Consider the following 57,671-nt stretch of genomic DNA (forward strand, 5'->3'; position numbering starts at 1 on the left):
AGCGTTCAATCTGAGCCATGATCAAACTCTTCAATTTAAGATTTTGTTCGGCTCAATGAATACTGAACATTACATAAGTAATGTTTGAATTGACTGTGCTGAATCTTTCGATTCAATGGTCACTTCGTATCATTGAAACCTAATTTGAAGCCTAAGCTTCTAATTGGATTATCATCAACGAGTGCCCACACAGATTGATAGGTCTATATTTTTAAAGAGCACACTTCGAAGTTCTCTTCAAAGTGGACGGCTATTTTAGCTAGATAACTTATCGTGTCAAACACTTTTTTAAGTTATTTATCTGCGAGTTAATTTTAACTCACTAACCGTAGTTGTTTAGGTTCCGCTTCACTTGCTTTCCCGTGACAACGGAGGCGCATTATAGGGAGTTCATTAAAGAACACAAGTGCATTTTTTAAAAAAACTCACCTTTTTAGTTTATTCGTATAGAAAACAGACAAAAGACTCTAAAAAACTATAGAAAAGGGGCCAAACGGCCCCTTTAGTGTGATTTTTATCTCAATTTTACTGTATCCATACAATTATTGATGAGCACAAATTTGGTCATTAGTAACAATTAGCTGCACTGTCTTGTCTGGAACGATTTCACCAGAAAGAATTGATTTGGCTAACGGGTTCTCGACATTCTGCTGAATTGCACGTTTTAAAGGACGCGCACCATACACAGGATCGAAACCAACTTGAGCGATCAAGTCGAGTGCTTTGTTGGAAACTTCTAGTTGATAGCCTTTCTCCTCTAGTCGTTTCGCCAAACGTTCCAATTGAATAGAAGCAATGGACTTAATGTGCTCTTGACCAAGTGGATGGAACACCACGATTTCGTCAACACGGTTCAAGAACTCTGGGCGGAAGTGTTTGCTAACCACATCCATCACTTCACTCTTGATACCTTGATAGTCTAATGTTGCGAAATTCTCTTGGATACGAGATGAACCCAAGTTAGATGTCATGATCACAACCGTATTACGGAAGTCAACAGTACGACCTTGACCATCCGTTAAACGCCCATCATCGAGAACTTGCAGCAGAATGTTAAATACATCCGGATGCGCTTTCTCTACTTCGTCTAACAAAATTACCGAATACGGCTTGCGACGAACCGCTTCAGTTAAGTAACCACCCTCTTCATATCCGACATAGCCTGGAGGAGCACCAACCAACCTTGCCACTGAGTGTTTCTCCATGAACTCAGACATATCGATACGGACCATCGCATCTTCACTGTCGAACATAAAGCTCGCAAGTGTCTTACAAAGCTCTGTTTTACCCACACCAGTTGGACCTAAGAATAAGAAGGAGCCAATTGGTCGGTTTGGATCAGAAAGCCCAGCTCGACTACGACGAATGGCATTCGATACAACAGAGACCGATTCGCTTTGCCCTACCACACGATTATGCAGCACGTCTTCCATACGAAGTAGTTTCTCTTTTTCCGCTTCTAGCATCTTGGATACCGGAATGCCGGTTTGCTTAGAAAGTACTTCTGCAATCTCGTTGTCGGTTACTTTATTACGCAATAGCGTCATTTCCTGCATTTCAGCTTGGGTTGCAAGATCTAACTGCTTCTCAAGTTCAGGAATACGACCATATTGAAGCTCCGACATACGGTTTAGATCGCCAGCACGGCGAGCAAACTCCATGTCCATACGAGCTTGTTCAAGCTCAGACTTAATATGTTGAGTGCCAGAAAGAGCTGCTTTTTCTGTATTCCAAACCTCTTCTAGTTCAGCGTACTCACGTTCTTTTTCATTGAGTTCTTCATTAAGCGCTTTCAAACGCTTTTCACTCGCTTCATCGTGCTCGTTACTTAGTGCTTGTTGTTCAATTTTGAGTTGGATGATTTTACGCTCAAGCTTATCCAAGGACTCCGGCTTAGAGTCAATTTGTAAACGAATGCTTGAAGCCGCTTCGTCGATTAAGTCGATCGCTTTATCCGGCAACTGACGGTCGGAGACATAGCGATGTGACAAACTCGCCGCAGCAACAATCGCTGGGTCGGTAATTTCGACGTGATGATGAAGCTCATAACGCTCCTTCAAGCCACGTAAAATCGCCACGGTATCCTCAACGGTCGGCTCATCCACCAGCACTTTTTGGAAACGACGTTCTAATGCTGCATCTTTTTCGATGTACTGACGATATTCATCCAATGTTGTTGCGCCAACACAGTGCAGCTCACCACGAGCTAATGCCGGTTTTAGCATGTTGCCCGCATCCATTGAGCCTTCACCTTTACCAGCACCGACCATAGTGTGTAGTTCATCAATGAAGAGGATGACGTTGCCTTCTTCTTTAGCAAGTTCATTCAATACTGATTTTAAACGCTCTTCAAATTCCCCACGGTATTTCGCGCCAGCAACCAGTGCGCCCATATCCAGTGATAGCACACGGCGACCACGCAGACCTTCAGGTACTTCATTGTTAACTATGCGCTGCGCTAAGCCTTCAACAATTGCTGTCTTACCTACGCCTGGTTCACCGATAATCACAGGGTTGTTTTTAGTACGACGCTGCAATACCTGGATAGTACGACGGATTTCATCATCACGGCCGATAACCGGATCCAATTTACCTTGCTCTGCACGTTCGGTAAGGTCTATGGTGAACTTTTCCAATGCTTGACGAAGCTCTTCTGCATTCGGATCATTGACCTTTTGACCACCTCTGATCTTTTCGATTGCCTGGCTGACTTTTTGCTCTGTTAAGCCGATCTCTTTGAGCAATTGCCCCAATGGTCCGCGATCTTCTAAAGCGGCAAGCAGGAAGACTTCAGACGAGATATAGGAGTCTTGACGCTTTTGCGCCACTTTGTCACACAGGTTAAACAATGTGCCCATCGAGCTAGAGAGCTGAACATCCCCACCGATGCCACTGACTTTTGGTAATCGATCTAACATTTCACTCAATTTAGAGCGTAAATGCGTTACGTCCACATCCAGCATAGTAAGCAATGGACGAATTGGACTGCCATTTTGATCAAGCAAAGCCACCATGAGGTGAACTGGCTCGATATATTGATGATCGCGCCCTAACGCTAGTGATTGAGCATCAGAGATAGCGATTTGAAACTTACTTGTGAATCGATCAAGACGCATATCTACCTTCCTAACCTCAACTAAAGGAAATTCTTTTGACAGTTAGAAAGATGGATACTCGGGTGGGGAATTTCAAGGGAGTGAATGAATAAAGATAGCTTTGCAAAAATAGTAGTATGCATCTTAGCACTTTGGTGCTTATAGCTAGTCTTCGATCCAAATAAAGGTTGCTTGTCGACCAGTCTTACCATCACGGCGATAAGAGTAAAAAGAGGCTTTATCTTGGTAAGTACAAAGTCCAGAATCAAACACTTGTGTCACACTAGCCCGGTTTAGACGTTGCGTTGCCAACACCGACATGTCAGCAAACCATTTACCGTCGATATCGCGTGGAGCAAATGCTTGATTCGCCTGTGAATCAAAATCAACAAAAGCTTGCAGAACATCTTCACCCACTTCGAAGGCTTGAGGGCCAATGGCAGGGCCAAGCCACGCTATCACTTCACCAGAAAACAACGCTAACGCATTTTCGACAATGCCATTTGCTAAGCCGCGCCAACCTGCGTGAACAGCGGCTACTTGCGTACCTTGTGTATTAGTCAATAATACAGGTAAACAATCGGCGGTCATCGCTGAACAAACAACATGGCTTGAAGAAGTAAATACACCATCCGCATCAAGCGCCTGTGTTGTTGGTTCATTTGCTTGAGCCACAACGGTTGAATGCGTTTGGTTTAACCAGATTGGCGCATTTGGCATGCTTGCCTGTTGCGCCAACCAAGCTCGGTTCTTCTCTACTAAAGACAAATCATCCCCAACGTGAGTACCTAAATTTAGCCCTTGGTAAGGGCCTGTCGAAAATCCGCCTATGCGTGTTGAGGCGAAAGCTTTGACATTTTTAGGCGCTGGCCAATTCGGAATGATCGTCTTCATATTAGAATTCTTCCGGTAAGCCGTGCTCTTCTGTATCTTGACGAAGCGCTTCAGTCATCACAACCATGTCATCAGGCACAGGGGCATGAAACTCAAGAACTTCGCCCGTAATTGGGTGCTCAAAGCGCAGCATTACTGCATGCAATGCTTGGCGATCGAAGCCACGGATCATTGCCGTTAGCTCTTCAGACGCACCTGTCGGGATGCGAGCACGTCCACCATATGCAATATCACCGAGCAGCGGATGCTGAAGATAAGACATGTGCACACGAATCTGGTGCGTACGACCCGTTTCTAGACGCAAGCGAATACGCGTGTGTTCGCGGAAGCGTTCAGCAACACGGTAGTGCGTTACTGCTGGTTTGCCCATTGGTGCTACCGCCATAAGCGTGCGCTTAGTAGAGTGACGACCAATAGGTTGATCCACTTTACCGCCCGCTGTCATACGACCAATAGCTATCGCTTCGTACTCACGAGTAATATTACGTTTTTGCAGTGCGCGAACCAGACGAGTTTGTGCAGGAACGGTTTTCGCCACCACCATCAAACCCGTTGTGTCTTTATCCAAACGGTGCACGATACCTGCACGAGGTACTTCTGCAATATCAGGGTAATGATGCAACAACGCATTAAGTACAGTGCCATCAGGCGTACCAGCGCCCGGATGAACCACAAAGTCACGAGGTTTGTTGATAACGATAATATCTTCATCTTCATAGACGATATCTAGCGGGATATCTTGCGCTTCCCAGCGTTCTTCATCTTCTAACTCGGCTTGCAATGTAATTTCCTCGCCACCCATTACTTTGGTACGAGGTTTAGTGACAACTTCACCATCAACTTGAACTTTCCCATCAAGCAGCCACTCTTTTAGGCGCGAGCGAGAGAAGTCCGCGAATAATTCGGCGATAGCTTGGTCTAAACGTTGACCTAACTGGCTATCTTTTACGGTATTTGTTAATACAATCTGCTGAGCCATATCGAACTTTTTTAAAAACTGTGAGACTAATGCTCACGACTGTGAAAAAATAGACTATTACGTCATTGTATCTGTTACTGGAAAGAAAGTAACGGCAGCTTAAGAAATATTTAGATTCAAGGAACAGACTCCTGATATGAAACGTCAGACTTTAACAGGCCTTTTAGCGGTATCCCTTCTGTTTGGATGTGCAAGCAAAGAAGAAATCGTTCCTGATGTGCCGCCTTCGGAACTGTATGCAGACGCACAGATTTCTCTTCAAAGTGGTAATTGGCTTTCTGCAATTGAGAAACTGGAAGCATTAGACTCACGTTACCCATTCGGTGCCTACTCAGAACAGGTGCAGCTTGACCTAATCTATGCGTACTACAAAAACGACGACCTTGCTTTGGGCTTGGCAACCATTTCTCGCTTTATGCGTTTAAATCCAACCCATGAAAAGATGGATTGGGTGCTGTACATGCGAGGTCTAAGCCACATGGCGCAAGATCGTAACTTTATGCATGATTTATTCAGCGTAGATCGAAGCGATCGCGATCCTGAACCGGTAAAAAAAGCGTTTGATGACTTCAAAAAACTGCTTCAACGCTACCCGAATAGCCCATATGCAGAAGATTCACAAAAACGTATGGTCGCGCTGAAAAACCGTCTAGCGAACTATGATTTAGCGACTGCTGACTTCTACCTTCGCCGTGAAGCTTGGGTCGCTGCTATTAATCGTAGCCAAGAGCTACAAAAAGCGTATCCAGACACAGAAGCTGCACGTAAGTCACTGACTATCCAGTTAGAGGCCTACAAGCAACTTGGTTTGGAAGACGCCGTAGCAAGAACTGAAAAGCTTATCGAGCTCAACCCTGTGAAGTAATTGAACTTGCTTTAAACTGAACCGCCACCGTTTTTACCGTGGCGGTTTTTTATTACTCTCAATAGTGTATTCAGCCCTTTCTTGATGATCTTCCTAGCTCCACATATGCTTAAAGTTCTCCTCCCCCCTTTATAAAAAGGATGTGAACGTGACGATATCTAAGCTTTGCGCAGTTATGCTGCTCCTATTGTCTGCTTCCGTTTGCGCACTGCAAATCTCGCCGCTCAAACAGCCTCCTTATACCGGGGACCTCGATGTCATCAAGGAGAAGAATGTACTGCGCGTCTTAGTTTCTGCTGATTTAGGCTTTTACTACATTGAGGGCGGCACACCAAAAGGCATAGGCGCGGAATTGCTAGCGCATTTCGAAAAAGACCTTCGTAAACTCAAACCAAAGCTTGACGTACAAATTATTCCTGTTGCCCGCGACCTGCTACTGCCAGCCTTAGAAAACGGTTCAGGAGACTTAGTTGTCGCCAACCTGACTATTACCGACACGCGCAAACAGAAAGTGGAGTTCAGTTCACCCATTCTCACTGACATTCAAGAGTGGGTAGTGACAAACAAAAGCACACCAACGATGACGAAAATCGAACAACTGAGCGGCAAAGAGATTTGGGTGCGCGCCAGCTCTAGCTACTTTGAAAGCATTCAGACACTAAATAAGAAACTAAACAAAAAAGGCTTACCGCCTGTTATCGTGCACTTTATTGAAGAAACACTTCAAGATTATGAGCTGGTCGGAATGCTCAACAATGGTTACGTCAGAGCCATTGTTCTCGATAGCCATAAAGCCAAGCTTTGGCTGAAAGTGATGGATGATATTCGGGTGCATAAAAAAATCCCTATCCGCAAAAATGGCAAAATTGCTTGGGCAATGCGAGAAAATAGTCCCAAATTAAAAGCCGTCGTGAATAAGTTCATCCAGAAGTCTCGCTCTGGGACACTACTCGGTAACGTTATTTACGGTAAATACATCGATAACACGGGATGGTTGAACAGAGCTCTTAACCCTAAGAAAATTGCTCAACTAGAAAAACTCGCGGCGCTATTTTCACGCTATGGTGAGAAATACGATATCGACTATTTACTGATCGCTGCAATCGCTTACAAGGAATCAGGATTTAATAACGACCTAGTTGGAAGCCGAGGTGCCGTTGGCATAATGCAAGTCCTACCCAGCACCGCTCAAGATCCGAATATCAATATCAAAAATGTTCGACAATTAGAAAACAACATTCATGCTGGAGTGAAATACTTAGCTTTTTTGCGTAAGCAGTACTTCAGTGATCCTGATATCACTGCACAAAATAAACTCTACTTTACATTGGCGGCTTACAATGCGGGCCCCGGTAATGTAGAGCGTATTCGTAAGCGTGCAGCCCAACAAGGTTACGATCCTAATGTTTGGTTTAATAACGTGGAAGTCGTTATGCGGAAAAGTTTAAGCTCAACGGTTGGGTACGTCACAAGCATTAATCGCTACTACATAATATACAAACAACTAGAAAGTTTGGATCAAGTCAAAAGTCTAGAAAGGGTTTCACTAGCCCCAAAAGACCCCATTTTCATGATACCGCTACGAAAAGTCAGCCAAATGCCAGACAGTAAAAAGCCGCTTGTACAGTAAGCGGCTTTTTAAATGGATTCATTGGAAAGACTCAGTGATCGTCATCACACCTTACGTGTAGTTAAATTTTAACCACCTCAAATATTAGGCCGTAAAACTTCCCTAAAAACGAGGCCGTTTTCAGCTGAGTACTCTATCCAATCTACGGATTTACTAACCGATAACAAGCAATTTCACGATAAATCTCAGAAGTTCTTGAGTGAGATCACATTCATTTTTCATCATAAAAAACCCAAGCAAAATAATGATCTGAATCACATTTTTTTATGCTTAAAGCGGTAATCTGAACTCAACCCATGAGGGATGCAACAGAGGAAAAACACTTATGACAATGAATATCACTGGCAAAAACATCGAAATCACCTCTGCAATCCGAGCTCATATTGAGAGCAAATTTAAAAAACTGGAGAAATGGCAAGTAGACCTAATTGGTTGCCAAGCAACTTTCAGTGAGGAACCAAACAAACAGAAGAAATTCGAAGCGGTTATCAAAGTTCCTAAAGGCCAGCTCATTGCCTCAGCAACTCACGAAGATCTTTACGCAGCTATCAACGAAGTGGAGCAAAAACTAGAACGACAATTGAACAAGCTGACCCACAAACCTGAAGCTCGACGTGCAAGTAAGCCTGAGCTAGTGGAAGAAGAAGAGTAAACTGAACATATTGAGGAAATAGCGCCGAAAGGCGCTATTTTTTTGCTTGACGCTCTCCCCAGCCTTGCTTATTGTGTTTAAACACTCATAAATTAAGCACTATTTATGCATTTAACCTCACTGTTTATTTTTGACTTCTTTTTCCTCCCATAGTTGGAGGGGCGAACTCGTTTGTGAAAGAAAAGTCAAAAACAAACAGAAAGCCTCCCAAATCGGGAGGCTTTTTTATAAGGAAAGAATTGATGACTGACCAACCTATTTCCCTCGAAGAAATTCGTTTACGCTTGAATGAGTTGGATGACCAACTTCTCAGCTTGTTGTCTGAGCGCCGTAAACTCAGCATTGAAGTAGCCAAAAGCAAAGTACAAACCTCAAAGCCTGTTCGCGACGCCGTCCGTGAACAGCAATTATTGGTCAAGCTGATTTCTAATGGCCAAGATAAATACGAACTTGACGCGCAGTACATCACCAAACTTTTCCATACCATCATTGAAGACTCAGTTCTGCTTCAACAAAGTTATCTGCAAAATCTCGTTAACCCACAGCAAAGCCGTAAGCCACTTGCTCGCGTCGCATTTTTAGGAGCCAAAGGCTCTTATTCGCACTTGGCAAGTCGCGAATACTTCAGTCGTAAAAATACGGAGCTTATCGAGCTCAACTGCGAGCACTTTAAAGAAGTGACTCAAACGGTTGAATCTGGCCATGCTGATTATGGCGTTCTGCCAATCGAAAACACCAGCTCAGGCTCTATTAATGAAGTGTATGACTTACTACAACACACGACGCTTTACATCGTTGGAGAGCTAACTCAACCAATCGAACACTGCTTGGTTGCGAAAAAAGACATTCGTCTGGAAGATATTAAAACGCTGTATTCTCACCCTCAGCCACACCAACAGTGCAGTGAGTTTTTAAGCCGTATGAAAGGAGTAAAGCTGGAGTCCTGCGCGAGCACAGCAGATGCAATGCAGAAAGTCCAAGAGATGGATCGTGATGATGTAGCTGCAATTGGTAATGCATCAAGCGGTAAGCTATATGGCTTGCAAGCAATTCAAGGCAACATCGCAAACCAAACCGAAAACCATACTCGCTTTATCGTGGTTGCTCGTAAACCGGTTGAAGTTTCTACTCAAATTCCAGCAAAAACCACATTGATCATGTCGACCTCCCAAGAGGCAGGCTCATTGGTTGAAACACTATTAGTGCTGCAACGTTACGGCATCAATATGACCAAGCTAGAATCACGCCCAATTATGGGGAACCCGTGGGAAGAGATGTTCTACGTAGACTTGACATCACATCTTGCTTCGACAGAAATGCAACAGGCACTTGAAGAGCTGACAAAAATCACTAAGCACTTGAAAGTATTAGGCTGTTACCCGAGTGAGAACGTAAAGCCTACGCAAGTAAAATTGAGTTAATAGACACCAGTGAGTAAAAAGATCATGGCAACCCAAAAAGTCGTAATCGCATCGCTAAACCCAGCCAAAATTAATGCAGTTCAAAGTGCATTTCGTAATGCATTTCCGCATCAAGAGTTCAACTTCGTTGGCATCAGTGTACCGAGTGAGGTCGCAGATCAGCCCATGACGAATGAAGAAACTCATCGTGGTGCGCTAAACCGCGTTAAAAACGCAAAAGTAGAGATGCCAAACGCGGATTACTATGTCGGTCTCGAAGCGGGAATTGAAGCAAACGTGACGTTTGCTTGGATGGTGGTTGAGTCAGAGACTCACCGCGGTGAATCTCGTTCTGCAAGCTTAATGTTGCCGCCAAAAGTCTTGGAAAAACTCAAGGATGCGAATGAGTTGGGAGATGTAATGGACAAAGTGTTTGGTACTGATAACATCAAACAGAAAGGTGGCGCTATTAGCCTACTAACCCAAAACCAGCTAACTCGAAGCTCGGTCTATCACCAAGCCTTGATTCTGGCTTTGATTCCATTCACAAACCCTGAGCACTTTCCTTCAAATTTATAACACTCAGCCTATTCTCTAGATACGCAAAAGGGCGGATATTTCCGCCCTTTGTAATACGTTATCTTAGTCAATTGTAACACCAAGGCCTAAAAGCAAATTGGATATACTGTCTACTTAGATACCGCAACTTGTTCTAACAAGACTTTCAACTTGTCTTTTTCTTCATCAGATTTCGACTTTAGTTCGTTAGAGCCACGAGTAATGGTGGCAATGCCCACACCAAGCATCTGACTGATCTGACGTTGAGATAATTCTCCTTTAAGAAGTTCGTTAATTATATTAACGCGTGATATTAATGACTCTCTCTCATCACGTGACATCAGCATTGTTAACAGCATGTCATCTTGCTGGGTGCCCATACTTGTTCGAATTAGCTCAATAATCTGTTGCCAGTCTTTGTACTCGGGTTCGTGCGACATCAAGTTACCTCACTCAATACTTGGTATTGATCTCATGTTGATTCAAGAACGCGCCATCGATACCCAAAAGATCACGATAGTATGTTTCAAACATCAAGATGTTTTGTACATAACCGCGCGTCTCTTTAAATGGAATTGCCTCAATAAAGGCATAAGCATCCACTTTTCCTTGGGTACGCTCTCGCCACGTTTTTACTCTGTTAGGACCTGCATTATAAGCAGCAAGAGCAAAAATACGATTATTATCGTAATCCTCTAATAAACCTTGCAAATAATGGCTACCAATTTCGATATTTTTTCCTACATTGTAGAGATCCTGCGTACCTTGATAACTCAACTTATATTTACGTGCCGTGTACTTCGCCGTCGCAGGCATGATCTGCATAAGACCACGAGCGCCAACTGGAGAGCGGGCTTCAACATCTAACGCACTTTCCTGTCGAGCGAGAGACATCATCGTGACGGGATCAATGTTGTGCTTTTTCGCATAAAAGTTAAACCACCAGCGGTGTGCTATTGGGAACCTAAGTTCGATATTATCCCACATCTGCGCTTGAATACTCGCGGTCACCGTTAGGTGATGCCAACGTTTAAATGATGCATAAGCCGCCAACATCGCCTTTTCATCTTTCCCTACGCGGCGCAGTAAGTGTGCCCATTCACTCTTCGCTGCTGCGATTTTATCCGTCGCGATCAACTCTTCGATACGAGCTAACGAGTCTTGATAGGGTTGAACAACTTTCTTATCCAACTTAACCGTATGCGTTGGGTATTTGATTGATTGCCCGATTGCATTGGCGGCAGCCACACTGTAGAAGTTTCGTTGCCCAAGCAGAGTTGCTAAACGCTGTTTCCCCGCGATGTCATCACCTAACGCTATTTCACTTCTTCCAAGCCAATATTGCCAGCGTAGCGTGGCTTGTTCTTCTTTATTTAGAACAGCAATCCACTCTTGTACGCCTTTCCAATCTGCATTTTGAATCGCTAAGCGGATGCGCGTTTCAATCAACGGTAAGTACTGACTGGTTTTCGTTTTATCATCGCGCCATTTAGCTAATGACTCAGACTCCGTACGAGTCAATCGAAATGCAATATAGTCGGCAAGTTCTTGCGCTTTTTCTGGAGAAAACTTCTGTCCTTTAATGACAGCATCGTACGCACCTTGTGCTTGGCTAGTGTTCATGCGAGCCAACTTTTCTAACGCATATTCACTTTGCGCTCGATTAAAATCATTCGCAGGTTTTTTCTTCGCGAATTCCGCAACACTTGAAGGATTATCAAACAACGCTTTCATTTCTTTGGCTTGTTGCTTTGCCTGCGCTGATTTAGGCAGTTTGAGCAAGTAACTCATCAAACCGCCATTACGAGCATCAAACGCCAGTAACATACGCTGTAGAATCAGTTCATCGGTACGCTCACCCGCCTTGTCCCATGCTTCAAATAATGGGTCACACTCATCAGCAATGCTGATGCCACGTAACCACATATGTTCAGCCCCTTTAAACGCCGCGACTTTCTTGCCTTGCTTTAATTGAGCGACGTAGAAAATACATTGGTAACGCTCACCACTAGGAATGACTTTTTGAAACTCAGTAATGGTTTTCCAATCTTTTTGCTTATAAAGATGATTGAGGTATGGAGCGCGAACTCGACGAGAAAATGGAAAAGACTCGTGCTCAGAAATAAACTCGTTCACCTGTTGTGGTGACTTTTCCGGTAACTGTCTAATAAAAGTGCGGTAATCCACATAAGGCGTTAGTGGATAGTCAGAAATTTTAGGACGAATCGAAAGGTATCCGTCGATGTCATTTTTATCTAATAAATCTTGAGCTTGCTCATATACTTCGCGCTGCTTTTCCAAACTCAGCGCGGCATTAGCACTCAAACTCATAGCACACAACGCGGCGGCGCAGCATACGTTTTTAGCCAATTCAGATACGTTGAATCTCATTTGTGTCATTTTCCCCAGACATATACTGCCCTAAAGCCTAGTTTTGTTAGAGTTCATGTGATGTTAAGGCAATTTTCACACATGCATCTATTTACACAGAATGCAGATGTCCATGTAAAGCAACTTAGTGTATTAAAAATTGTACTCGTCAAACTTTTAAGACGATGGAGACAAAGCGTTTCTAACTCGCATAGAAAACACTTCGTCATTCTTAACGAATAACAAAAGTGTATACCCTAACCGTGTAAGTTTCCGGTCAGCTCAAAATAAGAAATCCATTCGTTAGGGAAATTCTTGCAATGCGGTAACAAAAACAAAGCACTTGGTATAAAATGATGGGTTTGAATGACAGTTAATTTAGGAACGATCGGCAATGGCTGAATACGTATATACCATGTCGCGGGTGAGCAAAATTGTGCCACCTAAGCGTCAAATTCTTAAAGACATCTCTCTGAGCTTCTTCCCTGGTGCGAAAATCGGTGTTTTAGGTCTGAACGGTGCAGGTAAATCCACACTGCTACGTATCATGGCAGGTATCGACACGGATATCGACGGTGAAGCGCGTCCACAACCTGGTCTAAACGTAGGTTACCTACCTCAGGAACCAGTATTAGACGAATCAAAAACCGTTCGTGAAGTTGTTGAAGAAGCGGTTGCTGACGTTGCTGACGCTCTGAAACGTTTGGACGCAGTCTACGCAGCATACGCTGAACCAGATGCAGACTTCGACGCACTTGCAAAAGAGCAAGGCGAGCTAGAAGCCCTTATCCAAGCGAAAGATGGTCACAACCTAGAAAATGCGCTTGAGCGTGCAGCAAACGCACTACGTTTACCTGAATGGGACCAAAAAATTGCGCACCTATCAGGTGGTGAACGCCGCCGTGTGGCTATTTGTCGCTTGCTACTTTCTAAGCCAGACATGCTATTGCTTGATGAACCTACCAACCACCTAGATGCAGAATCAGTGGCTTGGCTAGAGCGCTTCTTAGTGGATTACACAGGTACCGTAGTAGCCATCACCCACGACCGTTACTTCCTAGATAACGCTGCGGGCTGGATCTTAGAACTGGACCGTGGTGAAGGTATCCCATGGGAAGGCAACTACACCTCATGGCTGGAGCAAAAAGACGCTCGTCTACAACAAGAAGCCTCCCAAGAGAGTGCTCGCCAAAAGACTATCGAGAAAGAGCTTGAGTGGGTACGTAAAAACCCTAAAGGTCGTCAAGCGAAGTCAAAAGCACGTATGGCTCGCTTTGAAGAACTGCAAAGCTCTGATCACCAAAAACGTAATGAAACCAACGAACTGTTTATCCCACCTGGTGAGCGTCTAGGTGATAAGGTTATTGAAGTGAAGAACCTGACCAAGTCATTTGACGGTCGTGTTCTGATTGATGACCTGTCATTCAGCATCCCTAAAGGTGCGATTGTTGGTATCATCGGTGCGAACGGCGCAGGTAAATCGACGCTATTCAAGATGTTAAGTGGTACTGAACAACCAGACTCGGGCACAATTGAGATGGGCGATACAGTAAAACTGGCATCGGTCGATCAGTTCCGTGACAGCATGGACGATTCTAAAACCGTATTCCAAGAGATCTCTGAAGGTGCTGATATCATTAAGATCAACAACTTCGAAATCCCAGCTCGCGCATACTGTTCACGCTTTAACTTTAAAGGCAGTGACCAACAAAAGATTATTGGTGAACTATCGGGTGGTGAGCGTAACCGTGTCCACCTTGCGAAGCTTCTTAAAGCGGGCGGCAACGTGTTGCTACTCGACGAACCAACCAACGACCTTGACGTTGAAACACTGCGTGCTCTAGAAGAAGCATTACTAGAGTTCCCTGGTTGTGCAATGGTTATCTCGCACGACCGTTGGTTCCTTGACCGTATCGCGACCCACATCATTGACTACCGTGACGAAGGCCAAGTTAACTTCTACGAAGGTAACTACACAGAGTACATGGATTGGTTGAAGAAAACATTGGGTCCTGAAGCCGCAGAACCACACCGTATCAAATACAAGCGTATTGCGAAATAATCGCAACCCACAAAGTTTGATTGTAATTTGTACAAAGGCCGCTATCATAGCGGCCTTTGTTTTCTTTGTTATAAAAAGAGCTCATTAGCCCGTCTCGTTCGTTAAGAACATGACATTGCACTTACGTCACTCTGTAGCGACCTCGACACTTTTCAAACAACAATCGAACACTTTTTGTTCGTATTGATATACTATTCAATTCTGTTTGACGACCTGACGAGAATATTCATATGACAGAGAGACGACGCTTTTCACGTATTCTCCATCAAGCTCCAGCTAAGATAGAACAACGTGACTTGGCAATTGAAGCTAGGATTCAAGATCTTTCCTTGCATGGTTTACTCATGAAAGTGGAAGAGACTGAGGCTTTGGATCCAACCCTTCCAGTCCATGTAACTTTTTCATTTGATCAATCCGAACAAGTGATTACGTTAAAAGCGCAAATTGTGAATGTTTCTAAGTGTGAGATTAGGTTGAAGATCGCTAAGGTAGACATCGAAAGCATTAGCCAACTAAAACGATTTATAGAATTGAATGTAGGCAATAACGACCTTCTGAATCGAGAGTTAGAGCACCTCTCTGGTTTTTAGGAGAAAAATAAATGAACGCCTATTTAAGTAACAATAACTATGTCTAAAAAAATCATCATGCAGATCCCGACGAAAGACGGCGATCAGCAGTTCTATTTGGGCCGCAGTTCGGTCCTAGCAGTATTTGCTTCAGTATTGGCATTACCCGCCGTCGTTGGTGGCGCGTGGTACCTTAATCAGCAGCAGATGCACAATAAAGACGAACTAACACAAATCATCGCCAAACTGGAAAGTGAAAAGGCCGAAGTGACGGCTCTTTACGAAGAACAGCTTGATACCAATCATTCGCTTTCCCAGTCTTTGACGGACAAAAACAATCAAATTCAGCTATTGGGCAAACGGGTATTCGACGTTGAATCGGTTTTAGGTCTCGCAGACGAAGAGTTGATGATCGATGAGAACAGCATGGGGTTAGAGGAGCGAATTGACGCAGCCGCTATCGATTCTGCTGTTCGAGCGACGATGTTCCGTTTGATACCAAATGACAGTCCAGTCACATACCAACGTATTTCTTCTTCTTACGGCAGTCGTATTAATCCGATTTCAGGTAAGAGGCATGTTCATACTGGTATCGATCTGACTTGTAAAAGAGGAGAAGAGATCCTGGCACCGGCTGACGGTGTGGTGGAAACCGTTCGCCCGAGCAATCGTGGTTATGGTAACTATGTCACCATTCGTCACTCATTTGGCTTTATGAGCTCCTTTGCTCATCTACAACGCTTCAAAGTGAAAAGCGGTCAGTTTGTTAGTAAAGGCGACATCATTGCTCAATGCGGTAACTCTGGCAACTCCACAGGGCCACACTTGCACTATGAAGTACGCTTCCTCGGACGAGCACTCAACCCTCAATACTTAATGGAGTGGACGCCAGAAAACTTCAATGACGTCTTTGAAAAAGAGAAAAAAGTGAAATGGGGACCTTTGGTTCAATTGATTGATAACGTTGTACGTCTACAAGTCAATTTAACCAATTCACCCTATCGCGATACCAGTATCAACACAGTATCAAGTGAAGATACGAGTAATACTGCGACGAACTGATTTGTCCATCAACACGAAAAAGAGCAGCTTACGCTGCTCTTTTTGTTTCGGACTCTGCACGGCTAAATGACCCGTGATTAGCCGCGATGAATATTATCATTCGCCTGTTTGAGTAAGTTTTGGCTCTCATTCATAAATTGTTGAGAATAAGTACCAAACCAATCACTCACCTGCTTAAAGCTTTCGATGAATCGCGCTTTGTCTCTGCTATCCAGAATCGCTACCGCATCACCTAAACGCTGATGGAATCGCTTGATCATATCGATATTCTCTTGAGAAGAGAAAATGATATCACCGTACAAGTTCGGATCCTGACCAAACAGTCGTCCCACCATCGCCAATTCAAGGCGGTAGATTGGCGAGCTTAACTTCAACAACTGATCGATGTTCGGGTTCTCTTTGCTTAGGTGCATACCGTAAGCAAACGACGTGAAGTGGCGCAACGCCTGAATCAACGTCATGCCATGATCGTGCTCTTGTGCATCGATTTGGCACAAGCTTGCGCCCCAAATTCCAAACTGTTGCAATAGCCATTGGTAATGCTCGTGACCACGACCATCACAGTACACAATAACCTGCTTGGCAAGGCTCGGAACATCTGGGCCAAACATTGGGTGTAAACCAACTACAGGACCTTGGTGCACATTCAACATTGCTTGCAGAGGCTTCGACTTGATAGAAGTCAGGTCACACAGAATGCAGTCTTGCGGCAAGTTCCCCAGTTTTTCGATCACCCCTTCCGTTAGATGAATCGGCACCGTGACCACGACTAAACCCGCGTTGTCTAGAATCTCATCCGCATGATCCCAGTCTTTACTGCCGAGAACTTTGACCTGGTAGCCCGACAATTTGAACATACGCCCAAACAGGCCACCCAATTGACCATTACCACCAATAATAACAACTGAGCGTAAATCAGGGTTCAAACACTTAAAACCGGAATCTTTCTCGCTGGCATAAGACTCACGCATTGTTCGACGCAGAATATCTTCAATAAGCTGTGGAGGAATTCCCATTTTTTCAGCTTCAGCGCGACGAGAAGCTAACATCGCCGCTTCGCGGTCTGGAGCATAAATTGGCAAACCATGTTCGCTTTTTACTTCCCCAACTTTCTCTACGAGCGCTAAACGCTGAGCCAATAGCTCCAACATTTGCTTGTCGACTGCATCAATCTGATCGCGTAATGCGTTAAGTTCAACTGCCATTGATGTTCCTTAAATCCTGTATTAATTAGCCTTTAGACGATTTTCTAAGAAAGGCACTAGCTCTTCATGTGCATGACGTAATAGTGCCTCAGTTGAATCCCAATTGATACATGCGTCAGTGATAGATACACCGTATTTCATCTCTTCAAGAGCTAAGTCAGAAGATTGATTTCCTTCATTGATATGGCTTTCAATCATAAGACCGATAATAGATTTATTGCCTTCACGGATTTGATGAATCACATCCTCCGCGACTAATGGCTGGCGACGGTAATCTTTACGTGAGTTGGCGTGACTGCAATCCACCATTAATGAAGCATCAAGACCAGATTTCGCCATCTCTTGCTCACACTCAGTGACTGATACCGAATCGTAGTTAGTTTGCTTGCCGCCACGTAAGATCACATGTCCATTAGCATTGCCCTGGGTGGTCAACAGTGCGACTTGTCCCTCACGGTTAATTCCCATAAAACGGTGGCTAGAGGACGCAGCTTGCATCGCGTTAATTGCGGTTGCCAAACTGCCATCGGTGCCATTCTTAAAACCGATTGGCATAGACAGGCCGCTTGCCATTTCACGGTGAGTTTGTGACTCCGTCGTACGAGCACCGATGGCTGCCCAGCTAAAAGTATCCGCCAAGTATTGTGGGCTAATTGGGTCTAGAGCCTCAGTCGCGAGCGGGATTTCCATCTCTGCCAACTCCACCAGAAGTTCGCGTCCAACATGCAGACCGTGTTCAATATCGAAACTGCCGTCTAGGTGTGGATCATTGATCAAGCCTTTCCAGCCGACCGTGGTGCGCGGCTTCTCAAAGTAAACACGCATAACAATATACAGTTGGTCACTTAGTTGTTCAGAGAGTGCTTTAAGTCGCTTTGCGTAATCCTTCGCCGCTTCTACGTCGTGGATAGAACATGGACCGCATACAACAAGCAGGCGGTGATCCTTCTTGTGAATAATATTAGCGATAGTTTGACGAGACTCTTGAATAAAGCGACGTGCTTTTTCACTCAAAGGAAGCTTGGTTTTTAGTTCCTCCGGAGTAATAAGAACCTGTTCTTCGATAATATTAATATTGCTCAACTCACTTTTCTGCATAACTCTAACCTGTATATTTATTTTTACACCCAACCAAACCCTTGGTGAGACAACTAAGCTTTAACGACAAGATAACAGGCTAAAAAAGAAAAACAAGCGTACATAATAAAAAACATTTAGTGTAAATTAAAGTTTACAATTAAATAAAAAGCCAAAGCATAATTAACTTTGGCTTCTCATCGCTGTTTTGAATCTTTTACAAGAGGTTTAGCTAGTCAAGCGTTTCATCGCTTCACTCGCCGCTTTCCACTCTTGAGATAGCTTAAGTTCGCTTGGAGAAAATGACTGTTTTTTCAGTAATGCATCCGCGAGTGGCACGGTTGAAACCGGTAAGTTGTCTAATACCTCAACGTGCGCTTCTCGTTTATTACACATTAACAACATATCGCAACCAGCTCTCAATGCTTGAGCACCTCGCTCGGCTGGGCTGCCCATAATCGCAGCGCCTTCCATGGTCAAGTCATCCGAAAAAACCAAACCTTTAAAACCCAATTGCTGACGCAGGACCTGTTTTAACCAGTATTCAGAACCGCTGGCTGGTTGAGCATCATAATGTGGGAAAATCACGTGAGCAGGCATCATGGCATCTAAAATACCGGCATCAATTTGCGCTTTGAAGATCGCCATATCTTGTTCAAAAATATCACTGCGCTCGTCGTATGGTGTTTCTAGATGTGAGTCTGCAATCACGCCACCATGTCCAGGGAAGTGTTTGCCTGTCGTTGCCATGCCAACACTCTTCATTCCTTGCATATAAGCAGTGCTATAGCGAAGAATGGTATCGGCATCTTCACCGAATGCGCGGTTACCGATCGCTTTACATTGATGGCCTTGGTCAAGTACCGGGGCAAAGCTTAAATCAATATCATGGGCAATCAGCTCTGCTGCCATTAACCAACCGCCCATACGAGCAAGCTCTTCACCATTTTGATGTTTAGCGTACTCATCAGCAGCAGGAATTAATGAGAAACCTTCACGAAAGCGCTGCACTCGTCCGCCTTCTTGATCCACACCGATCAAAAACGGGCGCTTAGCCGCCTTTCGGATGGATTGAGTAAGTGCTTGAAGCTGTTCGCTATCATGATAGTTGCGAGCAAATAGAATTAAGCCACCAACCGTAGGATGCTCCAAGATTTCTTTGTCTTCAGCGGTCAGTTCATACCCCGCAACGTCAACCCATAACGGTCCCATGTTTTCTCCTCAAAATCGGCTGAATATCTCGTATTCGATGAGGTTATTCGCTTCAGATTTGCTTTACAATAAGTGAATGAAGAATTGACGAGATCGGCTATGAAATTTAACGAACTGTACATTGGTGTGATGTCTGGAACGAGTATGGATGGTGTTGATACCGCTCTAGTTGAAATAAGCGATGAGCACGTTCGCCTGATTGCGCACGACGACTACCCAATGCCCGCAGCACTAAAAGACATGCTGTTATCTGTTTGTACCGGTCAAGCAACAAATTTAAAAACCATAGGTGAACTTGACCACCAGCTCGGCCACCTATTTGCAGATGCTGTGTTACAGCTACTCAATAAGTCTGGTTACGTCGCAGAGCAAATTCATGCGATTGGTAATCACGGTCAAACAGTGTTCCATCAGCCTACCGGAAACTTGCCGTTTACCACTCAATTGGGCGATGCAAACATTATCGCAGTCAAGACAGGCATTGATACGGTAGCGGATTTTCGTCGTAAAGACATGGCGCTAGGTGGACAAGGTGCCCCACTCGTCCCTGCTTTCCATAAAAGCATTTTTGCGATGCAGGATTCCACAACTGTAGTACTTAACATTGGAGGCATTGCCAATATCTCGGTACTGCATCCAGAACAACCAGTCATTGGCTATGACACAGGCCCGGGCAATATGTTGATGGACGCATGGTGTGCGCTGCATACTGGGCAAAGCTTCGACGAAGATGCACAATTTGCACTTAAAGGAACGGTAAACGCTACTTTGTTGACTCAATTACTCAAAGAAGCTTACCTCGCCATGCCAGCCCCTAAAAGTACCGGACGAGAACTGTTCAATATTGACTGGCTGCATCAACAACTGGCCCATCACAATTTACCAACCGAAGACGTACAGCGTACACTCTGCGAATACTCTGCGATTACCATTGCCAACGAAGTCGACAAGTTTTCTCATGGCATCACACCTCAACTATTGGTCTGTGGCGGTGGAGCAAGAAACCCACTTTTGATGCAGCGACTAGCTAAGTTATTGCCACAATGGAGCGTTGCGACAACGGCAGAAAAAGGTGTTGATGGCGACTACATGGAAGCAATGGCGTTTGCTTGGCTTGCGCAGCGCCATATTCACGGCCTCCCTAGCAACTTACCGGAAGTTACGGGGGCAAGTCGTCTCGCTTCACTGGGTGTACTCTATTCAAAAAATTAAGGGCAATAGATCCTAAACAAAAAGGCTTAATTCATTATGACGAACGATGCACTTATCGCAGCTTTATCCCATCTGGTATCTGAAGGGCGAAATCCAGACACCATGGACATCGACTTGCTGCCTTCTCTCGATATTGTTCAACGCATCAACCAACAGGACAAACTCGTTCCTCTTGCCGTTGAAAAAGTATTGCCTGAGATCGCTGAAGCCGTTGATAAGATCACGGAAGCATTTAAGGTCGGAGGTCGGTTGTTTTACATCGGTGCGGGTACCAGTGGTCGACTTGGCGTTTTGGACGCTTCAGAATGCCCACCAACTTTTGGCACAGATCCAGAGATGGTCGTTGGTATTATTGCCGGTGGAAAAGAGGCAATGTTCCGTGCAAAAGAAGGGGCGGAGGACGATCCAGCATTGGGTGAGCAAGATCTTAAAGAGAATACGCTAACACAACGCGATGTCGTCGTTGGTATTGCGGCAAGTGGACGAACACCTTACGTGATTGGTGGCTTAGAGTATGCGAACGAGCTTGGTGCCACCACTGTAGCACTATCTTGTAACCCTGACTCTCCGATTGCAGATATTGCTGATATTGCGATTAGCCCCGTTGTTGGACCTGAAGCGTTAACGGGATCCACTCGCTTAAAATCAGGGACGGCACAAAAACTCGTACTAAACATGCTCACTACCGCAAGCATGATTCGCCTGGGCAAAAGTTATCAGAACTTAATGGTAGATGTGAAAGCGACGAATGCAAAGCTAGTTGCAAGAGCGGCTCGTATTGTTATGCAAGCAACAGATTGTACTAACCAAGAGGCTAAAACGGCGCTCAAAGAAACGGACTACGACGCCAAGTTAGCGATTTTGATGATTTTAACCGGGCTGGATAGAGAAAGCGCGACTGAGCAACTGAACGCCAAGCAAGGATATTTAAGAAAAGTCGTGATCGCGCAAACTAATCAATCTTAATCAATAAAGCGCCTCACTTATTTAAAAGTCAGGCGCCTTTTATGGCTTAATTTAGTAGTTCAATCGTTCAATGTGAGTAATACCGACTTTACCTTCAAGGTCACTGAACATATGAACCATTGCTGGGTATGGTAGTGCTCCAGGGTAGACAACTTCTGCATTACAGAAAAACGCATAGTTTTGTCCGGCTACGACTTGAGTAGCCACAACCAAAGGGGAGTATTTGACACCGACAAACCCCTCGATACCTTTAGCAAATACTTCTTTATTCTCTGCTGTGAGTTCATGAAATGGACTCCAGCCACCAGCCATTTGCGTTGACATAATGTGATTCCTTTTTTCTGTGCTCACTATCAAGCAGTATGAACATAGTTTAATAAGGAAGACTTTGCCACATTTATGTGATGCAGACAGTGTAACAACGGCTTTATTGACTATTAATTTGAGTATTCATTCCAACCACGTTGCCATTCCATGCGGAATTTTTGCGCTTGCTCAGTACCTTCACAAACCCCTTCGTAATACTGACCAGATAACCCCATTTGATACGCAAAAGCAGGATTACAGTACTCACGTAAACCTTCTAAATAACCTTGGTCGTAGTCACTTTGCTTAACACTACCCAATTCACGAAGCTCGCTCATCGTGCGCGATGTGTGTCCGGTTATGCCATCTTGATATCCGATCTGATGCCAATCTCCCGACTTGGCAAGATCTGCTGTCGTTGCTGTGCATCCTGCAAGTAAAGCCAGTGCCAGACCTACCGTTACCTTTTTCATGGTTCTTCCTTAAGTAATTGTTTTCAAAAATAAGCTTACCACTAATTATTGGCGCTTGCCGCTGAGCTTGCAGATTTAACCACTGATGACTCAAATCAGCCGCTCAAGACTGTCATCAACCTTTCGCCATTTTTAAAAACCGCTCAAGCAGCATATCGACCACTCAGTGCTCTATTCGACCACTCATCTACTAACCGAATGCATTTAACACAAGTGACGCATAACATGCATCCTGAGATTAAAAAATTACCCTACCCAACTAAGACCAAGGACAATTGCTATGATGTGGTTTCTAACTTGTGTCGCAGCCCTAATCGGCGGATACTTCATCTACGGCGCTTTCGTCGAGAAGATTTTCGGCATCAATGAAAAACGCCAAACGCCAGCTCACACCAAATCGGACGGTGTTGACTTCGTTCCAATGTCAACAAAGAAAGTTTACCTAGTTCAACTACTTAACATCGCAGGTGTTGGTCCAATTTTTGGCCCGATCATGGGGGCACTATACGGTCCTGCGGCGATGCTTTGGATTGTAGTCGGTTGTATTTTTGCTGGTGCAGTACACGATTACTTCTCAGGCATGCTTTCAGTGCGTAACGGCGGTGCATCTGTACCTACCATTACAGGTCGCTACCTAGGTAATGGCGCAAAACACTTTATGAATATTTTTGCCATTGTCCTATTGCTTCTAGTTGGCGTAGTGTTCGTTTCAGCCCCTGCTGGCATGATTACTAACCTCATCAATGATCAAACAAGCTTGAGCGTAAGCATGACGACGATGGTTATTGCTATCTTTGCTTACTACATCATTGCTACGATTGTTCCTGTCGATAAAATCATTGGTCGTTTCTACCCACTGTTTGGCGCCCTACTTATCTTTATGTCTGTTGGCCTAATGACAGCCGTTGCTTTCTCTAGCGAACACACAGTAATGGGTGACTTCCAAGTTTCGGACATGTTCTCTAACCTCAACCCAAATGACATGCCGTTATGGCCTGCATTGTTCATCACTATCGCATGTGGCGCTATCTCTGGCTTCCACGCAACTCAGTCTCCACTGATGGCGCGTTGTATGGAAAATGAGAAAAACGGTCGCTTCGTATTCTACGGTGCAATGATTGGTGAAGGTGTTATCGCGCTAATTTGGTGTGCTATCGCTCTGTCTTTCTTCGGCTCTCTAGACGCTCTATCAGAAGCTGTGAAAAACGGTGGCCCTGGTAACGTGGTATACAGCGCATCATTTGGTCTGCTAGGTGTGTTCGGTGGTATCCTTGCGTTCCTGGGTGTGGTTATCCTACCAATTACGTCTGGCGATACAGCGTTCCGTTCAAGCCGCTTGATCCTTGCTGAATACTTCAACATGGAACAAAAAACGCTACGTAACCGTCTACTGATGGCACTTCCACTGTTCGTTATCGGCGGTATCTTAACTCAAGTAGACTTCGGCATTATCTGGCGCTACTTCGGTTTTGCAAACCAAACAACAGCGGTAATGATGCTTTGGACTGCGTCCGCTTACCTACTGCGTCACAACAAGCTGCACTGGATTACCACTATCCCAGCTATCTTCATGACCACGGTATGTGTCACGTTCATCTTAAACAACAGCTCGCTAGGTTTTGGTCTGCCAATGCAACTATCAACTATCGTAGGTATTGTGTTTGCCCTAGCTGTGACAGGTTACGTTATCAAAACCTCTAAGGGTAAAGGTGAAACTGAACTGGCTGACGAAGAGAAACCACAAGCCGTATCAGAAACAGCGTAATACTCGTCACATCTGAGTGACTAAGATAGGAGCCTGCCAATTGCAGGCTCTTTTTGTTTTATACCCAAGTCACTTTAAGACTCAGAAAGCACAGCGCAGCATCATTTACTTAGCTGTTCTTATCTATCTGAGCCAAGCATCTTGAGGTTACTTAGGTATACAATAACAACATTGATTCTAGGTTAGGTTCACTATGGAACTGGTCATCTCCCTTTTACAACAGATGTGTGTGTACTTAGTTTTGGCTTACATGCTAAGTAAAACGCCAATCATCTTACCTTTGCTGAGTATTTCTTCGCGCTTAAGCCACCGCCTAATTTGTTACGTACTCTTCTCTGGCTTTTGTATTCTCGGCACCTATTTCGGTCTGCACATCAACGATGCTATTGCCAATACTCGTGCGATCGGCGCAGTTATGGGCGGGCTGTTTGGTGGACCTGTTGTAGGTTTCGCCGTCGGATTTACTGGTGGCATCCATCGATACTCTCTTGGTGGCTTTACTGACCTAGCCTGCGCAATTTCAACCACCGCCGAGGGCGTAATTGGTGGCTTGCTCCACGTTTACCTTATCAAGCGAAATAAAGGCGCATTGCTGTTTAATCCAAGCGTCGTATTCAGCGTTACGTTTGTTGCAGAAGTGGTGCAAATGATTTTGCTGCTCGCCGTCGCGAAACCTTTTGATCAAGCCTATGAACTGGTGTCCGCTATTGCAGCGCCTATGATCATCGCGAATTCATTTGGTGCGGCGTTGTTCATGAGTATCCTGCAAGACAGAAAAGCAATCTTTGAAAAGTTTTCTGCGACGTTTTCGCGTCGAGCGCTCACCATTGCTGATCGCTCAGTGGGAATTCTAAGCAACGGCTTCAACACCGAAAACGCAGAGAAAATCGCGCGTATTATTTACGAAGAAACCAAAGTGGGCGCTGTCGCGATTACTGACCAAGAAAAAATCTTAGCGTTTGTGGGCATTGGCGATGATCACCATAAACCAAACACGCCGATTTCATCGCAAAGCACATTAGACTCCATGGAGAAAAACGACATCATTTATCTTGATGGTGCGGAGCGTCCATACCAATGCTCCATTGCAAAAGATTGCAAGCTCGGATCTGCGCTGATCATCCCACTGCGTGCAGGGAAAGAGGTCATTGGTACCATAAAGCTGTATGAACCGAAGCGTAAATTGTTCTCGACGGCCAACATGTCGATGGCGGAAGGAATAGCCCAGCTTCTATCTAGCCAAATCCTTTATGGCGATTACCAACAACAACAAGCCTTACTCGCCCAAGCAGAAATAAAATTGCTTCACGCTCAGGTGAATCCACACTTTTTGTTTAATGCACTCAATACTATTAGTGCGATTACTCGTCGTGACCCTGACAAAGCGCGCGAGCTAATCCAAAATCTATCGCACTTCTTCCGCAGCAATTTAAAGCAGAACATTAATACCGTGACGTTAAAGGAAGAGCTTGCACATGTGAACTCGTACTTGAGCATCGAAAAAGCGCGTTTTACGGACCGCTTAGAGGTTGAAATCGATATTCAACCTGAATTGCTGGACATCAAATTACCAAGCTTTACACTCCAGCCTTTGGTTGAGAATGCCATTAAGCATGGCATTTCAAACATGCTTGAAGGTGGTAAAGTTCATATATACAGCGAAGCACACCCACAAGGTCACTTGATTACCGTCGAAGACAACGCAGGCAGTTTTGAGCCGCCAAAAGAAAACCACTCAGGGCTAGGTTTAGAAATTGTCGACAAGCGTCTCACTAATCAATTTGGACGTGATGCAGCGCTAAAAATTACGTGCGAGCCACATCAATTTACTAAAATGAGCTTTATCATTCCCCCAAAATCATAAAAGCACGCTGAAGCAATAAAGGTAATGTTGGATGTTAACCGCACTCGTCATTGATGATGAACAGTTTGCTCGTGAAGAGCTAGCAGAGTTACTGGATGAAACAGGCCAAGTTGAGGTCGTGGGCGATGCCTCAAACGCAATCCTCGGCCTAAAAAAAATCAATGAACTCAAGCCTGATGTGGTGTTTCTCGATATCCAAATGCCTCAAGTCACGGGGATTGAATTACTAGGGATGCTTGATCCAGAAACCATGCCTTATGTGGTTTTTGTCACGGCTTATGATCAGTATGCGATTCAAGCATTTGAAGACAATGCCTTTGATTACTTGCTCAAACCTGTCGACCCATGCCGGCTAACTAAAACGGTAAAACGACTAAACAAAGTCATTAGCCAATCCGCCCTAACGCAACAACTGTCTGCTATTACACCTGACACGTTGGATCAAATACCGTGCATCGGACACAACCGCATCGTTATCATGGCCACCGACACGGTGGAATGTGCTTACAGTGATATCAGCGGCGTGCATGTACGCTCCACCAGCCAAACCGCGAGCACCCAACTGACATTAAAAACGTTGGAAGAGAAAACCCCTCTAGTCCGCTGCCATCGTCAATACTTAGTCAGTATTAAAGCGATTAGCGAAATCAAGTTACTGGAAAATGGGTTAGCGGAAATCATCACCAAAACAGGCTTTGAGATACCAGTAAGCCGCCGCTACTTAAAGGTGCTCAAAGAGATGCTCGGCATTAGCCACTAACACAAAAACTTCACACATCATCGCTGAGTTTCCGCTAGCGTATAAATAGGACGCTCTGAAAAGACGAGGCGATGATGTATAAAGTTTTATTCATATGTAAGCACAACGCTGGACGAAGCGTCCTCGCGGAGTCAATCGCAACCAATATCCTGCCAGCAGATTTTAGTGTCACCAGTGGAGGCTCACATCCCACAGGCAAGGTGCACCCAGTGGTGCAAAAATATTTAGATGACCACCAACTCCCCATTCCGCATATCCACACGCATTCATGGGAGGAGCGAACTCAGTTTCTTCCCGACATCGTTATTATTCTCTGTGATTCTTTACATCAAGAAACCGCTCCTCAGTGGCTTGCAGGTGGTGTTCGAGTAAACTGGCAAGTTGATGCTTTTCCGACCGATGGTTCTGATGAAGACATGTACGCACATTGCGAAAAGGTTGCTCAATCGCTTGAGCGAAGAATCACGAAGGTGTCTGATATGATTATCGATGGTTTAGGAAAAGACCAAATTCGTGATTACCTAAATGAGTTAAGAGAGATGTAAAAAAGGCGACCCCACAGGTCGCCTTTTGAATATTCGATAAATGGAGACTAATCCACTTGCTTGATTTGCAGTTCTTTAGGTACTTCAAAGAACATATTCTCTTCACGGCCAAGTACTTCATCAACCGCTTCGGCACCAACGAGTTCTTTGATTCGCTCTAGAATCTGATTAACGAGCTCTTCCGGAGCAGATGCTCCCGCAGTCACGCCGACCTTTGTTTTGCCTTCAAACCACTCAGGTTTGATATCTTCCGGACAGTCGGTTAAGTAGCCAGGTGTCCCTAGCTTTTCAGCTAGCTCTTTAAGACGTGTAGAGTTTGATGAGTTTTTAGAACCCACCACAACCATCACATCTACGTCACCAGCTAATTCACGTACGGCATCTTGGCGGTTTTGTGTCGCATAACAGATATCGTCTTTACGTGGACCTTGGATATCTGGGAACACGCGGCGTAGCTCTTCGATAACATCGGCAGTTTCATCGACAGAAAGCGTCGTTTGGCTTACGTAATGAAGATCGGATGGATCTTTCACAATCGCCTTCAGTTTCTCAACATCGGCTGGAGTTTCAACCAAGTACATACCACCGGTTTCACTGGCGTATTGCCCCATCGTACCTTCGACTTCAGGGTGACCTGCGTGACCAATCAGAACCACTTCCATATTACGACGGCTCGCACGCGCCACTTCCATATGCACCTTAGTTACCAAAGGACACGTTGCGTCAAATACGGTCAAATCACGCAGCTTGGCTTCCTGACGAACCGCCTGCGATACACCATGAGCAGAAAAAATCACAATGTTGTTGTCTGGCACTTCATGCAGCTCTTCAACGAAGATAGCACCACGTTGTTTTAGCCCTTCAACCACAAAACGGTTATGCACCACTTCATGACGCACATAAATCGGTGGCTGATACATCTCTAGCGCACGCTCTACGATGCTAATCGCACGGTCTACACCAGCACAAAAGCCGCGTGGGTTAGCTAATAGGATTTTCATTTCATTGCTCATGGAAATTATCTTTATTGGGTTCGCTATTCTACTGACAAAATTTCAACTTCGAAAGTCACGTCTTGTCCCGCTAGAGGATGGTTGAAGTCCACAGTGACTGAATCGCCTGCAATCTCTGTAATAATGCCCGGGATTTCCATGCCATCAGGGCCACTGAAGGCCATGATTGTACCAACTTCCACTTCTGCATCACCTACAAATTTAGTGCGATCCATATAGTGAATATGATCAGGGTTTGGCATACCAAACGCGTCTTCTGCCTTTAGCTCAATCGCTTTTTGTGCGCCTGTTTCGAGGCCTATCAAGCACTGCTCAAAGTTTTCACTCAAGCTGCCATCACCCATAACAAATTTCGCTGGTTTACCCATGTTATGAGTACTATCTGCAACCGATCCGTCTTTCATTTTAATCGTAAAGTGAAGGGTTACTACCGATTCATTGGTTATTGTTGTCACGTTAATGCTTCCTTGTTCTTGGGTTATTACGCTGTCAGCTTGGTCTTTTTATACATTGATATGCTGATTGGCGCTCCAACATAATAAAAAGCGTCGCTCGAATCAACGGACGACGCTTAGGGTTATTCGATATACCGCAAAAGATTACTTGTCAGCGTCTTTTTTACGGAAGCCATCCAGAATAATCATTGCCGCACCAATACAGATCGCCATGTCAGCAAGGTTGAATGCTGGCCAGTGGTAGTTACCCCAGAAGAAGTCTAGGTAATCAACAACAAAGCCATGAACGACGCGGTCAAACACGTTGCCCACTGCACCACCAATAATCAGTGCATAAGCAATGTTGTTCCATTTTTCTTTTGCTGGAAGCTTACTCATCCAGTAGGTCAAAAGACCCGTAACAACAAACGCGATACCTGTAAATAACCAGCGCTGCCAACCAGCTTGATCGCTCAAGAAGCTGAAAGCGGCACCGTAGTTATGAACGTAAAGTAGGTTGAAGAATGGCAACACCTCAATTCGGTTTGCCCATCCGTAGCCCATGTTGTCCATCACCACCAATTTGATGCCAATATCTGCAATAAATACCAGAATTGCTAACCACAGCCAGCGAACTCCAGATTGCTTTAACGTCAGTGCTTTTTCACTCATTACTTTACCTACAAACAGCCCCAGTAAATACTGGGGCTGTTAATTTAAAAAAAAGTTCAGTCGTTCTAGGCAATTACGCGAATTTACGTACTTCACCTTCGCCGTCTACGTTAGACACACAACGACCACAGATTTTCTCGTGACCTTCAATTGTGCCTACGTCTGGCGTGTGGTGCCAACAACGATCACACTTCTCGCCTTCAGCTGCTGCTACTTCAACAAATAAGCCTTCGATATCTGTGGCTTGTGCTGCATCCGTCTTCTCACCTAGAGGCTTAACTTTCGCCGCAGAGGTTAGTAGAACAAAGCGCAGTTCATCTTCAAGTTTGTTGATCTTCGCCGCTAGTGCGTCATCAGCAAATAGAGTCACTTCAGCTTGTAGTGCACCACCAATGGTTTTCTCTTTACGCGCATCTTCTAGAAGTTTGTTTACCGCACCACGAACCGCTTGGATCTCAGACCAGAATTCGTTGTTCAGCTCTTCACCTTCAGCAAGACCGAATAGACCGTCGAACCACTCACCAGTGAATACGAACTTGTCGCGTTGACCTGGCATTTCGTTCCAGATTTCATCTGCAGTGAACGACATGATTGGCGCCATCCAACGAACTAGCGCTTCTACGATGTAGTAAAGTGCAGTCTGACAGCTACGTTGAGCGTTGCCGCCACGTTTTGCTGTGTACTGACGGTCTTTAATTACGTCTAAGTAGAAAGAGCCCATTTCGATTGAACAGAATTGCATTAGACGCTGAGTCACACCGTGTGTGTTGTACTCTTCGTATGCTTTAACAATCTCTTCTTGTGCTGCTAGTGCACGACCAACCGCCCAGCGATCTAGCGCAACCATCTCTTCAACAGGAACGATGTCTGTTTCAGGGTTGAAGCCGCTCAAGTTAGCTAGGAAGAAACGCGCTGTGTTACGGATACGACGGTACGCATCTGCGCTGCGTTTTAGGATTTCATCAGAAACCGCAACTTCACCAGTGTAGTCTGTAGAAGCAACCCATAGACGAAGAATGTCAGCACCTAGCTTGTTGGTTACGTCTTTTGGCGCAACCACGTTACCGATAGATTTAGACATCTTACGACCCTGACCGTCAACCACGAAACCGTGTGTCAGTACTTGTTTGTAAGGTGCTTCGTCTTTCATCGCAATAGATGAAATTAAAGAAGATTGGAACCAACCGCGGTGTTGGTCAGAACCTTCTAGGTATAGGTCTGCACTGTTGCCGTTGTACTCTTCACGAGCATCAACAACAGAGAAGTGAGTGACACCTGAATCGAACCATACGTCTAGCGTATCTAGCACTTTTTCGTATTGGTCAGCGTCAGCACCTAGTAGTTCAGCGGCATCTACATCCCACCATGCTTGGATGCCTTTCTCTTCAACCAGCTTAGCGACTTTCTCGATCAGCTCTAGCGTGTTTGGATGAAGTTCTGCTGTTTCTTTATGAACAAACAGAGCAATTGGCACACCCCAAGTACGTTGACGAGAGATACACCACTCAGGGCGACCTTCGATCATACCTTCGATGCGGCTCTGACCCCACTCAGGCATCCACTCTACATTCTTGATTGACTCTAATGCTTTAGCACGTAGGCCAGCTTGGTCCATAGAAACGAACCATTGAGGTGTAGCACGGAAGATGATTGGGGTCTTATGACGCCAACAGTGTGGGTAGCTGTGCTCGTAAGCGTGGTGGTGTAGTAGTGCACCTTTTTCTTTTAGTACTTCTACTACTGCATCGTTCGCTTTAAATACGTGCTGACCAGCAAATAGCTCTGTATCTGGTAGGTAAACACCGTTTGAGCCAACTGGGTTTGCTACTTCTAGGTTGTACTTGTTACCAACCGCGAAGTCTTCTTGACCGTGACCAGGAGCAGTGTGAACAACACCAGTACCTGAATCAGTCGTAACGTGATCACCAAGGATCGCTGGTACAGTGAAATCGTAGAATGGGTGTTGGAATTGAGAAAGCTCTAGGTCCGCACCTTTAGCAAAGCCAAGGTTGTGGAAGTGCTCGATACCCGCACGGTCCATTACGTCTTTCGCTAGCTCAGCAGCAACGATGATACGCTCAGCGTTGTCGCCTTCTGTTTGGATAAGCACGTACTCTAGATCATCACGTAGACATACTGCGCGGTTTGCAGGCAGTGTCCAAGGTGTTGTTGTCCAGATAACGATAGATACGTCACCGTGACCTTCATGACCTTCTGTCAGTTCAAATTTAGATAGCAGTGCCGCTTCGTCAGCCGCTTTAAAACGAACGTCGATAGATGGCGATACTTTATCTTTGTATTCTACTTCCGCTTCAGCAAGAGCAGAACCACAGTCTGTACACCAGTGAACAGGTTTGAAACCTTTTAGCAGGTGACCATTGCTTGCGATCTTACCAAGAGCACGAATAATGTTCGCTTCAGTTGCGAAATCCATAGTGCGGTATGGCTTGTCCCACTCACCCATGATACCAAGGCGTTTGAAGCTCTCTTTCTGACCTTCAACCTGACCTGCTGCGTATTCACGACATTTCTCGCGGAATTCCGCTGCTGTCACTTTTTGGCCTGGCTTACCTACTTTCTTCTCTACCATTAATTCGATTGGTAGACCGTGGCAGTCCCAGCCTGGGATGTAAGGTGCGTCAAAACCTGAAAGTGTTTTGGATTTAATAATAATGTCTTTAAGAATCTTGTTTAGTGCGTGACCAATATGAATGTCACCATTTGCGTAAGGAGGGCCATCGTGCAATACGAATGACTTTTTGCCTTTCTTAGCTTTACGGATTTCACCGTAAAGATCTTCTTTGTACCAACGCTTAAGCATTTCTGGCTCACGATTGGCCAGGTTGCCGCGCATTGGAAACCCTGTTTCAGGTAAGTTCAGGGTATCTTTATACTCACTCATCGATTCTTAATTCCGTTATATTGGGCGAAAATTAGACATTATGTTGAACGGTGGAATAAACCGCTCAACGCTTAAGCTGACGCAGCCACACCCTTGCTGCTTCAGCATCCAATTCAATTTGTTGTTTAAGTGCTTCAAACGACTCAAACTTTTGCTCATCTCGAAGTTTATGCAAAAGTTCCACTTCTAGTTGCTTGCCATATAAATTGGCATGAAAGTCGAATAAGTGCACTTCTAACTGTTGGCGAACACCATTGACGGTTGGTCTTTGACCAATATTAGCAACACCACCAACTGGCTTATTTCCTAAGCCAAGCGCTTGAACAACATAGACTCCGGAAACCGGAGAAACACAGCGTTTCAAAGGAATATTTGCAGTAGGGAACCCAATGGTTCGACCTAGCTTTCTTCCATGAGAAACACGACCGCTGATGCTGTAGTTTCTTCCCAGCATCTGTTGCGCGGAATGCAAATCGTCACGCGCCAGCGCTTGACGGATAGCCGTACTGCTGACACGTAATTGTTGTAAACAAAAGCTCTGGGTACTTACGACATCAAAGCCGTATTTTTCCCCTGCTTCCTGCAGCATTGCAAAGTTACCTGTACGGCCTTTGCCAAAGCAGAAATCATCACCAACGACAAGAAACTTAACACCCAAACGCTCGACCAACAAGTCACGGATAAACTCTTCCGCGGTTAAATTTGCAAAATGGCGATTGAAATTGACACACAGTAAGCGGTCAATATCGAGCTTACTCAATTGCACGAACTTATCGCGTAATCGAGTCAACCTTGCAGGTGCCTTGTCTTTGGCAAACAGCTCCATCGGCTGAGGTTCAAAGGTCATCACAACAGAAGGCAAGGATAGCCTGTCCGCTTGCTCAGACACTTGCTGCAATACTTGTTGATGGCCTTTATGGACACCATCGAAATTGCCAATAGTCAGCACACAACCATGATGTCGCGGGTTGATATTGTGAATGCCTCTAATCAGTTCCATTGGATACTGCTTTCTGCCTCTGTTTTACTTTACACTGTGTGAAACTGACGGATTATATACTAATCACCCTCAGTCTGTCCCAGCTTTTAGGTCTTTTAAACGCGCACCAGTTAAAAATAGAACCACTAGGTAAACTACGGCTCCTAAACCGATCAACATCCCTAGCACCGCGCTTCGGTGAGCAAAGCTCCAGCCCAGCCATACTGACATATCTTCCAGTTGCCATAAGATTGCCGCCACCATCGCCGCGCCAGCAATAGCTAAACGTATAATAAAGAAGACGGTTCGCTTAGTGATTTGGTATACCTCTGCGATGTGCAGGCCACGATACAGCAGTGCCATATTCACAAATGCCGATAGTGCCGTCGCGATAGCCAAGCCAACGTAGCCATAGAAGTACGCAAAAATTGCATTAAATACCATGTTGGTCACCATCGCAATGATGCCGTATTTCACTGGCGTTTTAGTGTCTTGACGCGAGTAATAACCCGGAGCGAGCACTTTAATCAGCATAAAGTTCAACAAGCCTGAAGCGTAAGCAAAGAGTGACAATGATGCTTGATGTACGTCTTGTGGCGAAAACTCACCTCGCATGAATAACACCATCAACATAGGTTTTGCCAGTACCATCAAACCAAGCATTGCAGGAAGGCCAAGTAAGATCACCATGCGCACCCCCCAGTCCATGGTTTGTGCGAATCCTTCATTTTGTGCGTCAACATGTTTGCGTGATAATGCTGGTAAAATCACCGTTGCAATAGCAATACCAAACAGACCTAACGGGAATTCCAACAAGCGATCTGAATAGTACAACCAACTGATCGAACCGGTTTGCAGAAAGCTGGCAATAAAAGTATCAAACAACAAGTTGATTTGGCTTACCGACACACCGAACAAAGCAGGAATCATTAAGGTTCGGATCTTCACCACGCCCGGATCGCGCCAGCCCCATTTCGGCTTAACCATAACCCCCGCTTTAATAAGGAAAGGGATTTGAAATAAGAACTGAACCAAACCACCAAGGAAAACACCGATGGCAAGACCAATCTCTGGCTGTGGCATCTGCGGCGAGATAAACCATGCTGCCAAAATGATCATCACATTGAGGAAGACAGGAGTAAACGAAGAAACCGCAAACTTACCTAGTGTATTGAGAATGGCTCCCGATAGGGCAACAAAAGTGATGAACCATAAATAAGGAAAGGTAATCTTGAGCATCACGCTAGCAAGTTCGAACTTCTCAGCCGCGGGACCACCATGCATCCAGTCTAGGAACCAACCAAAACCAAACAGTGCAGTCACCACTCCGGAACCTAGAACACCTAAGATGGTAACAATTGAGACTATCACCCCTAATGTACCCGCCGCACGAGCAATGAGCTCCCGAGTTTTATTCATGTCGCCTTGAGCATGGCTTTCCGTTAAAACAGGTACAAACGCTTGGGAAAAAGCACCTTCAGCAAACAAACGTCGTAAAAAATTAGGAATTTTATTGGCGAAGAAAAAGACGTCTGCGCTTGCTCCTGCCCCCATTAAATTTGCCACTACAACATCACGAACTAGGCCAAGAACGCGGGAAATAAATGTCATAGCACTGACGATCATGCCAGACTTGAGTAGTCGTTTACTCACTGTAACCTCGGAATATCACCATAAGACAGCTAACCCTATACTGTTTCTCTGACAGGTGCTGTAAATAGACGTCAAAAATCTATCCGCGGGTTGTAAGGAATAAGTGTGCCTTTCGCGGATAATTATTAGCATTGGTATAAAAATGCTGTTAGAATCCCCGCCATCTTAACCGCGATAACCTCTCTTACCAAAATTTGTTTTGGCTTAGATCGGTTTTTGCACAAATCATTTGACATTTAAGCGCAAATGAGGGATATTCCTCGCCCTTAAATTGTCACAGAACTAAGTTTTTGGGAGTTAGACCCTTGGCAAATAGTAAATCTGCTAAGAAGCGCGCTATCCAAGCTGAGAAACGTCGTCAGCACAATGCTAGCCGTCGCTCAATGATGCGTACTTACATGAAGAAAACTGTTGCTGCTATCGAAGCAGGCGACAAAGAAGCTGCAACTGCTGCATTCGCTGTAGTTACACCTATCCTAGACCGCATGGCAACTAAAGGCCTTATTCACAAGAATAAAGCAGCTCGCCATAAGTCTCGTTTCGCTGCACAAATCAAAGCTCTTTAATAGAGTCCTGATTTTACAGTGAAGAAAAAACCGACCTTGTGTCGGTTTTTTTATATCTACAAAGTTTTCTTAATAAAAAAAGCTGGCAATGCCAGCTTTTCTTTTTCTGAATGTCCCATTTAAAGACATCAGCTTATTCATTACCCATATAACGCTCAAACTAGAAAGCACTAATAAAACACTTGAGAACAAAGCAAATTGGTCGATGAGTAGTACCCTATCATCAAAAGTTTAACGCCACTCTCAAATATTCCAACAAGTTAGATTCACACTCTAAGATGAGCAGTATATTAGGACTATTTAATTAATGTTGAGCACTCTCAGCACAATAAAGACTATGCAGTGTTTTTATTAACGCTTTCACTTCATCACTCTTTAATGTGTAGTACACCGTCTGTGCTTCTTTCCTTGTCGTGACTAACTCATCACGGCGAAGCCAAGCAAGATGCTGAGATAATGCCGACTGGCTTAGCTCTAACTTTGCACACAGCTCTCCCACGGACAGCTCTTGGTTATGCAGCATACAAAGGATTTGTAGGCGTCTCTCGTTTGCCATCGCTTTGAGCAACACGACGGCTTTTGCGGAGTTCTGCTCCATTTCTTGTAGATTCATGTGTTGGACCTCTAGCTACAACTTACTTATTCCAACCCTGGCCAGCTTGTTGTGTTGCACTGATTTATATATCTAAGAAAATCAAGATACACTTCCAGAGTCTTCATTATTAGAACCTCTAATTTAGTTGTTAGTGATACACCAATATTATCCACCAAGGATTTTAATTGGTGCGCCATCAATAATTAATAGTTTTGCTCACTAAAACAAGTATCTTGCTTACTTAGATATTATTTAGAATTATATTTTTATTGATAGTAATCTATTTATTTACGCAACGATACGGGTTTACTCAAACATTTGACTGAAATCAGCATCACAAACATTTTTTACCGCGGGGTGTTGGATCATTCGTTCCGCAAAAATCACGTAGTACTCTTCTTTTAGCCCATCGACATGGCCAATTAGCTGTAAATTTCGGTCGTCTTCAATCTCCGACATGTATACGGTCGGTGCCAAGAAAATCACATCATCGTGGTACCGAGCAAAAGCTTTCATCAACGCAACATCATCAAACTCCCCTAGCACATTGGGTTGAAGGCCTTGACGATCAAACCATTGAATAACTTTACGCCCCATAGCCGTTCGGCTCGCGGGAATCAGAAGTTTTTTTTGTTCCAAGATCTCAGGGAATCGCACATTTTCAATTTCAGAAGAAGCAAAAAAGCTCATGCTACTTTCACCCAACTTTTTGCTATAAAGGCCAGGACTTTGAGTAGAATCAACGGGACAATCCGAAAGGATCATATCTAGCTTGTGCTGAGAAAGGCGTTCAAGTAGCAGTTCGTGGGTCGATTCATAACAGCGTAAATGAATACTGTTATCTTCCGGGACGGTCGTCATCAGTACTTTACTGACCAAGCGCTTAGATAATGCATCGGCTACACCAACTTCAAATAGAATGTTCGAGTGCTGGCTGTAATTGACGATATCTAACATCTCATAGCTCAAACCGAACATCCGGTCGGCGTACTTAAACACAAGCTGACCTAACTCAGTGGGCTCAACTGTACGACCATTGCGCTTGGTTAACTTTCCTTTCATGCGCTCTTCAAGCGCTTTAATCTGTCCTGTCACGGTTTGCGGTGTCAGGAAGAGCGCGTCAGCCGCCTTAGTTACAGAGCCCTGTTTGCACACCATCCAGAAATAATAGAGATGGTTGTAGTTTAGATGTGACATGATCGAGTCCCGAAAAGAAAGTGATACTTTTTATACCAAATGTGACAGAGACAAACAATAAACTCGACAAAACCATACAATACCTTACAAAAGCATAAGTTTTACCGAAAGTATAAAGTCAACACTGTCATAAAAGTTGAACTGAGGCGCATTTTCTCTACAAAAAAAACGCAAAAATCAAACAAAAAGAAATCAAAATTTAACCATTAAAATCAACAAGTTAAAAATTAATTTTCTTCCTCTTTTACGCCATTATCAAAAAGAACAATAAAAATCTCTCACAGCAAGAAATCTGTAATATTACTGAAATATTTGTTCTCTAACATCGCCCGCAGATTCAACTACAGACCGAAAAATGAACTGAAAGGTCAACGGAGAAAATTATGATGAACCAAGCTACTTCAACAGTGGCACCAATTTCGAGCACAGCTCGTTGGTTACGCTGGGCTAACTTGGCATTCATGTTATATCTGCTTCTTCTAGCAGTATCTATGGTTGGTAGTGGCTTTAAATGGGCAACTGGCGATCAAGCTAAGGTGCTATTTGAATTTGCCGCACACCCAGTTGCAGGTCTAATGATCGGCTTGGTGGCAACAGCCTTAATTCAGTCTTCAAGTACTGTAACGTCTATTATTGTAGGCTTGGTTGCAGGTGGCTTACCTGTAGAAACCGCTATCCCTATGGTGATGGGTGCTAACATTGGTACCACAGTGACCAATACGCTTGTGTCTCTTGGCCACGTGCGCTGTAAAGAAGAGTTCAAACGTGCATTTGCAAGTGCAACCATTCACGACTTCTTCAACTTGCTTGCTGTCGCTATTTTCCTTCCGTTGGAAATGATGTTCGGCATTTTAGAGAAAGTTTCTCACTGGCTTGTTTCTCCACTGCTTGCTACTGGTGATATGAGCATTAAGGGCTTCAACTTTATTAAACCAATTACAAAGCCAGTCGTAGGCGCAATTAAAGAGCCACTTTCTACCTTCGGTGATACTGTTGGCGGCGTCATGCTTATTGCTTTGGGTATTGCGACTATCTTCGTTGCAATCACAGTGATGGGTAAATTGATGAAGAGCCTAATGGTTGGTCGCGCACGTGAAATTTTGAAAAACGCCATCGGTCGTGGTCCTATTCACGGCATCGTATCAGGCTCAATCGTGACCGTTCTAGTACAATCTTCCTCAACCACGACAAGTTTAATGGTTCCGTTGGTTGGTACTGGCGTGTTGAAAGTACGAGATATCTACCCTTTCACTCTGGGTGCTAACATTGGTACTTGTATTACGGCACTACTAGCAGCGACAGCGGTATCTGGAGAGTTCGCAGTATTCGCACTACAAATCGCTCTAGTCCACTTAGTATTTAACATCATGGCGACGCTGTTTATCTTTGGAATTCCATTCCTACGTGAGATTCCGGTTAAAGGCGCTGAGATGATTTCTGAAATGGCTATTAAGAATAAAGCAGTTGTTGGTGGTTACCTAATGTCAGTATTCGTTATTCTACCAGGTGCAATTCTAGCCCTAACAACGTAACAACAACGACATACCATCGCTTATTGTTTAGGCTCCACATCGTGGAGCCTTTTTTATGATAATTAAACTGTTCAAATCGATTGTCCGGTGATAATTTGAGCCACATCAGCATGCTTATGCTGAGCTATCTCATTTGGAGTCGACAACATGACGCAGCTTAATGACGCTATTTCTGATCAGCAACTCGCAATAGACGAAAACCTAACCCAACTGGTTGCTGATATTGATATCCTCAGTAGCGTGAATCCTCTTAATTATGCTCAAGAAAGAGAACGTTTCATTAAAAACAAATATTCTCAAGAGCCTAATTTTCAATATTCAATTACTAACGTAGATACCCACAGCGCAAAGCGACGTCTATATGAGCTACCTCTAGAAAACATTCAAGACACCCAACTGCAGAGGCTGTACGCGGATGTAATTCAGTCTTATGCAGATAAACTGGATCAAGTGAATACCATAGGTACGCAAGAGTTTCTTTATAACTCCTTACGCTATTATGGGGAACCGAGCGCCAAAGATATTGCCAACGCCCATTTCATATTGCACCTTCCTACAGAAGAAGAAAAAGAACCTCAGCACGATAGCCGTGCAATAGCACGTTTCATGCAAAATTTTGCTCAACGCAATGGGTATGAATGTGAAATACAGGTGTTGGACGGGATGTTAGCAAACGCACTAGTTTCAGGATCTCGAGTCAAAATTAACCACGCGGCGTACATCACCACTGATGAGCTGGAGGCTCTTGCACATCATGAAATGGGAGTACATCTCCTGACTACGCTTAACGGTCGTCAACAACCGCTAAAAGTCCTGAGCTTAGGTTGTCCTGCCAATACCAACACTCAAGAAGGGCTGGCTATATTATGTGAGTATCTGTCAGGACATTTCAGTATCAAGCGCCTAAGAACCTTAGCCTTACGAGTTCTGGCAGTAGAGTCGATGATCAAGGATCGCGATTTCCGCCATACGTTCATGCTATTAAAAGAACAGTATAAAGCTTCTGATCTTCAAGCATTTACAACGACTGCCCGAGTCTATCGAGGTGGAGGTTTAACGAAGGATTACTTGTATCTTAGAGGATTCCGAGAGGTGCTCAATGCCTATGATAAATTGGGCGATGACTTTTCACTATTGTTGTGCGGGAAAACAGAGCTGAAGTACTTTGAGCTTATCCGTTCATTAGTGAGTAAAGAAATATTCACTCAACCTAAGTTTATTAGCCCGGCACTGTCCACACCGATGCAGACCAACCCAATTCACCGTTATATTGTCAGTGCACTAAAATAATACCTTCTAAGTACAAAAAAGAAAAAAGCTCCATTCGGAGCTTTTTCTATATCTTGAAGAACGATACTCGTTACACTGAGAATGGGTAACGAATAGGATCGTGATGCTCGTACCCTTCAACCCAAAAGTCATCCAGTGTGACCCATGTTTCCAAATCTTCTAGAGATTTAATCTCTGGGTTGATATGGAACGTCGGCGCTTTTAATGGCTCACGTTTCAACTGAACATCGCGCATCAGTTCAAGCTGATCTTCATAAATGTGAGCATTCACAATCTTATGAAATGCCTGACCAGGTTTCTTGCCCGTAATTTGCGCCATAATCACCAAGAACACGTAAACTTGAACCATATTGAAGTTTAAGCCAAGCGGTACATCACACGAACGCTGAGTACTATTCAGGTAAAGCGTATCATCCAGCAATGAAAAATGGTGACTGTACATACAAGGACGCAAGCACCCCATGTGGAACTCACCCGGATTGTAGAAGTTCAAGATTTCACCGCGGTCATCAACACCACGCGTTAAGTCATCCACTATCTTACGTAGCTGGTCAACATGACCACCATCAGGTTTCGCCCAGGCGCGCCCTTGAACCCCATAGACACGGCCCATGTCGTCTTCACCTTTACGGTATGGGTTATTCAACCAGGCATCATTTAGGTTGGCATTGGCATCCCAGGTTTTCGTGCCCAGCTTACGAAAATCTTCCGCATTATCGTAACCACGAATATACCCTAATAGTTCTGCAACGGCCGCTTTCCAAAAACTTTTACGTGTGGTGACCAACGGAAATTGATTGTTCGCAACATCGTAGGTTAAATCCGCGTTGATTACGGTCAGGCAGCGCTTGCCTGTACGCTCATTTTCAACCCAAACACCTTGGTCAACGATGCGTTGACACAAATCTAAATACTGTTTCACACCAATACCTTACTTCGTCTTTTGTGGTAATTCGTCTTTGTAATGACCACGTTTGTATGCCCAAACCATCATGAGGACACCGATAACCACCATTGGCAGGGATAAAATCTGTCCCATGGAAATAAAGCCACCGAATAAACCCAAATGAGCGTCTGGTTCGCGCACGTATTCTACTAGGAAACGGAAGGTTCCGTAACCCGCAAGAAAGAGTCCTGAAACAGAACCTAGAGGACGAGGTTTCTTGATGAACCAATTCAAAATGAAGAAAAGGACGATACCTTCAAGCGCCATTTCATAAAGCTGCGATGGATGACGTGGCAGTGGACCGCCATTTGGGAAAACGATCGCCCAAGGCACATCCGTTACTCGGCCCCACAACTCGCTGTTCATGAAGTTACCTAAACGCCCCATACCCAAACCAAATGGCACAAGCGGCGCGATAAAGTCAGCAACACCGAAGAAAGTTCGCCCGTTTTTGTGTGCATACCAGAACATCGCAGTAATCACACCCAGTAAGCCCCCGTGGAAAGACATACCACCGGTCCACACTTTAAATAGATACAAAGGGTCAGCCAGGAAGAGCTCAAAATTGTAGAAAAGCACGTAGCCTACACGGCCACCAATCACCACGCCAAGGAAGCCTGCGAACAACAAATCAGAAACCTGCTCTCGTGTCCAACCACTTCCAGGCTTATCTGCACGTCGGTTCGCTAACCATAGAGCAAACATAAAGCCCACAAGGTACATCAAACCGTACCAACGAACCGAAACAGGACCAATAGAGATTAAAACCGGATCAATATTGGGAAATTCAATATATCCCTGAGACATAAATCATTCTCTTCTTATCACAACAAAATAAATATACCCAAGTAACCTCTAGATGCTTGGTTCAGCGAGAATGACTTGGGTACAAGCTTAGAGCAGCATGGTCGCTGCAACAAACATTAAGAACACCGCGAATATCTTTTTTAATACCGCAGTTGGAAGGTTAGTTGCCAGCTTCGCACCCACTTTTGTTGTGAGCATCGAGGCCATAGCAATCGCTAATAAAGCGGGAAGATAAACATAGCCAATACTGTATGAAGGTAAGCCTTCCACTTTATAGCCATGTAAGATGAAGCCGATCATACCAGAAATAGCAATCACGCAACCACAAACGGAGGATGAGCCCACCGCTTTACGCATCTCTATCCCATGTTTATTTAAAAATGGTACCGACAGTGAGCCACCACCAATACCAGCAAGGCTTGATACGACACCAATTCCCGTGCCGTAAACTACAGTCACAGGGCTGCTCGGCATAGGTTTACTGCTCGTAACTTTAATGGAACGAAACATTTGTACTGACAGGCAAAGAACAATGACACCAAACACTTTCGGCAAATAGTGTGTAGGGATCCACTCAGCAATATTGGCACCAACAAAGCCACCAATGACCACACCAGGCATCAACCATTTTACGACAAACATATCGACATTGCCGAGCTTAAGGTGATTCATCGCCGATGAGCCAGACGTGACAATAATACTCGCTAACGAAGTGGCTAAGGCCATGTGCATACTCATTTCTGGAGAGATCCCAGCAAGAGGAAGCAAATACAACAAGGCAGGAACAACAATCAAACCACCACCGATACCGAGTAACCCCGCCATCACACCCACAAAAGCGCCTAGCGCCAACAATAACAAAAATAAAGAGACGGTCACGATTTCCTACTTTTTACCTGCACGAATAAAGCCCGCAAAGCCCTGTTGAATGAAGAAGTCATGCATCATTTGATGAATGTCCTCCCCATAGGACTTTGTCATTGCTTGCTCCGCTAATTTTTCTAATTCTTCTTGTTGGCTATGACGAATCAAATATTTCACCTTAGCCACATTGGAGGTGTTCATACTCAAACTGGTATACCCTAACCCAAGTAAGAGAAGAGCGCCAAATGGATCACCCGCTAGCTCACCACAAATACACACGGGCACCTGATATTTATCACACACCTCATGGATTTGCTTAAGCGCTAACAGTACCGCAGGATGCATAGATTCATAGACATCCGCTACGCGCGAATTGTTCCTATCTACCGCTAATAAATACTGAGTTAAATCGTTGGTCCCGACAGAAACAAAATCAACACGGTGAGCAATCGTTGGCAACAGATACACCATCGATGGTACTTCAATCATGACCCCAATTTGTGGGAATTGAATTCTATCATCAAGCAAAACGGCTTCGCTGTGAGCTTGATTAATCAAGCTAATGGCATCGTCTAGCTCTTTTACCCCTGACACCATTGGCAATAAGATACTTAAGTTTCCGCTTTCTGCACTCGCTCTTAACATTGCACGCAGCTGGATCAAGAAAATGTCTGGATGATCCAATGTAAAACGAATGCCACGCCAGCCTAGAAACGGATTATCTTCTTCAATGGGCAAATACGGCAAAGGTTTGTCACCACCAATATCCAAAGTACGCATCACTACTCGTTGATTCGGATAGCTGTTAAGTATTGCTTGGTATTGATGATACTGCTCATCTTCCGAAGGAAAGTGATGCTGAAGTAAAAATGCAATCTCAGTTCGGTACAACCCAACACCATCAACACCTGTGTTGATGGCAATATTACTGTCTGCACTGAGTCCCGCATTCAGCATAATTTCGATATGGTGATTATCTTGCGTAACCGCAGGGAGTGCGAGGTCCTTGTTTACCATGGCAAACAGTTCAGACTCTTCGCTTACTAAGCTGCGATACTCTCGCAACAACTGGCGGTTTGGCTCTAAGAAGATCTCACCCGTATAGCCGTCGACTATCCCGAGTTTGCCATTCACCACATCCGGATTAATGTTGGCGCCCATGACTGCAGGGACCCCAAGAGCTCGAGATAAAATGGCAGCGTGAGAGTTTGCGCCTCCCTCTAATGATACGACGGCTAACAAAAACTCTTTAGGTACAGAAGCGAGCAAGGTGGCAGTGAGTTCGTTCGCCACCAAAATAATGGGACGATCAATTGCAGAATTTTCTTGCTCACTGTTGTGCAGAAAATAGAGCAGCCTTTGCCCTAACTCTCGGATATCTTGCGCTCTTTCACGCATGTATACATCCGACATTCTTGCAAATCGATTCGAGTATGACTCTACAACTTGGCGTAACGCCCAGTCTGCCCTATCTCCTTTTTCAATCTGCTTCTTCAAATCACCGCGAAGCATCGGATCATTCAGTAAGTGAGTAAACAGATCGAAGATCGCCAGCGCATCTTTGTTGATTTCACTGTCCAGCTTTTTCCGCATACGGCGAAAGTCATTTAACGCTCGCTCTATGGCCACCAGTAATGTCTCGTGCTCGCGTTCCTTATCTAACGTGGACGAAGGGAAAACATCCGATAAACTCGGCTGGGTATTGTCGAACCAAAACTCTCCAATCGCGACACCAGTAGACGCAGGCAAACCTTTTAATACCGTGGGTTTAGATGCTAACTGCCAATGCCCAAGATTCTGCGCATGTGCAATGAGCACCGCTAACTGAGCGGATAAGGTAACAAGAAACGATTCTTCCATTTCACTAAACAAGCGCGGCGTTTTTTGTTGGATCACCAACACACCTAAAACTTGTTTACGATGAATGATTGGAGTAGCTAAAAAAGAGTGGTAAATCTGTTCGCCGAGTTGAGGAAAGAATTTGAACTCGGGGTGTTTTGAGGCTTCGGCAAGGTTAAGGGGTTCAGCGCTTCGTTTTACCAACCCAACCAAGCCTTCATTGAAGTTGATATGAATACTATCACCTTCAAAAATAAGGCCTTGAGTTGCCATTAACTCAAGGCGCTGCATTTCTTCATTAGCAAGATAGATAGTACAGCACTCAGTACTAAGGGCAGCACAAGTCTCTTTCACCAATATATCGAGTGCCAGATGCACATCATCGACCCTGGAGACTTTCTCAACTATTTCCCTTAGCTGACTGAGCATGATTATCCTCTACGTTGCTTTTTTCTTTTCCCTTTCGCTTTTCTCTCTCGAAAAGGCATGGCTAAGGATGCAAATTCTTTCATCGCTCGTCGATAAACATCTCGCTTGAAAGAAACAACTTGCCTAACTGGATACCAGTAACTTACCCAGCGCCAACCATCAAATTCAGGGGATTTTCCGCGTTGCATATTAATGCGAGACTCATCGCATTCTAATCTCAGCAGAAACCATTTCTGTTTTTGGCCGATACAAACAGGCTTGGAGTCCCAACGCACCAATCGCTTTGGTAGCTTATATCTTAACCAATGACGACTTGTTGCAATGATCTTAACGTCTTTTTTCGTTAAACCGACTTCTTCGTATAACTCCCTGAACATGGCTTGTTCAGGGGTTTCACCTTCGTCAATCCCACCTTGTGGAAATTGCCATGAGTGTTGCCCGTATCGTTTAGCCCAGAAGACCTGACCATGGTTATTACATATCACAATACCAACATTAAGTCGGTAACCATCGCCATCTATCACTGGCTAACCTCTATGAATAAATTTTTTATTACCGTGATTTTTCCACATATCCCCATTACTAGCAAACTTACTGATGTGATATGAGCAAGATTTATTACCTTTTCACCATTTTTGGATATCTTTTAATCAAACCATACCTTATCAACACAAGAGTGAGACATCGCCCACATTTATTCACCTTTTCTGTGAATAACTTTGTGAAGAATTCAATTCAAATGAGTAATTCAGTTCAATCCCATCAAATGAAAAACAAATGAATAAACAAAAAAATAAACATAAAATATTGATAAAAAAGTATTTATTTTTAAAAATAACGATAATTCGATCTTCAATTTCTTGATGATCTTTTCACCAAACTCAGATCGGTCAAAGATCCACCAACAGGCTATTTATCCACACTCACCTGCTATTCGTTTAGATGATTACAACAAAATCAACCCCAAAAATGCATTTTAACCCCTGTTTATTCATACAGACCCCGTCAGGATCTTATCAATACCTCCTCCGCCTGTGGATAAGTTATGAATTGATCGTTCTTACACCGCCTCGGTGAAATCTTAAACAGTAGATTTGGTCGGAGTTTGATAAACTATATTTTTTGTAATACCACCTTGTAACTATGAAACCAGAACCACAAACAGAAGCAGAGCTATTGGAACGAGCGCATGATATGGCAGGACTCAGTTTTGCTGAGTTGGCCACCGAGGCGAATATGATTGTTCCTGAAAACTTAAAACGTGATAAAGGTTGGGTGGGTCAATTACTCGAATGGCACTTGGGCGCTCCAGCAGGCAGTAAACCTCAACAAGATTTCGCAAAACTAGGGATCGAGTTGAAAAGTATTCCGATCAGTTACTCTGGCAAACCTTTAGAAACAACCTTTGTTTCTGTGGCCCCCCTCACTGGTGTTCATGGTCTTACATGGGAAACAAGTCATGTTCGAAACAAGCTATCTCGTGTGCTTTGGGTACCCGTAGAAGGAGAACGAGAAATCCCACTCGCTGAAAGACGTGTGGGCAGTCCACTAATTTGGTCACCAGATGAAGAAGAAGAACGGATTTTGCGAAATGACTGGGAAGAGTTAATGGAGATGATCGTCTTGGGAAGATTTGATCAAATTTCCGCCAGACACGGAGAAGCGCTGCATCTTCGCCCTAAAGCCGCAAATGCAAAAGCGCTCACCGAAGCATACAACTCAAATGGTAAGCCGATGAAAACTCTGCCCCGAGGCTTTTACCTTAGAACACAGTTTACTGAACAGATCTTACTCAAGCACTACATTAACACTCAACCAGAATAAAACCATATCAGCTATTTAGTGCGTCACGAGCGATAACTCAATATCGCAGTATGAGGCCGCCTCTTCAGTGCCACATTCGTCATACGCATTGCGCAGCCTTAAATACGCTTTATCGACCCCTAGCCTCAATAGTTCTTCTTTTACTAAGTCTAGAGAGCCAAAATGTATCGGGTCTTCACCGTCTTTAATCGGCTCAAGTTGATGCTTGTACTCCACAGCTAAAAGATAGTCAGAGACATCAGAACACCCAATCACAAATACTTTGGGAGTTTTATAAGTATCTTTATGTGGACCATGTAGCCACATGTCCAATTGATGCTTCTGCATAACATACCTCCTTCACACGATCATTTAAGTGTAGTTAGGCTAACTGTAGCTTTCGAGTTTGCTCTTCCTTTATACGTAAATCATTTGCGATTGCGGCTAAAAATCCCCTATATTGGAGTCACTTATTTAGTCGGTAACTCTTCAAGGACGTGATATGCAATACACAAAACTACCGCACTCATCACTTGAGATCAGTAAAATCTGCCTCGGCACTATGACGTTTGGCGAGCAAAACACAGAAAAGGACGCCTTTGAACAGCTCGACTTTGCCCTCGATCATGGGGTGAACTTCATCGATACCGCAGAGATGTACCCTGTACCGCCAAACTCGGAAACACAAGGGCTCACCGAGCAATACATCGGTAATTGGTTAGCAAAAAGCGGCAAAAGAGAGAAAGCAGTACTGGCAACAAAAGTGGCAGGCCCTCGCAATGTTCCTCACATTAGAGACAACATGAGCCTTAATCGTCGCCACATCCATACAGCAATTGATGACAGCCTTAATCGTCTACAAACCGATTATGTCGATTTGTACCAACTACATTGGCCGCAGCGTCAAACCAACTGCTTTGGTCAACTCAACTACCCATACCCTGACAAACAAGAAGAAGTCACGTTAATTGAAACGTTGGAAGCGCTTACTGAATTAGTGAATGCAGGTAAAGTGCGCTATATCGGCGTATCCAACGAGACGCCGTGGGGGGTGATGTCGCTACTGCGTTTGGCAGAAAAGCACGATTTGCCAAGAATTGTCTCCATTCAAAACCCATATAACTTATTGAACCGCAGCTTCGAAGTTGGCTTGTCTGAAATCAGCCATTACGAAGGCGTTCAGTTACTTGCCTACTCTCCTTTGGCATTTGGCTGCCTGAGTGGTAAATACCTAAACGGGGCAAAACCTGAAGGCGCTCGATGCACTAAGTGGGAGCGTTTTGCGCGCTACTTCACTCCACAAGGTGTTAAAGCGACCGAAGCTTACGTCAATTTAGCTCAAGAGCATGGTCTAAACCCTGCACAAATGGCGCTCGCGTTTGTCAATCAGCGTCCATTTGTTGCTTCTAACATTATCGGAGCAACAAACCTAGACCAATTAAAAGCCAATATCGACAGTATTGATTTGCAACTTAGCGACGAGCTACTTACTGAAATTCAAGCAATAGGTACAACTTACTCGAATCCTTGCCCTTAACAGTAAAGCTCCCTTCAAACGAAAACAGCTGATCTTCAAGATCAGCTGTTTATCCAATGAAGTCATACTTCATATAAAAAGTTAAGCGTGTTGAATGACTCGTTAGCAACTCAGTCAGTCCAACACGCTAACGATTACGTCATTATTCGCGACGTTAAGATTCGACGAAGGTGACGAACTCGACGTTCAACTTTTACTGCATCCGGAACATTGGCACGTGTAGAACGACCATCGCGATCTAAACCAATATCCCTCAATAGATGAACATTCGTCCATGGAATATCATGAGCAGTTCGGCGTATGGTACGCTGCCATTGTTTTTCTTCGCGTTTAAGGTCTGCTTTCAATAGCAAAGTGGCCAATTGTAGGTAAATAGAGTGACGCATAATATTTTCTCCGATTATCGATGTATTCGACTGGGAAAAAATAGTGCGTAAAATGAACAGAAATATTCTGTTGATACTAAGCCGCTACTTTCCCGCAGCCTAGTAATAAATATGATAGGTTACGGATTAATTTTTATCTTGTGAGCCAGTGGTATTGGTATCATCCGATTTAAGGATTATCGGAGCGATAGGCATACGATCAGCGCAAGCAGTGGTGTTAACAACGTAATGTTTCATCTTGCGCCTCCTAGCTAAAAATTAATCCGTTTATGAAAGGTATAACTCATTGAGTTACGGTTAAATTGTAAGCTTTGATGAATATATATCAAACATTTTTTGCCTTTTTGATTAAAAACAAATCAATACACCGCAATTTAGTTTCATATACTTTTACGTATAACATATTCACCTGAGGAATATATAAATTTGCGGATTTTATAAATCAAACCAAACAAAAATAAAAAGAGCGGCTCTGTGGCCACTCTCTTTTATTGTATTTATTCGCCTATTTAACACAGGGAAAGGCCAACTACATGGCTTGTTCGGAAATCAAGTTATGTTTATTAAGTAGTCGATACATGGTTGCACGCGAAACTCCGAGCTCTTTCGCCGCATTTGAAACTTGACCAGAATGAGATTCCAAAACAACCAGCAACGCATCACGTTCACTCTTCTCTCGGATTGATTTCAAGCTGCGCTTTGAGTCATTACGTTGAGGTAAATCTAAGTGATGATCTTCAATCATTACGCTGTCGGACATTAATACCGCTCGCTTCACTTGGTTCATCAGCTCACGCACATTTCCAGGCCAGAAATAACGTGTCAGTGCCTTGAATGCATCCTCAGAAAAGCTTTTTGCTTGCGAGTTGTACTCTTTTGAGAACTCTTGTAAGTAGAAACGAGCCAGCAATGCGATGTCACTCGCACGTTCTTTCAAGCTAGGGACATTGATGCGCAGAACGTTGATGTAATGGTAAAGCTCTTCATTGAAGTCACCGTCAATCAAAGCTTTTTCAACATCCGACGAGTTAGCAGCAAGAATACGCACGTTAACCGCTTTTACGCCATCTTTGGTATCAATGGTGCCTTCTTGCAAGAATCTCAGCAGATTCATTTGCTGCTCTTTTGAAATGGTAAGAATGTCATTAAACAACACGGTGCCACCATCTGCTTGTTCAAGCAGGCATGCTTCCATATCTTCATCGGCGTTAATACCAAATACTTCAGCTTGGAAACGTTGTTCATTGAGTGCGCGACAGTTAATTGCCATAAACGGTTTATGAGAGCGTGAAGAGACTTTATGGATGGCCCTAGCAACCGCCTCTTTACCAGTCCCACTTTCCCCAGAAATCAGAATGCTGACGTCCGTTGGACCAATGCGCTTCACTTGATCGCGTAAACGTTTCATCGGGATAGATTCACCGATCAAACCCATATCTAAACTGCTACCAAAACTAGGCCAAACTTTTTTCTCCAATTTAAGCATGCCAAGCTGGTGACCTATTGTGCTTAATAACTGTGCATCTGGGATCGGCGCTGTGAAAAAATCGATACAAAAGTTAACAATGAACTGGCATATGGTGTCAGTGCCAAGCTGAGATTCACGAATAAACGCTAACCAACGTACGTGTTTGTGAGAGCTGACTAAGTTCGCCAAACCATTCAAGCTGAACTCGTCATGGCTGAGATCAACAATACCGATACATGGACCAATATCTTCTAACAGCGTATTAGCTTTGCGTAAGTCACCTACTTGATGACACTTCCAGCCCACTTGCTCCAGTACCGATAACCAAGGCTCATAAGTACCGCCAACTACCACAAGCGATCCCGGGATGGAATCCATCTTAAACTGCCCAGCCATTCTCTAACCCTTTTTCATTGTTAATAGAAATTTTGTGCCACAAACTTATCTTTGCGAGCGGGTAACATTATCGAGACTCCGCCCCCTCACGTCTGTCTCAGTATTAAGACTATGCAATAGATTGAGATTTGGCGAATGTTTATTTGCATATCCCATTAAAAGGCAAGTGCAACAACTTGAATTACCTTAACTAAAAGGCAAAAAAAAACCACCCGAAGGTGGTTTTTTTACTCATCCTATCGAATTACGCTTGCGGGCGCATTGCAGGGAATAAGATCACGTCACGGATAGTGTGCGTGTTAGTCAGTAGCATAACCAAACGGTCGATACCGATACCTTGGCCTGCTGTTGGCGGTAGGCCGTGCTCTAGAGCAGTGATGTAGTCTGCATCGTAGAACATTGCTTCGTCGTCACCAGACTCTTTCGCTTCAACCTGTGCTTTAAAGCGTGCATCTTGGTCTTCAGCATCGTTAAGCTCTGAGAAACCGTTCGCTACTTCACGGCCACCGATAAAGAACTCAAAGCGGTCTGTAAAGAACGGGTTATCATCGCTACGACGAGCCAACGGAGAAATATCTGCTGGGTAACCAGTGATGAACGTAGGCTGCATTAGCTTAGGTTCTGCTGTTTCACCAAAGATCTCTTCAAGAAGCTGACCGCATGTCCAGAAAGGTTCTACTTCAACGTGAACAGATTTCGCGATAGAAACCATTAGATCACGGTTTTGTAGGTCTTCTTCTGTTAGCGCTTGGATTTGCGCGTGGTCTGGGTTGTAGTGCTTGATTGCTTCGAACATGCTCATACGAGTGTAAGTACCACCAAACTCAACCGTTTCATCACCGTAAGGCATTGACGTTGAACCTAGAACTTCTTGCGCCACTGAGCTTAGTAGTTCTTCAGTTAGGTCCATCAGATCTTTGTAGTCTGCGTACGCCATGTAGAATTCCATCATTGTGAATTCTGGGTTGTGGCGTGGAGAAAGGCCTTCGTTACGGAAGTTACGGTTGATTTCGAATACGCGATCAAAACCACCAACAACTAGACGCTTCAGGTATAGCTCTGGCGCGATACGTAGGTACATTGGCATGTCTAGTGCGTTGTGGTGCGTGATGAATGGACGCGCACTCGCACCGCCAGGGATAACGTGCATCATTGGCGTTTCAACTTCCATGAACTGCTTAGAGATCATGAAGTTGCGGATTGCAGACATTACTTTAGAACGTACTACGAACGCTTGACGAGAGTCTTCGTTAACGATCAGGTCAACGTAACGTTGGCGGTAACGCATCTCTTGGTCAGTTAGACCGTGGAACTTTTCTGGAAGTGGACGTAGTGCTTTGGTTAGCAACTCGTACTCTTCCATGTTCACGTATAGGTCACCCTTACCAGACTTATGAAGTGCACCTTTAACACCGATGATGTCACCGATATCTAGACCTTGGTATTTTTCTTTAAGTACTTTTTGAACCGCTTTGTCAGCATAAGCTTGGATACGGCCAGAAGTTTCTTGAATTACCAAGAATGGACCACGTTTAGCCATGATACGGCCAGCGATTGCTACTACGTGGTTAAGCTCTTCTAGCTCTTCCTTCGTCTTTTCACCGAACTCTTTCTGAAGGTCGCCCGCTAGTGCGTCACGACGGAAGTCGTTTGGATGGCCGTTCGCTTTGCAGCTCTTTCGGATTGCATCCAGTTTAGCGCGGCGTTCAGCAATCAGCTTATTTTCTTCTAGTACAGTTTCGTTTTGAACAGCATCAGTCATTTTCGATGTATCCTGTTTTTGTCGGTGAAAAGCTTTATAGACCTGATTTCAGGCTAGCTTCAATAAATTTGTCCAGATCGCCATCAAGAACCGCTTGAGTATTACGGTTTTCAATGCCCGTACGGAGGTCCTTAATACGTGAGTCATCCAATACGTAAGAACGGATCTGGCTACCCCAGCCAATGTCAGACTTAGCGTCTTCATTAGCTTGTTTTTCCGCATTTTGCTTTTGCAATTCAAGCTCAAATAGCTTCGCTCGAAGCTGTTTCATTGCCTGATCTTTGTTCTTATGTTGAGAACGGTCATTCTGACACTGAACCACTGTGTTCGTAGGTACGTGCGTAATACGTACCGCAGATTCTGTGGTGTTTACGTGCTGACCACCTGCGCCTGACGCACGGTAAACGTCAATACGTAGGTCGGAAGGATTAATGTCGATGTCGATGTTTTCATCAATCTCTGGATAGATGAACGCAGAAGCAAATGACGTATGGCGACGACCGCCTGAATCGAACGGAGATTTACGAACAAGACGATGGACGCCCGTTTCAGTGCGTAACCAACCGTACGCATACTCACCAGAGATGCGAACTGTTGCCGACTTAAGACCCGCGACTTCACCTTCAGAGACTTCAATCACTTCAGCTTTGAAGCCCTTCGCTTCTGCCCAACGTAGGTACATACGCAGCAGCATGTTAGTCCAGTCTTGTGCTTCTGTACCACCAGAACCTGCTTGCAAATCGATGTAACAATCAGAGCTATCGTGGTCGCCAGAGAACATACGACGGAATTCAAGCTTTTCTAGCTTCTCTTCCAACTCAGCAAGTTCTGGTTCAATTTCGTCAAATGTTTCTTGATCTTCTTCTTCTACAGCCAGCTCAAGAAGACCTTCTACATCTTCCACACCTTGCTCTAGTTGATCAATGGTTTCAACAACCGCTTCTAGTGATGCACGCTCTTTACCCAGTGCTTGCGCACGCTCAGGTTCGTTCCATACATCTGGTTGTTCAAGTTCTGCGTTGACTTCTTCTAGACGCTCTTTCTTCGCGTCATAGTCAAAGATACCCCCTCAGGACATTTGTGCGCTGAGACACGTCCTGCAGACGGTTTTTAATTGGATTGATTTCAAACATGTTTACTCAACATTTTAGAATAGAATTTAACCGAGAAATTCTACTGAAAAATGTGACCGAGATACAGGAAAATTTCGGATGAGAAATCAGATTGCGGTGAGAGAGAGCACGGTCATAAAATTTTACACCCACTTCGGGGCAACCGTACTCTATAAGAAAGGTTAATCTAGGTATTACTTAGCTTCGATATGATCGATCATCAATTGCAATGATTGATTACCACGAAATTCATTCACATCCAGCTTATACGCGAGACGTACTGTTTTAACCGATGCATCTGGCCATCGGCGTAGATCAACATTGAATGCAATGCCGTCGATCATCACATTGGTAGGGTGACCTTTATAAAGCGGCTCTAACATCAATTTAAGATGCTTCTCACCCACCAGCTTTTGATGCAGTACTTTAAACTCACCATCAAAGATTGGCTCTGGGAAAGCTTGTCCAAAAGGGCCACCCGATCGCAGCTGTTCAGCAACATGCATAGAGAACTCTTCCGGCTTAAGTTCACCATCTGACATGATCACGCCTTTTAGCGCCGCTTCATCGAGTTCCTTTTTTACCACTTCATCAAACAAACGACTGAAACGCTCAAAATCCTGCTCTTTAATCGTTAAGCCTGCTGCCATGGCGTGTCCACCAAACTTGATGATCAAACCCGGGTTTTGCGTGTCGATGAAATCCAACGCATCGCGCATGTGTAGCCCCGGAATAGAACGACACGAGCCTTTAATCGTCCCTTCTCCGCCATCAGCAAATGCAATGACTGGACGGTGAAACTTCTCTTTAATACGCGAAGCCAAAATACCAATCACACCTTGATGCCAATCACGTTGGAACAAGGCTAGGCCATAAGGAAGCTCATTGCCTTCACCAAACTGAAGGCGCTCACAGAAAGCCATCGCTTCTTGCTTCATGCCTTCTTCAATCTCTTTACGTGTTTGGTTCAAGCCATCCAATTCACTTGCCATGCGACGAGCAGCGTGGATGTTGTTACACATCAGCAGTTCAACACCGAAAGACATGTCATCAAGACGACCTGCAGCATTAATACGTGGACCTAAAGCAAAGCCAAAATCGGACGCAACTAAACGACGCGCATCGCGCTTCGCGACCTCAATTAACGCTTGGATGCCGGGACGCGCTTTGCCCGCACGAATACGTTGCAAACCTTGGTGTACAAGAATGCGGTTGTTTTCATCCAATGGAACGACGTCGGCGACGGTACCCAGTGCAACAAGGTCAATCAGTTCCATCAACTTGGGCTCTTGCATCCCCTGTTCTGCAAACCAATTGTGTTTTCGCATATGAACGCATAGTGCCATCATGAGATAAAACGCGACCCCCACACCCGCAAGCGCTTTAGATGGAAAGCTACAGCTCTCAAGGTTTGGGTTCACCATTGCATCCACATCAGGCAACACTTGTCCTGGCAAGTGGTGATCGGTAACAAGCACAGTAATGCCATTTTCTTTTGCGTAACGCACGCCTTCGATTGATGAGACGCCGTTATCCACCGTCATGATCATCTCAGCGCCAAGCTCTAAGGCTTGGTCAACGACTTCTGGACTTAACCCATAACCGTCTTCAAAACGATTTGGCACTAGGTAATCCACATTGTGACTACCAAGCATACGCAGCGCGAGTACTGATAATGCTGAGCTTGTCGCACCATCAGCGTCAAAATCACCGACAACGATGATGCGTTTTTGTTCTTTTATCCCCTGAAACAAAAGATCGACAGCTTGCTCAATCCCCCCGAGTTTTTGATATGAATGCAACCCACGGGCCGATGTTTCTAATTGTGAAAGATCCGTTATCCCACGGTTGATGTAGATACGTTTAAGAATCGGAGGAATGGAATCAGGAAGAAGGGAAAGATCAGGTTCAGGACGTCGTTGAATTTCTATCATGCTTAAAAGAGCCGACAACTTTGCCGACTCTGCTCCTAATGGATTATAGTTGCTTTAAACGTTTCAATAGCTCTGCAGGTGGTAGGTAGCCACCAACCATTTCGCCATTCGGTAAGAAGATTGCTGGCGTACCAGAAATACCCAATTGGCGACCTAGATTGTAATGCGCCTGGATGGTTTCTTTACACTGTTTCAGGTCTTTCGCAGGGTTATCAAATGTACGATTCACTTTCGCGTTGTGCATTGCCGACGCCGGATCTTCAGCACACCAAATCGTTGCCATTTGTTCTGCCACAGGGCCAGTTGCACCTTGGCGAGGGTAAGCCATGTAACGCACTGTAATACCTAGCTCATTATAGCCTTGCATTTGGCTATGCAGACGCACACAGTAACCACATGTGATATCGGTGAATACGGTCACAACGTACTTTTCATCGTCGGCTTTGTATTCGATCATGCTATCGGAGAACTGCGCAATTTTCTCGGCGTTAAGCGGCGCTTGACGCTCTGCTATGACATCTTTGTAACTGCCATCATCATTAATGGCATAAAGCGTACCGGCGATAAAATGGCTACCATCATTTGAAGCAAACAGGATCCCGCCATTGGTTTGAATTTCCAATAAGCCAGCGACGTCTGATGGTTGAATATCAACGATAGATAAACCAAGCTTTGAGAACTTAGTTTTTAATGCTGCTTCATCAAAGCCGCTTTGTGCAGCTGGCGCCACTTGTTGCGCAGGAGTCTCCGTTTGAGCCTGACTTTCTTCTGCACCACAAGCGGTAACAAAAAATGGTAAAGTCAGCAGAGTTAGTCGGCGTAATACGCTCATGAAATTCACCTTAATGTAAAATCGTTTTTCCAAGAGGACATGGATGAATCTAACCATTGTTATGCTCTTGGGTGGTGTTGACTGTGGATCTGCTTCAATCGTTCAGTCGCCACGTGAGTATAAATTTGCGTGGTCGATAAGTCACTATGTCCTAAAAGCATCTGTACGACCCTGAGATCTGCGCCATAGTTCAATAAATGCGTGGCAAAGGCATGACGCAGTACGTGCGGCGACAGCTGATCAGTATCAATCCCTGCTATCAAAGCATAGTATTTAATACGGTGCCAAAACGTCTGACGAGTCATCTGTCTTGCGCGTTTACTAGGAAAAACAATATCAGATGATGTATCACCAAGTAACGCAGGGCGCCCTTGTTGAATGAACGTCTCGATCCAATCGACCGCGTTTTCCCCCATAGGAACCAGGCGTTCTTTACCACCTTTACCAGTCACGCGCACCACCCCTTGGCGCAAGCTAACATTTTCCATGGTCAAACTGACGAGCTCTGTCACACGCAACCCTGTCGCGTAGAGTAGCTCTAGCATCGCTTTATCGCGCAATTCTATAGGGTCATTCGGGTCTGGCGCTTCGAGCAACGCGTCCACTTGCTCTTCACTAATATCTTTGGGTAAACGTTGTGGCAGTTTAGGGCTAACCAAGAGCGCACTCGGGTCATCAGCGCGCACCTTCTCACGATGCAGGTATTGAAATAAACGACGAATAGCCGACAACATACGCGCACGGGACGTCTGTTTGTAATCTAAGTCTACAAGGTGGCTTTGATATTCTTGCAAGCCAGACAAACTGATAAAATCAAGACGGTATCGATGTTTTTCCATCCACACGAGCAGCTTCATTAAATCGTTTCGGTAGGAAGCCAACGTGTTCTCTGATAGACCACGCTCCATCCACATCGCATCTAAGAATTGCTCAACAAGCGAAAAATCTTGTTGATTGACAGGCTGTTGTGCCGTCATGAATGCTTCCTTATCTGTTTATATTTACAGTATTTAGATTAAAGCACCTGCCAATCCAATACCATAAAAAATCATCCCACATAGGATATTCGCTGCAATCTTCCTCAATTTATGGTTAGAATCTTCCACAACAGCAACACAAATAACGACGAATATAATGAAAATCGGACTCTTTTACGGCTCAACGACCTGCTACACCGAAATGGCAGCAGAGAAAATTCGTAC

General features: G+C 44.5%; 51 protein-coding genes and 1 other annotated feature (1 of these 52 running past the window's edge). Of the genes, 20 read left to right on the forward strand and 31 right to left on the reverse strand.

The genetic code is table 11. From position 1 onward, the window contains the following. Positions 1–542: 542 nt before the first annotated feature. From clpB to rluD, 3 genes are all read right to left on the reverse strand, one after another. Positions 543–3,116, reverse strand: coding sequence for an ATP-dependent chaperone ClpB (clpB, locus tag R7E47_RS12420; RefSeq protein WP_033906115.1), 2,574 nt, complete (start codon positions 3,114–3,116; stop codon positions 543–545). A gap of 144 nt (positions 3,117–3,260) precedes the next feature. Beyond that, positions 3,261–3,989, reverse strand: a complete 729-nt coding sequence (pgeF, locus tag R7E47_RS12425) for a peptidoglycan editing factor PgeF (RefSeq protein WP_149192045.1) — start codon at positions 3,987–3,989, stop codon at positions 3,261–3,263. Position 3,990: 1 nt separating this feature from the next. Then, positions 3,991–4,968, reverse strand: a complete 978-nt coding sequence (gene rluD / locus R7E47_RS12430; RefSeq protein WP_005381875.1) for a 23S rRNA pseudouridine(1911/1915/1917) synthase RluD — start codon at positions 4,966–4,968, stop codon at positions 3,991–3,993. Between the two features lie 136 nt (positions 4,969–5,104). On the opposite strand from rluD, the gene bamD reads away from it, so the two are divergent. From bamD to yjjX, 5 genes are all read left to right on the forward strand, one after another. Beyond that, entirely contained in the window at positions 5,105–5,833 is a 729-nt protein-coding gene (gene bamD, locus R7E47_RS12435; RefSeq protein ID WP_005381876.1) for an outer membrane protein assembly factor BamD, read from the forward strand. A 148-nt stretch (positions 5,834–5,981) separates the two neighbouring features. Beyond that, positions 5,982–7,463, forward strand: coding sequence for a lytic transglycosylase F (locus R7E47_RS12440; protein ID WP_315974890.1), 1,482 nt, complete (start codon positions 5,982–5,984; stop codon positions 7,461–7,463). A 325-nt stretch (positions 7,464–7,788) separates the two neighbouring features. Beyond that, positions 7,789–8,115, forward strand: coding sequence for a ribosome hibernation-promoting factor, HPF/YfiA family (hpf, locus tag R7E47_RS12445; protein ID WP_005381889.1), 327 nt, complete (start codon positions 7,789–7,791; stop codon positions 8,113–8,115). A gap of 108 nt (positions 8,116–8,223) precedes the next feature. Continuing rightward, positions 8,224–8,345: a sequence feature (Phe leader region), on the forward strand. Positions 8,346–8,357: 12 nt separating this feature from the next. Further along, complete coding sequence (gene pheA / locus R7E47_RS12450; RefSeq protein WP_017636154.1) at positions 8,358–9,536, forward strand: prephenate dehydratase; 1,179 nt, start codon at positions 8,358–8,360, stop codon at positions 9,534–9,536. 24 nt (positions 9,537–9,560) lie between these two features. Next, the gene (yjjX, locus tag R7E47_RS12455) at positions 9,561–10,094 is read left to right on the forward strand and encodes an inosine/xanthosine triphosphatase (protein WP_025768441.1); all 534 of its coding nucleotides are present in this window, start codon (positions 9,561–9,563) and stop codon (positions 10,092–10,094) included. Between the two features lie 110 nt (positions 10,095–10,204). Here the strand turns inward: yjjX and trpR are convergent, their stop codons facing one another. Next, entirely contained in the window at positions 10,205–10,513 is a 309-nt protein-coding gene (gene trpR, locus R7E47_RS12460) for a trp operon repressor (RefSeq protein ID WP_005381892.1), read from the reverse strand. 13 nt (positions 10,514–10,526) lie between these two features. Next, positions 10,527–12,473: a murein transglycosylase gene (gene sltY, locus R7E47_RS12465; RefSeq protein WP_031812891.1), complete on the reverse strand. Its 1,947-nt coding sequence runs from the start codon at positions 12,471–12,473 to the stop codon at positions 10,527–10,529. 364 nt (positions 12,474–12,837) lie between these two features. Here sltY and ettA point away from each other — a divergent pair, with 364 nt between their 5' ends. The 3 genes from ettA (at position 12,838) to R7E47_RS12480 (ending at position 16,136) form a co-directional block, all read left to right on the forward strand. Next, entirely contained in the window at positions 12,838–14,505 is a 1,668-nt protein-coding gene (gene ettA / locus R7E47_RS12470; RefSeq protein ID WP_005381894.1) for an energy-dependent translational throttle protein EttA, read from the forward strand. Positions 14,506–14,735: 230 nt separating this feature from the next. After that, positions 14,736–15,095 carry a PilZ domain-containing protein gene (locus R7E47_RS12475; RefSeq protein WP_031781006.1) on the forward strand — a complete coding sequence of 120 codons (360 nt, stop codon included), beginning with the start codon at positions 14,736–14,738 and terminating at the stop codon, positions 15,093–15,095. 39 nt (positions 15,096–15,134) lie between these two features. Next, positions 15,135–16,136, forward strand: coding sequence for a M23 family metallopeptidase (locus R7E47_RS12480; protein WP_005381900.1), 1,002 nt, complete (start codon positions 15,135–15,137; stop codon positions 16,134–16,136). 77 nt (positions 16,137–16,213) lie between these two features. Here R7E47_RS12480 and tyrA read toward each other — a convergent pair whose 3' ends face one another. The 3 genes from tyrA to nagZ form a co-directional block, all read right to left on the reverse strand. Further along, positions 16,214–17,341 carry a bifunctional chorismate mutase/prephenate dehydrogenase gene (tyrA, locus tag R7E47_RS12485; RefSeq protein WP_005381901.1) on the reverse strand — a complete coding sequence of 376 codons (1,128 nt, stop codon included), beginning with the start codon at positions 17,339–17,341 and terminating at the stop codon, positions 16,214–16,216. 21 nt (positions 17,342–17,362) lie between these two features. Beyond that, positions 17,363–18,439 carry a 3-deoxy-7-phosphoheptulonate synthase gene (locus R7E47_RS12490; RefSeq protein WP_005381904.1) on the reverse strand — a complete coding sequence of 359 codons (1,077 nt, stop codon included), beginning with the start codon at positions 18,437–18,439 and terminating at the stop codon, positions 17,363–17,365. Between the two features lie 207 nt (positions 18,440–18,646). Further along, positions 18,647–19,630, reverse strand: a complete 984-nt coding sequence (nagZ, locus tag R7E47_RS12495) for a beta-N-acetylhexosaminidase (RefSeq protein WP_064369000.1) — start codon at positions 19,628–19,630, stop codon at positions 18,647–18,649. A gap of 99 nt (positions 19,631–19,729) precedes the next feature. Between nagZ and R7E47_RS12500 the strand changes: the two genes are divergently transcribed. Next, positions 19,730–20,842, forward strand: coding sequence for an anhydro-N-acetylmuramic acid kinase (locus tag R7E47_RS12500; protein WP_318084324.1), 1,113 nt, complete (start codon positions 19,730–19,732; stop codon positions 20,840–20,842). A gap of 36 nt (positions 20,843–20,878) precedes the next feature. Then, on the forward strand, positions 20,879–21,808 hold the full coding sequence (gene murQ, locus R7E47_RS12505; protein WP_017636161.1) for an N-acetylmuramic acid 6-phosphate etherase: 930 nt from the start codon (positions 20,879–20,881) through the stop codon (positions 21,806–21,808). Positions 21,809–21,859: 51 nt separating this feature from the next. On the opposite strand, the gene R7E47_RS12510 is transcribed toward murQ, so the two are convergent. Continuing rightward, positions 21,860–22,132, reverse strand: coding sequence for a hypothetical protein (locus R7E47_RS12510; protein WP_239932243.1), 273 nt, complete (start codon positions 22,130–22,132; stop codon positions 21,860–21,862). Between the two features lie 113 nt (positions 22,133–22,245). Further along, positions 22,246–22,587, reverse strand: a complete 342-nt coding sequence (locus R7E47_RS12515) for a DUF2799 domain-containing protein (RefSeq protein ID WP_005381912.1) — start codon at positions 22,585–22,587, stop codon at positions 22,246–22,248. Between the two features lie 280 nt (positions 22,588–22,867). On the opposite strand from R7E47_RS12515, the gene R7E47_RS12520 reads away from it, so the two are divergent. The 4 genes from R7E47_RS12520 (at position 22,868) to R7E47_RS12535 (ending at position 27,521) form a co-directional block, all read left to right on the forward strand. Further along, positions 22,868–24,352 carry a carbon starvation protein A gene (locus R7E47_RS12520; RefSeq protein WP_005381914.1) on the forward strand — a complete coding sequence of 495 codons (1,485 nt, stop codon included), beginning with the start codon at positions 22,868–22,870 and terminating at the stop codon, positions 24,350–24,352. Between the two features lie 193 nt (positions 24,353–24,545). Continuing rightward, on the forward strand, positions 24,546–26,216 hold the full coding sequence (locus R7E47_RS12525; RefSeq protein ID WP_005381915.1) for a sensor histidine kinase: 1,671 nt from the start codon (positions 24,546–24,548) through the stop codon (positions 26,214–26,216). A gap of 31 nt (positions 26,217–26,247) precedes the next feature. Continuing rightward, on the forward strand, positions 26,248–26,976 hold the full coding sequence (gene btsR / locus R7E47_RS12530; RefSeq protein WP_005381917.1) for a two-component system response regulator BtsR: 729 nt from the start codon (positions 26,248–26,250) through the stop codon (positions 26,974–26,976). A gap of 71 nt (positions 26,977–27,047) precedes the next feature. Then, on the forward strand, positions 27,048–27,521 hold the full coding sequence (locus tag R7E47_RS12535; protein WP_033906110.1) for a low molecular weight phosphatase family protein: 474 nt from the start codon (positions 27,048–27,050) through the stop codon (positions 27,519–27,521). 47 nt (positions 27,522–27,568) lie between these two features. Here R7E47_RS12535 and ispH read toward each other — a convergent pair whose 3' ends face one another. From ispH to murJ, 6 genes are all read right to left on the reverse strand, one after another. Then, entirely contained in the window at positions 27,569–28,534 is a 966-nt protein-coding gene (gene ispH, locus R7E47_RS12540) for a 4-hydroxy-3-methylbut-2-enyl diphosphate reductase (RefSeq protein WP_017636164.1), read from the reverse strand. Positions 28,535–28,557: 23 nt separating this feature from the next. Beyond that, positions 28,558–28,989, reverse strand: coding sequence for an FKBP-type peptidyl-prolyl cis-trans isomerase (fkpB, locus tag R7E47_RS12545; protein WP_005381922.1), 432 nt, complete (start codon positions 28,987–28,989; stop codon positions 28,558–28,560). Between the two features lie 144 nt (positions 28,990–29,133). Further along, entirely contained in the window at positions 29,134–29,640 is a 507-nt protein-coding gene (gene lspA, locus R7E47_RS12550) for a signal peptidase II (RefSeq protein WP_005385948.1), read from the reverse strand. A 73-nt stretch (positions 29,641–29,713) separates the two neighbouring features. Next, entirely contained in the window at positions 29,714–32,542 is a 2,829-nt protein-coding gene (ileS, locus tag R7E47_RS12555; protein WP_017821497.1) for an isoleucine--tRNA ligase, read from the reverse strand. A 64-nt stretch (positions 32,543–32,606) separates the two neighbouring features. Beyond that, complete coding sequence (ribF, locus tag R7E47_RS12560; RefSeq protein WP_017636167.1) at positions 32,607–33,542, reverse strand: bifunctional riboflavin kinase/FAD synthetase; 936 nt, start codon at positions 33,540–33,542, stop codon at positions 32,607–32,609. Positions 33,543–33,611: 69 nt separating this feature from the next. Further along, positions 33,612–35,174 carry a murein biosynthesis integral membrane protein MurJ gene (gene murJ / locus R7E47_RS12565; protein WP_025998736.1) on the reverse strand — a complete coding sequence of 521 codons (1,563 nt, stop codon included), beginning with the start codon at positions 35,172–35,174 and terminating at the stop codon, positions 33,612–33,614. Positions 35,175–35,479: 305 nt separating this feature from the next. On the opposite strand from murJ, the gene rpsT reads away from it, so the two are divergent. Further along, positions 35,480–35,740 carry a 30S ribosomal protein S20 gene (rpsT, locus tag R7E47_RS12570; RefSeq protein ID WP_005381938.1) on the forward strand — a complete coding sequence of 87 codons (261 nt, stop codon included), beginning with the start codon at positions 35,480–35,482 and terminating at the stop codon, positions 35,738–35,740. Between the two features lie 304 nt (positions 35,741–36,044). On the opposite strand, the gene R7E47_RS12575 is transcribed toward rpsT, so the two are convergent. Together R7E47_RS12575 and nhaR are read right to left on the reverse strand one after the other, a co-directional pair. Then, positions 36,045–36,353, reverse strand: coding sequence for an ArsR/SmtB family transcription factor (locus R7E47_RS12575; protein ID WP_005381940.1), 309 nt, complete (start codon positions 36,351–36,353; stop codon positions 36,045–36,047). Between the two features lie 288 nt (positions 36,354–36,641). Continuing rightward, on the reverse strand, positions 36,642–37,532 hold the full coding sequence (gene nhaR, locus R7E47_RS12580) for a transcriptional activator NhaR (protein WP_005381942.1): 891 nt from the start codon (positions 37,530–37,532) through the stop codon (positions 36,642–36,644). Positions 37,533–37,918: 386 nt separating this feature from the next. Between nhaR and R7E47_RS12585 the strand changes: the two genes are divergently transcribed. Together R7E47_RS12585 and R7E47_RS12590 are read left to right on the forward strand one after the other, a co-directional pair. Then, entirely contained in the window at positions 37,919–39,064 is a 1,146-nt protein-coding gene (locus R7E47_RS12585) for a Na/Pi symporter (RefSeq protein ID WP_025768431.1), read from the forward strand. Between the two features lie 147 nt (positions 39,065–39,211). Further along, positions 39,212–40,354: a flavohemoglobin expression-modulating QEGLA motif protein gene (locus R7E47_RS12590; protein WP_318084325.1), complete on the forward strand. Its 1,143-nt coding sequence runs from the start codon at positions 39,212–39,214 to the stop codon at positions 40,352–40,354. A 70-nt stretch (positions 40,355–40,424) separates the two neighbouring features. Here the strand turns inward: R7E47_RS12590 and R7E47_RS12595 are convergent, their stop codons facing one another. The 5 genes from R7E47_RS12595 to rppH form a co-directional block, all read right to left on the reverse strand. Further along, on the reverse strand, positions 40,425–41,276 hold the full coding sequence (locus tag R7E47_RS12595; protein WP_025768429.1) for a thymidylate synthase: 852 nt from the start codon (positions 41,274–41,276) through the stop codon (positions 40,425–40,427). A gap of 9 nt (positions 41,277–41,285) precedes the next feature. Further along, positions 41,286–42,107, reverse strand: a complete 822-nt coding sequence (gene lgt, locus R7E47_RS12600) for a prolipoprotein diacylglyceryl transferase (protein ID WP_005381948.1) — start codon at positions 42,105–42,107, stop codon at positions 41,286–41,288. Positions 42,108–42,194: 87 nt separating this feature from the next. After that, the gene (locus R7E47_RS12605) at positions 42,195–42,986 is read right to left on the reverse strand and encodes a sulfite exporter TauE/SafE family protein (protein ID WP_005385965.1); all 792 of its coding nucleotides are present in this window, start codon (positions 42,984–42,986) and stop codon (positions 42,195–42,197) included. A gap of 6 nt (positions 42,987–42,992) precedes the next feature. Next, positions 42,993–45,239 carry a phosphoenolpyruvate--protein phosphotransferase gene (gene ptsP / locus R7E47_RS12610; RefSeq protein ID WP_005385966.1) on the reverse strand — a complete coding sequence of 749 codons (2,247 nt, stop codon included), beginning with the start codon at positions 45,237–45,239 and terminating at the stop codon, positions 42,993–42,995. Between the two features lie 2 nt (positions 45,240–45,241). Next, positions 45,242–45,763 carry an RNA pyrophosphohydrolase gene (gene rppH, locus R7E47_RS12615; protein WP_005381953.1) on the reverse strand — a complete coding sequence of 174 codons (522 nt, stop codon included), beginning with the start codon at positions 45,761–45,763 and terminating at the stop codon, positions 45,242–45,244. 619 nt (positions 45,764–46,382) lie between these two features. On the opposite strand from rppH, the gene mutH reads away from it, so the two are divergent. Continuing rightward, complete coding sequence (gene mutH / locus R7E47_RS12620) at positions 46,383–47,063, forward strand: DNA mismatch repair endonuclease MutH (protein WP_262639834.1); 681 nt, start codon at positions 46,383–46,385, stop codon at positions 47,061–47,063. A 15-nt stretch (positions 47,064–47,078) separates the two neighbouring features. Here the strand turns inward: mutH and R7E47_RS12625 are convergent, their stop codons facing one another. Beyond that, on the reverse strand, positions 47,079–47,390 hold the full coding sequence (locus tag R7E47_RS12625) for a DUF6482 family protein (protein ID WP_005381772.1): 312 nt from the start codon (positions 47,388–47,390) through the stop codon (positions 47,079–47,081). 154 nt (positions 47,391–47,544) lie between these two features. Between R7E47_RS12625 and R7E47_RS12630 the strand changes: the two genes are divergently transcribed. Further along, a complete protein-coding gene (locus tag R7E47_RS12630) occupies positions 47,545–48,579 on the forward strand; it encodes an NADP(H)-dependent aldo-keto reductase (protein WP_318084326.1) in 1,035 nt (344 codons plus the stop codon). A 134-nt stretch (positions 48,580–48,713) separates the two neighbouring features. Here the strand turns inward: R7E47_RS12630 and R7E47_RS12635 are convergent, their stop codons facing one another. From R7E47_RS12635 to xerD, 7 genes are all read right to left on the reverse strand, one after another. Next, entirely contained in the window at positions 48,714–48,965 is a 252-nt protein-coding gene (locus R7E47_RS12635; protein WP_318084327.1) for a DUF1127 domain-containing protein, read from the reverse strand. Positions 48,966–49,494: 529 nt separating this feature from the next. Beyond that, on the reverse strand, positions 49,495–50,829 hold the full coding sequence (vpsR, locus tag R7E47_RS12640; protein ID WP_005385970.1) for a cyclic-di-GMP-binding transcriptional regulator VpsR: 1,335 nt from the start codon (positions 50,827–50,829) through the stop codon (positions 49,495–49,497). 244 nt (positions 50,830–51,073) lie between these two features. After that, positions 51,074–52,591, reverse strand: a complete 1,518-nt coding sequence (gene lysS, locus R7E47_RS12645; RefSeq protein WP_005382861.1) for a lysine--tRNA ligase — start codon at positions 52,589–52,591, stop codon at positions 51,074–51,076. A gap of 34 nt (positions 52,592–52,625) precedes the next feature. After that, positions 52,626–53,724 (reverse strand): peptide chain release factor 2 gene (gene prfB / locus R7E47_RS12650; protein WP_100068604.1). Its coding sequence is split into 2 segments (ribosomal slippage): positions 52,626–53,648 and positions 53,650–53,724, totalling 1,098 coding nucleotides; the frame shifts between segments, so codons are not numbered across the junction. A 173-nt stretch (positions 53,725–53,897) separates the two neighbouring features. Then, positions 53,898–55,637: a single-stranded-DNA-specific exonuclease RecJ gene (gene recJ, locus R7E47_RS12655; RefSeq protein WP_017635068.1), complete on the reverse strand. Its 1,740-nt coding sequence runs from the start codon at positions 55,635–55,637 to the stop codon at positions 53,898–53,900. Between the two features lie 43 nt (positions 55,638–55,680). Then, positions 55,681–56,469, reverse strand: a complete 789-nt coding sequence (gene dsbC / locus R7E47_RS12660) for a bifunctional protein-disulfide isomerase/oxidoreductase DsbC (RefSeq protein ID WP_017635069.1) — start codon at positions 56,467–56,469, stop codon at positions 55,681–55,683. A 59-nt stretch (positions 56,470–56,528) separates the two neighbouring features. Next, entirely contained in the window at positions 56,529–57,446 is a 918-nt protein-coding gene (xerD, locus tag R7E47_RS12665) for a site-specific tyrosine recombinase XerD (RefSeq protein ID WP_005381788.1), read from the reverse strand. Positions 57,447–57,603: 157 nt separating this feature from the next. Here xerD and fldB point away from each other — a divergent pair, with 157 nt between their 5' ends. Further along, positions 57,604–57,671: the start of a flavodoxin FldB gene (fldB, locus tag R7E47_RS12670; RefSeq protein WP_005381790.1), read on the forward strand. It continues 451 nt past the right edge of the window; only the first 68 of its 519 coding nucleotides appear in the window; the start codon lies at positions 57,604–57,606; the stop codon falls past the right edge of the window.

The organism is Vibrio sp. Vb1026 (genome assembly GCF_033338745.1).
Classification (GTDB): domain Bacteria; phylum Pseudomonadota; class Gammaproteobacteria; order Enterobacterales; family Vibrionaceae; genus Vibrio; species Vibrio alginolyticus.

What these genes read in the sequence shown, in the direction of transcription:
- clpB (WP_033906115.1), bottom strand. Translation starts at nt 3,116, where the DNA reads ATGCGTCTTGATCGATTCACAAGTAAGTTTCAAATCGCTATCTCTGAT.
- pgeF (WP_149192045.1), bottom strand. Translation starts at nt 3,989, where the DNA reads ATGAAGACGATCATTCCGAATTGGCCAGCGCCTAAAAATGTCAAAGCT.
- rluD (WP_005381875.1), bottom strand. Translation starts at nt 4,968, where the DNA reads ATGGCTCAGCAGATTGTATTAACAAATACCGTAAAAGATAGCCAGTTA.
- bamD (WP_005381876.1), top strand. Translation starts at nt 5,105, where the DNA reads ATGAAACGTCAGACTTTAACAGGCCTTTTAGCGGTATCCCTTCTGTTT.
- hpf (WP_005381889.1), top strand. Translation starts at nt 7,789, where the DNA reads ATGACAATGAATATCACTGGCAAAAACATCGAAATCACCTCTGCAATC.
- pheA (WP_017636154.1), top strand. Translation starts at nt 8,358, where the DNA reads ATGACTGACCAACCTATTTCCCTCGAAGAAATTCGTTTACGCTTGAAT.
- yjjX (WP_025768441.1), top strand. Translation starts at nt 9,561, where the DNA reads ATGGCAACCCAAAAAGTCGTAATCGCATCGCTAAACCCAGCCAAAATT.
- trpR (WP_005381892.1), bottom strand. Translation starts at nt 10,513, where the DNA reads ATGTCGCACGAACCCGAGTACAAAGACTGGCAACAGATTATTGAGCTA.
- sltY (WP_031812891.1), bottom strand. Translation starts at nt 12,473, where the DNA reads ATGACACAAATGAGATTCAACGTATCTGAATTGGCTAAAAACGTATGC.
- ettA (WP_005381894.1), top strand. Translation starts at nt 12,838, where the DNA reads ATGGCTGAATACGTATATACCATGTCGCGGGTGAGCAAAATTGTGCCA.
- R7E47_RS12475 (WP_031781006.1), top strand. Translation starts at nt 14,736, where the DNA reads ATGACAGAGAGACGACGCTTTTCACGTATTCTCCATCAAGCTCCAGCT.
- R7E47_RS12480 (WP_005381900.1), top strand. Translation starts at nt 15,135, where the DNA reads ATGTCTAAAAAAATCATCATGCAGATCCCGACGAAAGACGGCGATCAG.
- tyrA (WP_005381901.1), bottom strand. Translation starts at nt 17,341, where the DNA reads ATGGCAGTTGAACTTAACGCATTACGCGATCAGATTGATGCAGTCGAC.
- R7E47_RS12490 (WP_005381904.1), bottom strand. Translation starts at nt 18,439, where the DNA reads ATGCAGAAAAGTGAGTTGAGCAATATTAATATTATCGAAGAACAGGTT.
- nagZ (WP_064369000.1), bottom strand. Translation starts at nt 19,630, where the DNA reads ATGGGACCGTTATGGGTTGACGTTGCGGGGTATGAACTGACCGCTGAA.
- R7E47_RS12500 (WP_318084324.1), top strand. Translation starts at nt 19,730, where the DNA reads ATGAAATTTAACGAACTGTACATTGGTGTGATGTCTGGAACGAGTATG.
- murQ (WP_017636161.1), top strand. Translation starts at nt 20,879, where the DNA reads ATGACGAACGATGCACTTATCGCAGCTTTATCCCATCTGGTATCTGAA.
- R7E47_RS12510 (WP_239932243.1), bottom strand. Translation starts at nt 22,132, where the DNA reads ATGTCAACGCAAATGGCTGGTGGCTGGAGTCCATTTCATGAACTCACA.
- R7E47_RS12515 (WP_005381912.1), bottom strand. Translation starts at nt 22,587, where the DNA reads ATGAAAAAGGTAACGGTAGGTCTGGCACTGGCTTTACTTGCAGGATGC.
- R7E47_RS12520 (WP_005381914.1), top strand. Translation starts at nt 22,868, where the DNA reads ATGATGTGGTTTCTAACTTGTGTCGCAGCCCTAATCGGCGGATACTTC.
- R7E47_RS12525 (WP_005381915.1), top strand. Translation starts at nt 24,546, where the DNA reads ATGGAACTGGTCATCTCCCTTTTACAACAGATGTGTGTGTACTTAGTT.
- btsR (WP_005381917.1), top strand. Translation starts at nt 26,248, where the DNA reads ATGTTAACCGCACTCGTCATTGATGATGAACAGTTTGCTCGTGAAGAG.
- R7E47_RS12535 (WP_033906110.1), top strand. Translation starts at nt 27,048, where the DNA reads ATGATGTATAAAGTTTTATTCATATGTAAGCACAACGCTGGACGAAGC.
- ispH (WP_017636164.1), bottom strand. Translation starts at nt 28,534, where the DNA reads ATGAGCAATGAAATGAAAATCCTATTAGCTAACCCACGCGGCTTTTGT.
- lspA (WP_005385948.1), bottom strand. Translation starts at nt 29,640, where the DNA reads ATGAGTGAAAAAGCACTGACGTTAAAGCAATCTGGAGTTCGCTGGCTG.
- ileS (WP_017821497.1), bottom strand. Translation starts at nt 32,542, where the DNA reads ATGAGTGAGTATAAAGATACCCTGAACTTACCTGAAACAGGGTTTCCA.
- ribF (WP_017636167.1), bottom strand. Translation starts at nt 33,542, where the DNA reads ATGGAACTGATTAGAGGCATTCACAATATCAACCCGCGACATCATGGT.
- R7E47_RS12575 (WP_005381940.1), bottom strand. Translation starts at nt 36,353, where the DNA reads ATGAATCTACAAGAAATGGAGCAGAACTCCGCAAAAGCCGTCGTGTTG.
- nhaR (WP_005381942.1), bottom strand. Translation starts at nt 37,532, where the DNA reads ATGTCACATCTAAACTACAACCATCTCTATTATTTCTGGATGGTGTGC.
- R7E47_RS12585 (WP_025768431.1), top strand. Translation starts at nt 37,919, where the DNA reads ATGAACCAAGCTACTTCAACAGTGGCACCAATTTCGAGCACAGCTCGT.
- R7E47_RS12590 (WP_318084325.1), top strand. Translation starts at nt 39,212, where the DNA reads ATGACGCAGCTTAATGACGCTATTTCTGATCAGCAACTCGCAATAGAC.
- lgt (WP_005381948.1), bottom strand. Translation starts at nt 42,107, where the DNA reads ATGTCTCAGGGATATATTGAATTTCCCAATATTGATCCGGTTTTAATC.
- ptsP (WP_005385966.1), bottom strand. Translation starts at nt 45,239, where the DNA reads ATGCTCAGTCAGCTAAGGGAAATAGTTGAGAAAGTCTCCAGGGTCGAT.
- mutH (WP_262639834.1), top strand. Translation starts at nt 46,383, where the DNA reads ATGAAACCAGAACCACAAACAGAAGCAGAGCTATTGGAACGAGCGCAT.
- R7E47_RS12625 (WP_005381772.1), bottom strand. Translation starts at nt 47,390, where the DNA reads ATGCAGAAGCATCAATTGGACATGTGGCTACATGGTCCACATAAAGAT.
- R7E47_RS12630 (WP_318084326.1), top strand. Translation starts at nt 47,545, where the DNA reads ATGCAATACACAAAACTACCGCACTCATCACTTGAGATCAGTAAAATC.
- R7E47_RS12635 (WP_318084327.1), bottom strand. Translation starts at nt 48,965, where the DNA reads ATGCGTCACTCTATTTACCTACAATTGGCCACTTTGCTATTGAAAGCA.
- vpsR (WP_005385970.1), bottom strand. Translation starts at nt 50,829, where the DNA reads ATGGCTGGGCAGTTTAAGATGGATTCCATCCCGGGATCGCTTGTGGTA.
- lysS (WP_005382861.1), bottom strand. Translation starts at nt 52,591, where the DNA reads ATGACTGATGCTGTTCAAAACGAAACTGTACTAGAAGAAAATAAGCTG.
- recJ (WP_017635068.1), bottom strand. Translation starts at nt 55,637, where the DNA reads ATGATAGAAATTCAACGACGTCCTGAACCTGATCTTTCCCTTCTTCCT.
- dsbC (WP_017635069.1), bottom strand. Translation starts at nt 56,469, where the DNA reads ATGAGCGTATTACGCCGACTAACTCTGCTGACTTTACCATTTTTTGTT.
- xerD (WP_005381788.1), bottom strand. Translation starts at nt 57,446, where the DNA reads ATGACGGCACAACAGCCTGTCAATCAACAAGATTTTTCGCTTGTTGAG.